The 57,671-nt window shown below is 37.3% G+C and carries 50 protein-coding genes (1 of these 50 running past the window's edge); 37 read left to right on the top strand and 13 right to left on the bottom strand.

Annotated elements, in window-relative coordinates; translation table 11 throughout:
- Together DW963_RS06300 and DW963_RS06295 are read left to right on the top strand one after the other, a co-directional pair.
- On the top strand, positions 1-142 hold the 3' portion of the coding sequence (locus tag DW963_RS06300) for a hypothetical protein (protein ID WP_147347584.1). It extends 74 nt beyond the left edge of the window; the window shows 142 of its 216 coding nt (coding positions 75-216); its start codon lies beyond the left edge, outside the window; it ends in the stop codon at positions 140-142.
- Between the two features lie 17 nt (positions 143-159).
- Complete coding sequence (locus DW963_RS06295; protein ID WP_117914374.1) at positions 160-492, top strand: hypothetical protein; 333 nt, start codon at positions 160-162, stop codon at positions 490-492.
- A 90-nt stretch (positions 493-582) separates the two neighbouring features.
- Here DW963_RS06295 and DW963_RS06290 read toward each other — a convergent pair whose 3' ends face one another.
- Positions 583-915, bottom strand: coding sequence for a nuclear transport factor 2 family protein (locus DW963_RS06290; protein ID WP_012740843.1), 333 nt, complete (start codon positions 913-915; stop codon positions 583-585).
- Between the two features lie 18 nt (positions 916-933).
- Positions 934-1,722: an SDR family oxidoreductase gene (locus DW963_RS06285; RefSeq protein ID WP_022098905.1), complete on the bottom strand. Its 789-nt coding sequence runs from the start codon at positions 1,720-1,722 to the stop codon at positions 934-936.
- A gap of 153 nt (positions 1,723-1,875) precedes the next feature.
- Here DW963_RS06285 and pdxR point away from each other — a divergent pair, with 153 nt between their 5' ends.
- On the top strand, positions 1,876-3,267 hold the full coding sequence (gene pdxR / locus DW963_RS06280; protein WP_286169102.1) for a MocR-like pyridoxine biosynthesis transcription factor PdxR: 1,392 nt from the start codon (positions 1,876-1,878) through the stop codon (positions 3,265-3,267).
- A gap of 113 nt (positions 3,268-3,380) precedes the next feature.
- On the opposite strand, the gene DW963_RS06275 is transcribed toward pdxR, so the two are convergent.
- Positions 3,381-4,703 carry a sodium-dependent transporter gene (locus DW963_RS06275; RefSeq protein WP_117914372.1) on the bottom strand — a complete coding sequence of 441 codons (1,323 nt, stop codon included), beginning with the start codon at positions 4,701-4,703 and terminating at the stop codon, positions 3,381-3,383.
- 194 nt (positions 4,704-4,897) lie between these two features.
- Between DW963_RS06275 and DW963_RS06270 the strand changes: the two genes are divergently transcribed.
- Positions 4,898-5,245, top strand: coding sequence for an Hpt domain-containing protein (locus DW963_RS06270; RefSeq protein WP_117914370.1), 348 nt, complete (start codon positions 4,898-4,900; stop codon positions 5,243-5,245).
- A gap of 34 nt (positions 5,246-5,279) precedes the next feature.
- The gene (locus tag DW963_RS06265) at positions 5,280-7,199 is read left to right on the top strand and encodes a diguanylate cyclase (protein WP_117914368.1); all 1,920 of its coding nucleotides are present in this window, start codon (positions 5,280-5,282) and stop codon (positions 7,197-7,199) included.
- A 13-nt stretch (positions 7,200-7,212) separates the two neighbouring features.
- Here DW963_RS06265 and DW963_RS06260 read toward each other — a convergent pair whose 3' ends face one another.
- Positions 7,213-8,100, bottom strand: coding sequence for a LysR family transcriptional regulator (locus DW963_RS06260; RefSeq protein WP_117914366.1), 888 nt, complete (start codon positions 8,098-8,100; stop codon positions 7,213-7,215).
- A 106-nt stretch (positions 8,101-8,206) separates the two neighbouring features.
- Here DW963_RS06260 and DW963_RS06255 point away from each other — a divergent pair, with 106 nt between their 5' ends.
- The 19 genes from DW963_RS06255 (at position 8,207) to DW963_RS06165 (ending at position 35,910) form a co-directional block, all read left to right on the top strand.
- A complete protein-coding gene (locus tag DW963_RS06255; RefSeq protein WP_243269419.1) occupies positions 8,207-8,551 on the top strand; it encodes a HEAT repeat domain-containing protein in 345 nt (114 codons plus the stop codon).
- A 151-nt stretch (positions 8,552-8,702) separates the two neighbouring features.
- Positions 8,703-10,145, top strand: a complete 1,443-nt coding sequence (locus DW963_RS06250) for a polyamine ABC transporter ATP-binding protein (protein WP_117914362.1) — start codon at positions 8,703-8,705, stop codon at positions 10,143-10,145.
- A 12-nt stretch (positions 10,146-10,157) separates the two neighbouring features.
- Positions 10,158-10,943 carry an ABC transporter permease gene (locus tag DW963_RS06245; protein ID WP_012740833.1) on the top strand — a complete coding sequence of 262 codons (786 nt, stop codon included), beginning with the start codon at positions 10,158-10,160 and terminating at the stop codon, positions 10,941-10,943.
- Positions 10,943-11,752: an ABC transporter permease gene (locus DW963_RS06240; RefSeq protein ID WP_117914360.1), complete on the top strand. Its 810-nt coding sequence runs from the start codon at positions 10,943-10,945 to the stop codon at positions 11,750-11,752. The genes DW963_RS06245 and DW963_RS06240 overlap by 1 nt, the downstream gene beginning before the upstream one ends.
- Positions 11,745-13,265: an extracellular solute-binding protein gene (locus tag DW963_RS06235; RefSeq protein WP_117914358.1), complete on the top strand. Its 1,521-nt coding sequence runs from the start codon at positions 11,745-11,747 to the stop codon at positions 13,263-13,265. The genes DW963_RS06240 and DW963_RS06235 overlap by 8 nt, the downstream gene beginning before the upstream one ends.
- 148 nt (positions 13,266-13,413) lie before the next feature.
- Positions 13,414-14,766: an aspartate aminotransferase family protein gene (locus DW963_RS06230; protein ID WP_117914356.1), complete on the top strand. Its 1,353-nt coding sequence runs from the start codon at positions 13,414-13,416 to the stop codon at positions 14,764-14,766.
- A gap of 174 nt (positions 14,767-14,940) precedes the next feature.
- The gene (locus DW963_RS06225) at positions 14,941-17,028 is read left to right on the top strand and encodes a purple acid phosphatase family protein (protein WP_286169097.1); all 2,088 of its coding nucleotides are present in this window, start codon (positions 14,941-14,943) and stop codon (positions 17,026-17,028) included.
- Complete coding sequence (locus tag DW963_RS06220) at positions 17,016-18,143, top strand: YibE/F family protein (RefSeq protein ID WP_117914352.1); 1,128 nt, start codon at positions 17,016-17,018, stop codon at positions 18,141-18,143. Before DW963_RS06225 ends, DW963_RS06220 begins: the two co-directional genes overlap by 13 nt.
- A 182-nt stretch (positions 18,144-18,325) precedes the next feature.
- Positions 18,326-19,501: a sensor histidine kinase gene (locus DW963_RS06215; protein WP_117914350.1), complete on the top strand. Its 1,176-nt coding sequence runs from the start codon at positions 18,326-18,328 to the stop codon at positions 19,499-19,501.
- Between the two features lie 56 nt (positions 19,502-19,557).
- A complete protein-coding gene (locus tag DW963_RS06210) occupies positions 19,558-19,899 on the top strand; it encodes a response regulator transcription factor (protein ID WP_158568636.1) in 342 nt (113 codons plus the stop codon).
- Positions 19,899-20,237 (top strand): winged helix-turn-helix domain-containing protein, encoded by a 339-nt coding sequence (locus DW963_RS06205; protein ID WP_117914346.1) that lies wholly within the window; start codon positions 19,899-19,901, stop codon positions 20,235-20,237. Before DW963_RS06210 ends, DW963_RS06205 begins: the two co-directional genes overlap by 1 nt.
- 65 nt (positions 20,238-20,302) lie before the next feature.
- Positions 20,303-23,158: an FtsX-like permease family protein gene (locus DW963_RS06200; protein WP_117914345.1), complete on the top strand. Its 2,856-nt coding sequence runs from the start codon at positions 20,303-20,305 to the stop codon at positions 23,156-23,158.
- Positions 23,159-23,186: 28 nt separating this feature from the next.
- A complete protein-coding gene (locus DW963_RS06195) occupies positions 23,187-23,855 on the top strand; it encodes an ABC transporter ATP-binding protein (protein WP_286169096.1) in 669 nt (222 codons plus the stop codon).
- A 93-nt stretch (positions 23,856-23,948) separates the two neighbouring features.
- Positions 23,949-25,271, top strand: coding sequence for an MATE family efflux transporter (locus tag DW963_RS06190; protein ID WP_117914340.1), 1,323 nt, complete (start codon positions 23,949-23,951; stop codon positions 25,269-25,271).
- 164 nt (positions 25,272-25,435) lie between these two features.
- A complete protein-coding gene (locus DW963_RS06185) occupies positions 25,436-30,979 on the top strand; it encodes a cadherin-like domain-containing protein (protein ID WP_117914338.1) in 5,544 nt (1,847 codons plus the stop codon).
- 159 nt (positions 30,980-31,138) lie between these two features.
- The gene (locus DW963_RS06180; protein ID WP_286169095.1) at positions 31,139-32,866 is read left to right on the top strand and encodes an ABC transporter ATP-binding protein; all 1,728 of its coding nucleotides are present in this window, start codon (positions 31,139-31,141) and stop codon (positions 32,864-32,866) included.
- Positions 32,866-34,713, top strand: a complete 1,848-nt coding sequence (locus DW963_RS06175) for an ABC transporter ATP-binding protein (RefSeq protein ID WP_117914336.1) — start codon at positions 32,866-32,868, stop codon at positions 34,711-34,713. Before DW963_RS06180 ends, DW963_RS06175 begins: the two co-directional genes overlap by 1 nt.
- Before the next feature lie 50 nt (positions 34,714-34,763).
- Complete coding sequence (locus tag DW963_RS06170; RefSeq protein ID WP_117914335.1) at positions 34,764-35,210, top strand: MarR family winged helix-turn-helix transcriptional regulator; 447 nt, start codon at positions 34,764-34,766, stop codon at positions 35,208-35,210.
- Entirely contained in the window at positions 35,194-35,910 is a 717-nt protein-coding gene (locus DW963_RS06165; protein WP_117914333.1) for a DUF6198 family protein, read from the top strand. The genes DW963_RS06170 and DW963_RS06165 overlap by 17 nt, the downstream gene beginning before the upstream one ends.
- A 96-nt stretch (positions 35,911-36,006) precedes the next feature.
- On the opposite strand, the gene DW963_RS06160 is transcribed toward DW963_RS06165, so the two are convergent.
- The 3 genes from DW963_RS06160 to DW963_RS06150 are packed head-to-tail and all read right to left on the bottom strand — an operon-like array spanning position 36,007 to position 37,849.
- A complete protein-coding gene (locus DW963_RS06160; protein ID WP_117914331.1) occupies positions 36,007-36,771 on the bottom strand; it encodes a hypothetical protein in 765 nt (254 codons plus the stop codon).
- Between the two features lie 15 nt (positions 36,772-36,786).
- Complete coding sequence (locus tag DW963_RS06155; RefSeq protein ID WP_041688972.1) at positions 36,787-37,476, bottom strand: ABC transporter ATP-binding protein; 690 nt, start codon at positions 37,474-37,476, stop codon at positions 36,787-36,789.
- A 19-nt stretch (positions 37,477-37,495) separates the two neighbouring features.
- Positions 37,496-37,849 carry a GntR family transcriptional regulator gene (locus DW963_RS06150; RefSeq protein ID WP_041688971.1) on the bottom strand — a complete coding sequence of 118 codons (354 nt, stop codon included), beginning with the start codon at positions 37,847-37,849 and terminating at the stop codon, positions 37,496-37,498.
- Positions 37,850-38,012: 163 nt separating this feature from the next.
- Here DW963_RS06150 and DW963_RS06145 point away from each other — a divergent pair, with 163 nt between their 5' ends.
- Positions 38,013-39,008: a J domain-containing protein gene (locus DW963_RS06145; protein ID WP_117914329.1), complete on the top strand. Its 996-nt coding sequence runs from the start codon at positions 38,013-38,015 to the stop codon at positions 39,006-39,008.
- A gap of 57 nt (positions 39,009-39,065) precedes the next feature.
- Here DW963_RS06145 and DW963_RS13625 read toward each other — a convergent pair whose 3' ends face one another.
- The 3 genes from DW963_RS13625 to DW963_RS13275 form a co-directional block, all read right to left on the bottom strand.
- Positions 39,066-39,194, bottom strand: coding sequence for a hypothetical protein (locus tag DW963_RS13625; RefSeq protein WP_022097889.1), 129 nt, complete (start codon positions 39,192-39,194; stop codon positions 39,066-39,068).
- 22 nt (positions 39,195-39,216) lie between these two features.
- On the bottom strand, positions 39,217-39,360 hold the full coding sequence (locus DW963_RS13400; protein ID WP_022097890.1) for a hypothetical protein: 144 nt from the start codon (positions 39,358-39,360) through the stop codon (positions 39,217-39,219).
- A gap of 92 nt (positions 39,361-39,452) precedes the next feature.
- Positions 39,453-39,851 carry a hypothetical protein gene (locus DW963_RS13275; RefSeq protein ID WP_158568632.1) on the bottom strand — a complete coding sequence of 133 codons (399 nt, stop codon included), beginning with the start codon at positions 39,849-39,851 and terminating at the stop codon, positions 39,453-39,455.
- 192 nt (positions 39,852-40,043) lie between these two features.
- Between DW963_RS13275 and DW963_RS06135 the strand changes: the two genes are divergently transcribed.
- The 4 genes from DW963_RS06135 to DW963_RS06120 are packed head-to-tail and all read left to right on the top strand — an operon-like array spanning position 40,044 to position 44,552.
- Positions 40,044-40,466, top strand: coding sequence for a hypothetical protein (locus tag DW963_RS06135; RefSeq protein ID WP_117914325.1), 423 nt, complete (start codon positions 40,044-40,046; stop codon positions 40,464-40,466).
- A gap of 19 nt (positions 40,467-40,485) precedes the next feature.
- Positions 40,486-40,794 carry a hypothetical protein gene (locus tag DW963_RS06130; protein ID WP_117914323.1) on the top strand — a complete coding sequence of 103 codons (309 nt, stop codon included), beginning with the start codon at positions 40,486-40,488 and terminating at the stop codon, positions 40,792-40,794.
- Between the two features lie 16 nt (positions 40,795-40,810).
- A complete protein-coding gene (locus DW963_RS06125) occupies positions 40,811-42,727 on the top strand; it encodes a DUF975 family protein (protein WP_117914321.1) in 1,917 nt (638 codons plus the stop codon).
- Positions 42,693-44,552: an ATP-dependent nuclease gene (locus DW963_RS06120; protein ID WP_117914319.1), complete on the top strand. Its 1,860-nt coding sequence runs from the start codon at positions 42,693-42,695 to the stop codon at positions 44,550-44,552. The genes DW963_RS06125 and DW963_RS06120 overlap by 35 nt, the downstream gene beginning before the upstream one ends.
- Positions 44,553-44,878: 326 nt before the next feature.
- Here DW963_RS06120 and DW963_RS06115 read toward each other — a convergent pair whose 3' ends face one another.
- Both DW963_RS06115 and DW963_RS06110 read right to left on the bottom strand, forming a co-directional pair.
- Positions 44,879-46,264 carry a GH1 family beta-glucosidase gene (locus tag DW963_RS06115; RefSeq protein ID WP_117914317.1) on the bottom strand — a complete coding sequence of 462 codons (1,386 nt, stop codon included), beginning with the start codon at positions 46,262-46,264 and terminating at the stop codon, positions 44,879-44,881.
- An 18-nt stretch (positions 46,265-46,282) separates the two neighbouring features.
- Positions 46,283-48,754 (bottom strand): glycoside hydrolase family 94 protein, encoded by a 2,472-nt coding sequence (locus tag DW963_RS06110; protein WP_117914315.1) that lies wholly within the window; start codon positions 48,752-48,754, stop codon positions 46,283-46,285.
- Between the two features lie 254 nt (positions 48,755-49,008).
- Between DW963_RS06110 and DW963_RS06105 the strand changes: the two genes are divergently transcribed.
- The 4 genes from DW963_RS06105 (at position 49,009) to DW963_RS06090 (ending at position 53,338) form a co-directional block, all read left to right on the top strand.
- Entirely contained in the window at positions 49,009-50,007 is a 999-nt protein-coding gene (locus tag DW963_RS06105) for a LacI family DNA-binding transcriptional regulator (protein ID WP_117914314.1), read from the top strand.
- A 32-nt stretch (positions 50,008-50,039) separates the two neighbouring features.
- Entirely contained in the window at positions 50,040-51,395 is a 1,356-nt protein-coding gene (locus DW963_RS06100; protein ID WP_117914313.1) for an ABC transporter substrate-binding protein, read from the top strand.
- An 88-nt stretch (positions 51,396-51,483) separates the two neighbouring features.
- Positions 51,484-52,434: a carbohydrate ABC transporter permease gene (locus tag DW963_RS06095; RefSeq protein WP_022097899.1), complete on the top strand. Its 951-nt coding sequence runs from the start codon at positions 51,484-51,486 to the stop codon at positions 52,432-52,434.
- A 1-nt stretch (position 52,435) separates the two neighbouring features.
- Positions 52,436-53,338: a carbohydrate ABC transporter permease gene (locus DW963_RS06090; protein ID WP_022097900.1), complete on the top strand. Its 903-nt coding sequence runs from the start codon at positions 52,436-52,438 to the stop codon at positions 53,336-53,338.
- Positions 53,339-53,429: 91 nt separating this feature from the next.
- On the opposite strand, the gene DW963_RS06085 is transcribed toward DW963_RS06090, so the two are convergent.
- Positions 53,430-54,407 (bottom strand): aldose epimerase family protein, encoded by a 978-nt coding sequence (locus DW963_RS06085; RefSeq protein ID WP_117914311.1) that lies wholly within the window; start codon positions 54,405-54,407, stop codon positions 53,430-53,432.
- A gap of 137 nt (positions 54,408-54,544) precedes the next feature.
- Here DW963_RS06085 and DW963_RS13620 point away from each other — a divergent pair, with 137 nt between their 5' ends.
- The 4 genes from DW963_RS13620 to DW963_RS06070 form a co-directional block, all read left to right on the top strand.
- On the top strand, positions 54,545-54,883 hold the full coding sequence (locus DW963_RS13620; RefSeq protein WP_243004199.1) for a metallophosphoesterase family protein: 339 nt from the start codon (positions 54,545-54,547) through the stop codon (positions 54,881-54,883).
- Positions 54,862-55,665, top strand: coding sequence for a metallophosphoesterase family protein (locus DW963_RS06080; protein WP_243004198.1), 804 nt, complete (start codon positions 54,862-54,864; stop codon positions 55,663-55,665). The genes DW963_RS13620 and DW963_RS06080 overlap by 22 nt, the downstream gene beginning before the upstream one ends.
- Complete coding sequence (locus DW963_RS06075; protein WP_117914309.1) at positions 55,665-56,807, top strand: AAA family ATPase; 1,143 nt, start codon at positions 55,665-55,667, stop codon at positions 56,805-56,807. Before DW963_RS06080 ends, DW963_RS06075 begins: the two co-directional genes overlap by 1 nt.
- A gap of 77 nt (positions 56,808-56,884) precedes the next feature.
- The coding region (locus DW963_RS06070; RefSeq protein ID WP_353652784.1) for an AAA family ATPase at positions 56,885-57,671 on the top strand (787 nt) is incomplete at its 3' end.

The raw sequence follows: 57,671 nt of genomic DNA, 5'->3' as shown, positions 1-57,671 counted from the left end.
AGGAAAATCCACAGCAGGCAATTCGGTTAATAATATAATTAACAGTCAGATTGCTGAATCGTCTGAGACTCAAAGCATCAAGCATTCAGCGCAGATTTGGTTAAGTCCAAGAATAGTTATGATTCAGTGGATTATGACTTGACAACAATGAGTGGAGATATGGTCTATGCAACTGTTTATCAGATGATGACTAATCCAGATAAATATGTTGGTAAGGTTTTTAAAATGGATGGAACATTTTATTCATCATATTACAATAGTACAGACAAATATTATCATTACTGCATTATACAGGATGCAACAGCATGCTGTGCACAGGGAATGGAATTTGTATGGGATGATGATTCTCATGTGTATCCAGATGATTATCCGGCCGAAAACAGTAATATAGTAGTTACGGGTGTATTTGAAACATACAGGGAAGATGGTGATAAAAATCTGTACTGCAGGCTGTCCGATGCGTCATTGGAGCTTGATAACAAATGTGTTTGAATTTAAATGAAAAAAGACCTACTAGCGTGTGAGCCAGTAGGTCTTTAGTAGGTTTTATAGGTTTTTATATACACGATTCTTAATATTTAATTACTTAGGTCTTACTGTAAGTCTCTTGATAAGCCCATCTTCTGTTACTTCACGGACTGTAGCGATGGCCATGATGTTGTAACCGCCAAAGTTGGCGATGAATTCTGCCTGGGTAGAGTTTACAACTTCGCCGTCTAAGATAGAGTATTTACGGAATCCGAACTTGTTACGGAAGAACATGTTGATAGCTTCCCTACCATATATATGATATTCGTTCTGGGCTGCTGAGTTAGTACAATAATCGTTGATTATTCCGTCTGGAGAAAAGAGATTGGCAAGTCCTGCGTAATCTTTGTTTTCCATTGCTTCTACATATTTTTCAATTGCTGTCATGTTTAATGCCCTCCTTAATTAATATACTTTCTCTGTGTTTAATAATGCGTCTGTACCACCATCAACGAACATGATGTTTCCATTGACGCCTCTTGCTGAATCTGAAGCAAGGAAAACCATAACCTCAGCAATTTCCTCCGGAGCCATGAGACACTCCTGACCGTACTTGGTTGGGATAGGAAGGGCGTTAAGAGCCATTTTTGCTGTAGTGCTCATTGTTGCAGTCATGGCTGTGTGTACATTACCTGGAGCAACCGCATTTATACGGACACCGTTAGCTGCCCATGTTGCAGACACACGACGGACCCATCTTGCAAGTGCATACTTAGTAGAAACATAAAGGCTGTTACCAACTGAAAGGTTAGTGCTGTCCATAGATGAAACAAGGCTCAATACACGCTTCTCATCACCGATGTTATTAAGGAGGTCAACGATATCCTTACGGCCTGCACCCTGTGAAATTGTGTTAGAAACTGTTACAACGCAGCTACCATGCTTCTTCTTTAAAAGGTCATATACGCCATTTGCAACAGCGACTGTTCCAAAGTAGTTAAGAGAGATAATAAGTCCGAGATTACCGCATGCGCCTGAAACACCAGCGTTGCATATCATTCCGTCAAGTCCGTCAGGGCACATAGTATGTAACTGATCAACAGCAGACTGTCTGCCTTCCTGCGATGCAAGGTTTACGCAGATGTCACCGTCTTTAAGATCAATATTAATTACCTTATGTCCCTGCTGTATTAACAATTCTTTAGTTTTCGCACCGATACCGCTTGAAGCACCAGTAATAGCATAGATTCCCATAGTATTTCTATTCCTCCTTGTTTTTCGAAGAAAAATCCGAACCCTTCAGGTGAGGAGAGAGATTTTCCTCCTTGTTTTTTAAATATGACCTTATTATAATTAAAACTGATATCTTTTAAATATCCAAAACACATATATAAAAGGAGACCAGATTTGCTTACATATGATTTAGATAAACGCGGGAACAAGACAATGTACGAATATCTGTATGAACTGATTAAGGAAGATATAGCTGACGGGAAGCTTAAGGCTGATGAGAAGCTGCCATCAAAGCGAGGGCTTTCACAGCATTTGCAGATAAGTGTCAAGACGGTGGAGAACGCATATGAGCAGCTTCTTCTGGAAGGTTATATCCGATCTGAGGAAAAAAGAGGGTATTATGTTAATAAGATTGACGTGGTTACAGGTGGTGCACCAGGGTATGCTGCTCCTGTGAAAAGATTTCAGGAGGAGACTTATCTTGCTGATTTGACGGCAAATAATATCCGGTATGATAGATTTCCATTTGCTACATGGGCAAAGGTTATGAGGGAAACCCTGACCGATTATAACACTTCACTTCTTAGGACTGTGCCTTTTAACGGTGTACTGCAGCTTCGTGAGGCAATCGCGGACCATCTTAACAGATACCGTGGAATGCAGGTTTCAGCAGACCATATTATTATAGGGGCCGGAACGGAATATCTGTATAACAGGCTGTTACAGCTCTTAGGTCCAGATGTGAAGTTTGGTGTTGAGAATCCCGGATACCGTAAGATTACCAAGATATATGATGAAAATGGTGTAGACTGGGATTATGTTAATATTGATGATAAGGGTATGAAAGTCGATGAACTTAGAATGAAAGACATAAATGTAGCACATGTAAGTCCTGAACATCATTTTCCAATAGGCCTTGTTATGCCGGTTGCAAGAAGACAGGAACTGCTTAATTGGGCGGCAGAAGAGTCGGGAAGATATATAATTGAGGATGATTTTGACTGTGAATTCCGTATGCAGGGTAAGCCGATTCCGTCCATGCAGTCGAGGGACAGAAGCCACAGAGTAATATATATGAACACATTTTCCAAGACAATGGTTCCATCGCTTAGAATAGGATATATGGTACTGCCGGAAAAGCTGATGGAAAAATATATTTCAACAATGAATTTTTACTCGTGTACTGTGTCGGGCTTTGAACAGTATGCGATGGCGGCATTTATTGAGAAGGGATACTTTGAGCGCCACATTAAGAGGCTTGTCAATGATTACAGGGGACGCCGTGAAAAGATTTGCAGGATGTTTCGTGAATCAAGGCTTAATGAAATCAGTACGATATATCAGGACGATGCGGGAACACATTTCCTGCTGCATGTGAAGACTTCCTTAAGTGATGTTGAGATTAAATGGGCAGTCAGGCAGAAGGGGATTCTGATTAACTGCCTTTCAGAGTATTGTTTCGCTGATGCGGATAAGTACCACGGAATACTTGTAATTCATTATTCGGATATGGACGAAGCAACTCTTAAGCTTGTAATTGCTGCTTTTGAGGAAATATTCCTGTAAAAAATGTGATGCAAAGCATGAATAGCATAATTAAATATATGAAAAAAGGAATCCCATAAGCAGAAAGGCAATACCTCCCTGCTCACAGGATTCCTTTTATTATAATATCTTAATCAGCCGATTCCGCCAAGAACAATTCCAAGTATAAGAACAAGGAAACATATAGGGCAGAAAATGTATTTGCATATAGGATAGAATTTGTCAGTAAATTTCTTATCGCGTCCAGTATTAACCTGAGTCTCAACATATTTCTTACCACATATCCAGAAGAACATAATTCCGGCAAGACCTGCACCAAGCGGGCAAATGTAGATAGAAAGTATATCCATCCATCCAGAGACAATTCCCTGGATACATATTGAAACTACAAGTGCTATTGCAGCGATTATTGCACAAGATGACTTTCTTCCTAGATGCAGCTTTTCCTGAATAGTTGCAATAGGTGCTTCATACAGGTTGATTAAAGAAGAAAGTCCTGCCATAAATACAGCAACAAAGAATATAATTGCGACTATGTATCCGCCAGGCATAGATTTGAAAAGTGCTGGAAGAAAGATAAACATAAGTCCTGGACCACCCTGATTAAGCTGGGCACCGGTTGTTGCCATTGCAGGAATGATAACAAGAGCTGCGAGCAAGGCTGCTATAGTATCGAACAGCGCAACGCGTCCGGCAGCAGTAGGGATATCTTCATTATCTGAAAGGTAAGAACCATATATAAGAGTACCATTACCAGCAACAGAAAGAGAGAAGAATGCCTGGCCAAGAGCAAATATCCATGTCTTAGGGTCAGCGAATGCCTTAGGATCAACTCTGAATATGTATTTGTAGCCTTCTATCGCACCAGGCTGGAAAGCAACATATATTCCAAGTACAGCAAAAAGAATAAAGAAAACAGGCATCATGATTTTATTGGCTTTTTCTATACCACGTCCAACACCAAACATAAGGATAATAATACCAATAACAAGAGCTACAATCTGCCATACGTTATTACCAAATGCACTTGCCATACTTCCAAATGAAGCAGCAAAGCCTTCTGTGTCAGCAGGTGCAAGTGTCTTTCCTGTAAAAGCTCCAATCATGTACTTAAGAATCCAGCCCATTACAACTGTGTAACCAATTGCCATGGCAAGTGCGCCAAGTACAGGAATAAAACCGATAACCTCACCAAGCTTTCTCTTATTCTTAGTTTCACATGCATATCCAAATGCATCAACAGGTCCTGACTTGGTAGCACGACCAAAACTCATTTCTCCGATAACACCTGTGAAACCAATAAGTGCAACGAATATAAAATACGGTATCAGGTATGAACCACCGCCATACATTGATACTCTTGTCGGGAACATCCAGATATTACCCATACCAACGGCAGAGCCGATACAGGCAAGGATGAATCCCCATTTGTTGTTAAAAGAATCTCGTTTTTTCATAAAACAATTCCCCCGCATATATTTTGCTAAAAAGCAATGTATTTAATATACAGTATATTTGCGGATATGTAAAACTATAATCTGAAAATATGTTGGAAAATCAAACGGCTCTTTGACAATACTATAATAATCATGATATTATATAGCATCATACAGGTAATTATAAGTAAATAATATATAGGCAGGTACAGCATATGACAACTAAGGAATGTTTTGATGCAATAGGAGCAGATTATGAAGGTGTTTTAGAAAGATTTTCAAGTGAAGCTCTTGTTAAGAAATTTGCATTAAAGTTTTTGGATGATAACAGTTATTCTAATCTTGAAGATGCCTTAGCTGATGGCAATGTAGAGAACGCATTCAGGGCAGCACATACACTTAAAGGTGTGTGTCTGAATCTTGGATTTGATAATTTATATAAAGTCAGTTCAGATATTACAGAAATCTTACGTGTAGGGAAACTGACAGGAACCAAGGAAGCATTTGAAAATGTTAAGGAACAGTATAATATAACAGTTAATGCAATTAAAGCTATTGATTAGTTAGTGCACTATTGTATCAAGGAGTACGTTGGATATGGTATCAGATTATGTTATGACAACAGAACAATTGGAAGAACAGGTCAGGACTTTAAGAAAGGTATTTGATGTTGTCCGTTTTCTTGATGCAAACAATCTGCGTCTTGTGAGTGGTAATGGACATGAAGTTATGTGTGAATGTTTCGAATTCTGGCAAAAAGATCATAGATGTGATAACTGTATTTCCAGGAAAGTTGCAGAATCAAAGCAAGAGAGAACGAAGCTTGAATATGTAGATTTTCAATTATATCAGGTTATTTCAAGATATATTGAGGTTGATGGCAATGGCTATGTTATGGAACTTGTCAAGAAACTGGATGATGACAGTCTGATAGATAATGAAGGCTCAAGAAAACTGATGGATAGTCTTACAGGACTTAAGCATAAGCTTTATGAGGATGTGCTTACAGGTGCTTATAACAGAAGATATTTCGAAGAAGAAGTCAAGAATATTGGAACGACAGTCGGCGTTGCGATTATTGATCTCGATGATTTTAAGATATATAACGATACATATGGACATGGTGTAGGAGATACTGTATTATCTACAACAGCAAGTGTTATAAGACAGTGTATAAGAAAATCAGATATACTTATAAGATATGGTGGAGATGAATTCCTGCTTGTATTACCAGAAGTGAAGGAAGATATTCTGAATGACAAGCTACAGCAGATTCAACGAAAGATACATGCTACAGAAATACCTGGATATCCTAATGTACGTTTGTCTGTAAGTATAGGCGGAATAGTATGTGAAGATGGTTCAATTGAAGAAGCGGTAGCTAAAGCAGACCGTCTTATGTATCATGCCAAGAATAAGAAGAATATGGTTGTCACAGAGCAGAATATTGATGATGATATTAATACACTATCAGGTGAAAATGGATATTCATCTGATAAACAGAATATTCTTGTTATTGATGATAACAGAACTAACAGGGAACTTCTGAAAACAATGCTTAATCATGAGTATAATGTTATTGAAGCTTCTGGGGGACCTGAAGGCTTAGAAATACTAAAAGCAGAAGAATATGATTTTGCAGTTGTTCTGCTGGATATTATAATGCCGGGAATGGACGGATTTTCTGTTATGACAAGCATGAGAGCTGACAACAGAATGAGAGATATTCCTGTTATTATGATATCAACTGAAGATAGAAATAGCACAATAACAAAAGCATATGATCTTGGCATAGCAGATTATATAAGCAGGCCATTTGATTCAAGAATTGTATACAGAAGGGTATCAAATGTTATCAAACTGTATGCAAAGCAGAGAAGACTTATGAATCTTGTAACTGAGAGTATTCAGGACAAAGAGAATAACAATCAGATGATGATTGGAATATTGAGTCATATTGTAGAATTCAGAAATGGTGAGAGTGGACAGCATGTATTGCATATTAACCAGATTACACAGATGCTTCTTGAAACATTGACCAAGAAAACAGGCAGATATAATCTTACATGGCATGACAGATTTATTATAGCCACTGCGTCGGCACTTCATGATATTGGAAAGATTGGAATTCCAGAAGAGATTATTAATAAGCCGGCAAGACTTACAACAGAAGAGTTCGAGATTATGAAGAAACATACTGTGATAGGGGAAGATATTCTTAAGAAGCTTGATATGTATCAGGATGAGAAGCTCGTTCAGGTTGCCATGCAGATATGCCGTTCACATCATGAAAGATATGACGGCAAAGGATATCCGGATGGACTTAAAGGTGAGGATATCCCTATCTGTGCACAGGTCGTTTCAGTTGCAGATGTATATGATGCATTAACAAGTAACCGTGTGTATAAGAAAGCATATTCACATGAAAAGGCTATGCAGATGATTCTTAATGGTGAGTGTGGTACATTTAATCCACTGCTGCTTGATTGCCTTATTGAGATTCAGGACAGACTCTGATAGTTAACTGACTTTAATTAGTTGTATGCTTTAAGAAGTTAATAAGCTTTTTAGCAGCTATGTTTTCAGCGTGTCTCGATTCCCTTATAAGTATGATATCTCTTTTGGGAACAGATTCATGCAGGGAAACAGGAAATATTTCACCACGCATTATATATTCTGAAGCAAGCTGTTCAGGATAGAAGCCCAAACCTAAGTTGGACTGAACCATGGCAAGAACCTGATCGGTTGTGGATGCCTCCATGTCAAGGTTGAAGTGCAGGTCATTATCATAGAAAAACTTAGTGTAGTGGTCATGTGTGCCAGTTCCTTCTACAAGACTTATGAAAGGATATTCCTGAAGTTCTTCAAGATGCAGAGCTTTATTACAAAGTTGCTTGTATTTAGGTCCGGCAATTAGTATGTCATTGAAAGAGCATAAGCTTTCAGATTTCATATCATTAGTTAAATTCACCGGTGTGGTTACGACTGCAAAGTCTACCAGACCGGCTTTTAGTGCATTGACAGCCTGATTGGTGGAGTGATTTGTAAGCTTTATCTTGACATCAGGGAAAAGCTCTGTGAATTTCTCGAGCTTTTTAAGAAGAAATATTCTAAGAGCAATCTCACTTACGCCGATACATATGGTACCGCCTGAAAGACTCTTGCTTTTGATAATAGCATTCTCGGCGTCTTCAAGTTGTTTCATGGCGATTGATACATGAGAATACAATGTATTTCCTTCAGGTGTAAGAGTGATGCCTTTGTGAGAACGGTTAAGCAGCTTGCAGTCAAGTTCACTTTCTAATATATTCATGCAGCGGGTTATGTTAGGCTGGTTATTGTCGAGCATGCGGGCTGCTTTCGAAAAACTCTTATATTTTGCAACATAGTAAAATATTCTGTAATAATCTAAGGTCATAATGATTCTCCTATATAATTCTGATATAAGTGATATGTTAAATATACATTTTACATATCGAAAATGCAATACTATAATATAGAAAAAGATGAAAGAAGGCATCGGTATGTTATTTAAGAAAAAGACATTGGATGAAAAAATGGAGAAATATGTAAAACATCATGACTGGTATGCAATACAGGAAGAGATTACAGGAAGCAAAGAAGGAAAGATTGCAGCAGCCAAGGCGCTTGGAGCAAGCGATGATCAGAGCAGCATAGACTTATTGCTGAGATTTATTGATGATGCAGATGATGATGTTGTATTTGCAGCATGTGAGTCGTTGAGAAAAGTTGGTTCTGAGCATGATACAGCGGATTTACTTGCAAGAATGCAGAAGATTCCGGAAGACAGACAGGCTATAAGGGACGAAATAGGAAAGACTGTTCAGGAGCTTCATCACAGACCATAAAACATATATTTTGTCAGTCGTTTACATAATAAAAAATCATGGGTACAAATCAAGAAATTACTTGATTTGTACCCGTTTTTGATATTAAATAGGAAATGGTTGCATAGTTGTTAGACGGTGTAACGAAGGATGTTAATTGCGGAGGTTTGATATGTCTGGTAAATCAGAAAATATAATAGAGCTTAAACATATCAGTAAGGTATATAGTGATAATGGATTTAAGGCGGTTGATGACTTTAATCTTGAAGTAAAGCGGGGGGAATTCGTAACATTTTTAGGACCATCAGGATGTGGAAAGACAACTACACTAAGAATGATAGCAGGATTCGAACTTCCGACAGACGGACAGATACTTCTTAACGGAGAAGATATATCACAGCTTCCAGCTAATAAAAGACCGATTAATACAGTGTTTCAGCGTTATGCGCTGTTTCCACATATGAATATATATGAAAATATTGCGTTTGGACTTAAGTTAAAGAAGCTTCCTAAAGAGGAAATAAGAAAAAAGGTTAAAAATGTTCTTGATATGGTTGACCTTGAAGGATTTGAGGACAGAAAGATATCTACGCTGTCAGGTGGACAGCAGCAAAGAATTGCAATTGCAAGAGCACTTGTCAATGAACCGGAAATACTTATGCTTGATGAACCGCTTGGTGCGCTTGATTTAAAGATGCGTAAGGAGATGCAGATTGAGCTTAAGAATATGCATGACCAGCTTGGAATTACATTTATATATGTAACACATGACCAGGAAGAGGCACTTACAATGTCTGATAAGATTGTTGTCTTATCGGAGGGTAAGATTCAGCAGATTGGAACACCAGAGGATATATATAATGAGCCTAAGAATGCATTTGTTGCTGACTTTATTGGAGAGAGCAACATTTTCAAAGGTATTATGACAGGACACATGAAAGTTAGATTCTGTGGCGGAGAGTTTGAGGGAATGGATGATGTTCCAGAGGGAACTTTAGTTGATGTTGTTATAAGACCGGAAGATGTAATTATTACAAAGCCTGAGGATGGAACTGTTGTTGGTGAGGTTACTTCAGTTATATTCAAGGGAATGCATTACGAGGTTGCTGTTGAATCCGGGAAGTATGAAATGATAATAAGAACTACCAAGTGTTATCATGTCGGTGATACAGTAGGAATGCAGCTTGAACCTGATGGAATTCATGTAATGATCGCAGAAGACCATACAACAAGTTTTGTTACAACAATTAATGGAGATTATACGCTTGACTTTAATGGCAAGATAATAAGCTGTGATTTAACACAGGTTATTCCTAAGACTAAGATGTCAGATGGAGTTCTTGTTGATGAGAATGGTGAAAATGTAGATGTTTCAAAGTTCAGGGTTGTTGTTTCAATCCAGCCTGATGATATTGAGATGAGTGATGATGTAACAGCAGGTCTTGTGTCAGGTAAGATTATTAACCTTATCTATAAGGGTGACCATTACAGTTATGTAATAAGAACTGAGTATGGTCATGACCTTATTGTAGATGATGAATATCTCTGGAATATGGACGATCAGGTTGGTCTTATCATGCCTGAAGAGAAGATGAAATTCCAGTTGAAGAAGTAGGGGGATAGAAATATGTCTTTTTCACGCAAATATCTTGGAATCCCTTATGGGCTGTTTCTTATATTATTTGTTGCAGCGCCACTGCTGGTTCTTGTATATTATGCATTTACTAACGGGCAGGGACAATTCAGCATGGTTAATCTGCAGAATTTTTTTACAGACCCTAATACACTTGGAACTCTGTGTTACAGTCTTGTACTTGCATTTGTTGCAACTGCAGTCTGTCTTATAATTGCTTATCCTGTAGCGTATATACTTTCACAGAGTAAGTTAAAGAGAAAAGCGGTAATACTTCTGCTTTTTGTTATGCCTATGTGGATTAATTTCACATTAAGAATTACCGCACTTAAAGAGATATTATCAATGATTGAGGGAAATCTTGCGTATTATCCGTTTATCAATACGATAATAGGAATGACATACGATTTTCTTCCATTCATGATACTTCCGTTATATACAACTCTTTCAAAGCTTGATAAGAGTGTTATTGAAGCAGCATCGGATCTTGGTGCGGATAATTTCCAGACATTTATCAAGGTTATACTGCCATTGTCTGTTCCGGGAATTGTCAGTGGTGTGTCAATGGTATTCCTTCCGGCAATGACTAACTATGTAGTTCTTGATATGCTTTATAACAGCACATATATTATGGGTAGTCTGATTGGAAGTTATTTCAGTGCATATGACTGGCACAATGGCTCAATGATAGCACTGATACTTCTTGTTATTATATGTATTGTCACTCTGGTTTCGGGTGATAAAGAGTCAGAAAATGCTGGAAGAGGAGGACTTGTATAATGAAGAAATTTCTGAAATATATGATTATATGCATTGTCCTTTTGTTCATGTATATTCCAATTCTTGTGCTTGCAGTATACAGTTTTACGGATGCCGCTAATATAGGAGCAATACATGCATTTTCAATGCATAATTATGTAACACTTTTTACGACTCCGGAGCTTATTAATATGATAATCGGTTCTGTGCTGCTTGCTGTTGGAAGTGCTGTACTTGCAACAATACTTGGAACAACAGGTGCTATAGGTGCATTTTATTCAAAGGGAAAAGTAAAAGGAGCAATGTCAGTTCTTAATCAGGTTCCTGTTGTCAATGCAGATGTAGTTACAGGTTTTTCTATCTGTATTCTTCTTGTAGTTGTATTAGGTGTCAGTAAGGATACGTATATTCCTCTTGTTGTGGGACATGTTATACTGAGTGCACCGTTCGTATATCTGGCTGTTGTTCCTAAATTAAAACAGATGGATCCAAGTCTGTATGAAGCAGCACTTGACCTTGGTGCAACACCTGTGTATGCACTTTTTAAGATAATAATACCTCAGATTGCTTCCGGCATAGCATCAGGATTTGTTATGGCAGTTACATTATCACTGGATGATTATTTCGTTTCAACATACACTAAGCCTGCAACATTTGACACAATAAGTACTTATGTTGTTAATGCAACCAAGGGTTCACAGACTGATATCAAGACTGCTTTGTGGGCTTTATCTACAATAATATTCCTTATTGTTATTGTAGTTGAGATAGCAATTAATCTTGCACCAGCAAGAAAAGCTGTACGAGAGGAGGCCGGAGCTGATGAATAAGATTATTGGAAAGATAAATGCGTTAATACTTTCAGCTTTAATGATAGTAAGCGGTACAGCAGCAGTAATAGGAGTGCTTAATACAAACCGTCTTACAGCGGTGGCAGCAGACGATACAATCATACTCCGTGTGTGCAACTGGGAAGAATATATTGATACCGGAGACTGGAGTGATGATGATATAATTGACCTTGAGAGCGGAAGCATAAAGGGTGAGAATTCGATAATTACTGATTTTGAGAACTGGTATTATGAGAATTATGGCAAGAAAGTTAAGGTACAGTACAGTTGTCTTGGAACTAACGAGGAACTGTACAACATGCTTACTCTGGGGGATGATTACGATGTAATCTGTCCTTCAGAATATATGATAATGAAGCTTATGGCAGAGGACTGGCTTGAGCCATTTTCAGATGATTTCTATGATACATCGATTGCTAATAATTACTATGCTAAGGGTGTATCTCCATTTATCAAGAAAACATTTGACGAGAATAAGATTAATGGTGAGTCATGGAGCCGCTATGCTGCAGGATATATGTGGGGTATAACAGGAATTGTGTACAATCCTGATAAGGTGACAGAAAAAGAAGCATCTACATGGACGATAATTGATAACAACAAATTCAGACGTCAGATAACGATTAAGGATAATGTAAGAGATTCCATGTTTGCAGCTGTTGGTGCAATTAAGTCAGACAAGTTAAAGTCAGCTTCATTTATAAACAGTCCTGATTATCGTGAAAGACTTGCCGAGGAGATGAATGATACTTCTGAGGCAAATGTGGACAGAATTCAGGAGTATCTTCAGTCAGTTAAGAATAATGCCTATTCATTCGAGACTGACAGTGCCAAGACTGATATGATAACAGGAAAGGTAGTCGCAGGTTATCAGTGGTCTGGAGATGCTGTATATACTATGGACCAGGCTGACGAGGATGATTTCCAGCTTAATTTTGCAGTACCTGAAGAATGTACTAACCTTTATTTTGACGGCTGGGTAATGTTAAAGTCTGGAATTAATGGCAATTCAGAGAAAAAGCAGGCAGCACAGAGTTTTATTAACTTTCTGTCAAAACCTGAAAATGCTGTAAGAAACATGAGCTATATTGGATATACATCAGTTATATCAGGTGGTGACAGTGATATTGTATTCGACTATGTAAAGTGGAACTACGGAGCAGATGAAAGTGATACAGATGTTGTAGATTATCCTCTGGGATATTTCTTTTCAGGGGATTCTGATGATGAAAGATATATACTTAAAGTTCCAGAAGAACAGACATACAGACAGCTGTCAGCACAGTATCCTACTCAGGAAGTTATGGATAGAAGTGCCATTATGCAGTATTTTGATGCTGAAGAGACAACAAGAATTAATCAGATGTGGATTAATGTAAGATGTTATAACATTAAGAATGTTCCTGTGTGGGTATGGGTTCTTGCAGGTATTATTGTTGTGGCTTTAATAGCATTATCTGTAAAATTTAAGATAAATAAGAAATATGATTAATAAGCATTTGATTATAAATTGACAAATAAACAAATGTTGCTATTATATATGTCAGACAGAATGAATCTGTATAACAGTGCAAAGGAGCACAGAATTTCTGAGAAATCAGAGGTTCTGTGCTTTTTCTTTTTGCAGAATGGAGGAAATTATGGCAACAGAATCAAGTATTATGGACTCTAACAGTTTTAAGGAAGAATATGCATCTATGTTAAGTCCTAAAACAAGGGAAATGATTAGTAAGAGAGAAAAATACCTTGGAGGTGCTTACAGACTTTTTTATAGAAAGCCACTTAACATTGTCCGCGGGGAAGGAGATTATCTGTGGGATGATGAAGGTAATAAATATCTTGATATGTACAATAATGTAGCAGGCGTCGGACATTGTAACCCGGCTGTTGTAGAGGCTGTTACAGAGCAGATGAAAACTCTTAATACGCATACAAGATATCTTCATGAAAAGATTCTAGATTACAGTGAAGAACTGCTTGAACTTATGCCTGATGAGATTAATAAGATAATGTATATGTGTACAGGTTCAGAAGCTAATGATTTGGCTTTGCGTGTAGCAGAAGCCTATACGGGGGGTACCGGTATAATTATCACACAGGAGGCATATCATGGAACAAGTGCCCTGACATCAGGCTGTTCACCGTCACTTGGTGCAGGCCAGCCATTACTTCCTAATGTAAGGCTTATAACAGCACCAGATTATTACCGCCATGGTGGAACCCCAGAAGAATTCACAGCATGGTATGCATCAGAGATGCAAAAGACTATAGATAAATTAAATGAGGCAGGATATAAGTTTTCTTGTTTTCTTGCAGATTCAATATTCTCATCAGATGGTATATATCCTGACCCTGTAGGATTCTTAAAAGCAACAGTAGATGTTGTACATAAGAATGGCGGAGTATTTATAGCAGATGAGGTTCAGCCGGGATTTGCAAGAACCGGACAGGCATTCTTTGGATTTGCGAGACACGGAATTGTCCCTGATATGATAACAATGGGTAAGCCTATGGGTAACGGAATTCCAATCTCAGGACTAGCTGCAAAGGAGGATGTACTTGCAGCCTTCAGCGACAAGCTTCCTTACTTTAACACATTTGGCGGTAATCCTGTATCAATAGCCGCCGCTCAGGCTGTTCTTAAGTATATCAAAGATGAGAACCTGCTTGAACATTGTAAGGATGTTGGAGGAAAGCTTTTAAAGGCACTTAAAGAGGTGCAGAAGCGTCATCCTGAATCAGTAGGTGATGTAAGAGGTGCAGGTCTGTTCTTAGGATTTGAATTCGTTAAGAATGATGGCAACAAGACACCTGATAAGGATATGGCGTTGAATGTAATAGAGATGTTAAGAGATGAGCATATTCTTACATCAGTTATAGGTCATTATGGAAATATCTTAAAGCTTCGTCCACCAATGGTATTTTCAGAGAACGATATAGACTGGTTTGCAACATCGCTGGATAAATGTATTACAAAGCTTGAAAATAAATAAATTGAAAAAATCGGACACAGACATTAACATCTGTGTCTGTTTTTTTGCTTATAACAAGATTTTACACAAGATTTACAAGACAATTATTGTAAGTTTACCACATAGGGATATAGTAATGACAATTCGTTGCACAACAGTATACGAATAAATATATCTCATTATGTGGAGGAAAAAATGAAGAGAAGTAAGAATTTATTAAGAAAAGGTGCAGCACTTGCTGCAATGTCAACAGTTCTTGTAAGTCAGGCACCACTTATTAATGCATTTGCATATGGTGAGGCGGATGTAAGTCAGAGTACATTCAAGCAGGATACAGATAATTCAGCTGATTTCCAGAACTGGCTTTCTAATGTATGGCAGGGAGGAGAAAAAGCTTATGCACAGACTGAAAATGTAGCTTTAACTCCAGGTTCAGATGCGGCAGATCTTAATTTTTCATGGTATTCAGCTGGAAAAGGAACACCGGCAGTAAAGGTATGGAAGGATGGTTCAAAGTCATCAGCCAAGGTTGTAACAGGTAATGCAGAGGCTATCAGTGCTGAGAACTGGCAGGGAAAGTCATACAGTGCAGCCAATAAAGTAAACATAGCTGATTATTTTGAAGAGAACACACAGTATCATTACCAGTACACAGACAATTACACAGGAGATGACAGTGTATGGTCTGCTGAATATGATTACACAACTAAGGCAACTGATAAGTTTTCGGTTATTCTTACCGGTGACCCTCAGGTTGGTGCTTCAGGAAGCAGTTCAGATAAATCAGCTAATGATGCCAGTGTTGCAAGAGATGCATACAACTGGAATAAGACAATGCAGCAGGCATTAAAGACATGTCCAGATGCATCATTCCTTTTGTCAGCAGGTGATCAGATTAACCAGTCTGGTGCAGCTAAGGATGATGATAAAAAGACAAGAGAGAGTGAGTATGCAGGATATCTTTATCCATCAGTATTCAGAAGCCTTCCAATCGCTGCAACAATCGGTAACCATGATATGGCAGGTTCGGATTACTCAGCACATTTTAACAACCCTAATTCAGAGGATAAGTTAGGAAGTACAGCAGCAGGAAGCGATTTCTATTTCAATTATGGAGATGTGTTATTCATATCATTAAACAGCAACAACCGTAATCAGGAGGAACACAGAACATTTATGAATAAGGCTGTTGCAAGCAACCCTGATGCAAAGTGGAAGGTTGTAATATTCCATAGTGATATCTATGGTTCAGGACAGCCACATGCAGATACAGATGCTGCTACTAACAGAATTGTATTTGCACCATTAATGGATGAATTTAACGTTGATATATGTCTTACAGGACATGACCACACATTTTCAAGAAGTTATCAGATTCTTGATGGAAATGTAGTTGACTATGATATAAGCAGCGGTTCAGTAACTAATCCGGATGGAACTCTTTATATAACAACAGGTTCAGGCTCAGGTTCTAAGTACTACAATCTGCTTAACTACACACCATACTACATTGCAGAGAGAACTAATGCATGTCTCCCATCATTCTCAACAATTGATTTTTCGAGCGGCTCACTTACCATCAAGACATATGACTACAATGGTAATAAATATGCGGATGATTTTACAATCAATAAGACTAATACAGATATGTCAGTGGATGAGGTTATTAATAATGCAGAAGCTTTAATTAACGGCACAGAGGTTGATTATACAGAAGCCAGCATGAATTCTCTTAAGGATGCTCTCTCAGCATTAAAGAAGATTAAGGCAGCATATACAACAGACAAGGATCCAATGCTTGCAGATATCGTAAATAATTATGGTAAGGATACCGACAGAGTGTCAGGATATGGTTCTGTAAAGAATGCAGCAGATAAGTCAACATCTGAAAGTGGAAAGAGTGTTAACAGATTTAAGAAGGGTGTATCAACACTTCTGGACAAGACTATATACATTCAGACACAGGAAGGTGCACAGGCACAGCTTGCGGATTATAAGTCAGAGAATGCACCTAAGATTGATGCCAAGGCATTAGAGGATGCAAAAACCGCAGTTGTTAATGCAATTAATGCACTTACTGTACAGGAAGATAACAATACTGTAACAGAACCATCTGCACCGGCAGATAATACTTCAACCAATTCATCGGCCGATAATGGCAAAGCTCCACAGACAGGAGATAACATGCTTGCAAGAGTATATGCTTGTATGGCTGCCGCCGCAGCAGGTATCGGCGCTGTTATAGTTGGAATCAGAAAGAAGGAAGACATTTGCGAAAGATAATAGACACATTTGGTAAATACCTTGTTGTGGCACTTATTATGATTGCGATGTTTCTATTCTACACAAGTGTAGAAAGAAAACCACTGCTTGCCAAAGATAATACTAAGTTTGTTAAGGCAGTGGTTATACAGAATGATAATGAAGACCTTCAGGCTGCCGCTGACTTAGAAAGCGGCGACAGCCAGGAGGTTGTTTTACGTATTAAATCAGGAAGCCACAAGGGAGAAGAAGTAAAAGCGTACAGTCTTAACGGATATCTGTACGGAGCCAACTGTAAGGTTGGAACAAGGGTAATAGCTAATATAAGTGAATATAATGGAAATCTCTCAGCCAATGTATATAATTATGATCGTGAACCGGAGATAATTGCGTTATTAGCAGCATTTTTCGGACTTATGTGGCTGGTTGGAGGAAAGAAAGGTTTCAATTCAGTACTCGCACTTATATTCACATTTGCAGTTGTAGTAATGATGTATATTCCGATGATGTATATAGGTGTTTCACCATTTATTGCAGCTACATTATCAGTTGTCATAATTACGCTGATAACATTTATTCTGCTGGCAGATTTTCAGAAGAAATCAATTGGCGCTATGCTTGGTACAATAGCCGGAGTGGTTGTATCAGGTCTTATAGCACTTGTTTTCGGACATTTTGGACATGTAACAGGATATAATGTTGATGATATAGAGAATCTTATATATGTAGGTCAGAATTCAAAGCTTGATATAGGAGGTATGCTGTTTTCAGGAATACTGATTGCATCGTTAGGAGCAGTAATGGACGTTGCAATGTCAGTTTCATCATCATTACATGAGATTAAAGAAAACAGACCTGAAATATCAGCAAAGGAAATATTCCGTTCAGGAATTAATATTGGACGAGATATGATAGGAACAATGTCTAACACACTTATTCTTGCTTATGCAGGAGGAAGTCTGGGACTTGTTATGATAATATACGCATATTCATACCAGATGCATCAGATTCTTAACATGTACTCAGTTGCAATTGAGATAATGCGTGGAATATCAGGAACAATGGGCATAATACTTACAGTGCCGATAACTTCATTGATAATGTCAGTTCTGCTGACACAGAAGGGGAAGAAGTAAGATATTAGCTTACCGTGATGTGAGTTGGATTTCTGGGCTTTTCACAGGCGTTTAGTGGGTTTTCTCCAACAAACTGTTGCCAACAGGCTATCAATCAATTCATATTAATTAACAGATATGCTTTAACAGAATAAAATGATATAATATTCTCAGAAACTAATGCATGTAGCTAAGGGGGATTTATGTCAGATACAGTTATGATAGAGGAAGAAAAAAATACAGAACATATAGCAGAAGAAAAAGTAGCCGTCATCAGGAAAAAGATGATGGCTGCTTTTTGTGTTATGGCGGGTGTTGCTATACTTATCACAGCGATTACAGCGGTATTCTATGAACTGAAATTCAGGGCACTGGCAGCAGGACTTTATAATAAAGACAGTTCATCAGGAGAGAAACTTATAGATATGATGTTTTACAACAGGTATTCGCTAAGCGATGCAGCAAAGTATAATAGTGCAATCATGGAGTGTGGATATACAGAGAATGGTGCAGCATATATGTATTTCAGAAGCGGACAGTGGATAATTGCAGTTATAGGAATAATTGTAATTGCTGCAGTGATGGCAGTATGTATAAGAATGATTGTAAAAATCGGACATAATGATATATACGGATATGTTATTAATCTTGGTGCGGAGAACCAGCAGTTAAAGAAAAAACAGAAAGCAGATGAGAGATTTCTTGTTGAGCGTAATGAAAAGCTTCAGAATTTTACAGAGAATATTGCACATCAGATAAAGACACCGCTTACAGCACTTAGTATTGCACTGGACAGATTAGAGGAGAGCGGGCAGAACAGGGAACTTCTGGAAAGATGTTTTGAACAGATTGAAAGAATCAGGACATTCATAAGCAGGCTGATGACAATAAGCCGTATGGAAGCAGGAAAGATAATTATGACAGAACAGGATGTTAATGTAAGCAGCATGCTTTGTGATGTTGTAAGCCAGCTTCCAAAGAATGAATGTAATATCACAGTAGAATGCGATGATGAAGATTATTGTATTAATGCTGATGACGAGTGGATAAGAGAAGCATTTATCAATATAATCCAGAACAGCAGTGAGATGTGTAACAGGGTTGAAGTTAAAGCTGTATGCCGTGATGACAAATGTATAGTTAATATTAAGGATAATGGAAGCGGATTTGATGAGGATAAGATACCGTATGTATTTGACAGGTTCGAGACAACAGGAAGTGCTGCTGCAGGGCATGCAGGAATAGGACTTAACCTGTCGCGGCTTATTATAGAAGCTCATCATGGAACAGTGGATGTGCACAATAATGAGGACGGAATTGGTGCTGTTATAAGGGTTCAGATACCAAGATATGTTCTTAAGAGAAAGAATGAATTGTAAGATATGTGTAAGGTTAGTGCATTACAATATAGAAAATGTACTGGCTGGGAGGGAATATGACCAAGATACTTATATTGGAAGATGATGATTTTATAAGGCAGCAGCTTGCGGGAATATTACAAGAAAAGGGTTATTCAGTTAAGGAAGCCGCCAGTGTCTCACAGTTTAATAAAATATACGAACAGGAAGAGGCAGCGATAGATGTATTTCTGCTGGATGTATATCTTCCGGACGGCAATGGATTTGATGTGTGCAGGAAGATAAGGGGACACGGAAGTCAGATAATAATATTCTTAACTTCATGTGACGATGAAGACAGCATAATCAGAGGTCTTGACTGTGGCGGTGATGACTATGTTGTGAAGCCATTCAGGGTAGCAGAGCTGTATCAAGAATAATGGCTAATGTTAGAAGAATATCAGGTGGCACAGACATTTATAAAGATGGAACACTTACGGTAGATTTCAGAAATAAATCAGTCATTCATGCAGATAAACACATAAGTGTATCACCAACAGAATTTCATGTGTTAGAGATACTCATAAACAACAAAGGACTTATAGTAAGAAGGGATACCTTCTTTCAGAAAATGTGGGACAGATACGGGACATTTGTAGAGGATAATACACTGACAGTTACAGTGAGCAGATTAAAGACAAAGCTTGGAAACCGCGCAGATGGTAAATCTTATATAGAGACAATCCGTGGTATCGGATACAGGTGGAAGATTAATTGAGTTGTAAGGTTTTTGTAAGGTTGGCATGATAAGGTATATACATAAATCTTACAGGGGGTACTTGAATGAATGTTTTAAAAATTACTTTCAAAAGTATAAGGAGACGGTTCCCGCAGATATGGAAGGCGGCACTTACAACACTTGTGGCGGTGTTTTTTGTGACAGCGGTTCTTATATTTCAGGAGAATATGTACCAGTGGCAGATGTCATCCAATAAGTCGAGATTCGGAGACTGGTTCATATGTGAGAGAAGTGAGAAAGAAGCTAACAAAATATTAAGCACACATAATTATCTGTGTGAGCCTGTCAGCGCGAAAAGCAGTGTGGAGTTATATGACAGTGAATGGAATGAGACGAAGCTGCATATAGGAAGCATGACAGACGATTTCATTAAGCAGGGCAGATTAAAGCTTGACGAAGGCCGTATGCCACAGAATAATGATGAAATTGCAATGGACTGGAATACATTGTTAAAGCTTGGATATGCAGGGGAGTTAGGACAGAAGATAACAATATATTATTATCGTGCAGATAATATTAATTATGAGTCAGATCAAAGAATCGAAACATATACATTAGTAGGAATATTCCAGAATTATACTAATATATGGCAGAATGGGAAGATGATTCCGGGAGCAGTAGTTACAGATGAAAAGTTAAATGATTTTGATTATAAGATTGATAATCTGTATCTGTATGGATTCAGGGATTCTATAAGAACAAGTGATTACGCTAATGTTTATAAGAAGATTAAAGAGGATATAAGGTGCGAGACAGTATATAACGCAGCAGTATATGATTATTCACCATGGAAGTCAGCAACAGTATATATGTATATGTACATAGTTGTCATGGTTATCGGTATTCTTGCATTATCATACCAGCTTATTGAATACAGAAACACAAGACGCAAACCATATGATATGTTCAGACGGATGGGAATGACTAAAGCTGGTGTTCGTAAAATGTATGTGACAGAGAATGCATTTATACTGATTCCGGCAGGAATTATCGGAGTTCTGCTTGCATTGGCAGCAGGACACATGGCAGGTCAGGTACTTGAAGTGAAGTCTGGCTATGAATTCTACAGGGTTAATACGGAGGTTATTATTAAGAGTGCCGGTTCGGTGGTAATTGCAGTTATTATTGAGGAGCTGAGTGGATTAATATCCAACATACATTTTTATAAAAAGAAGTCTGATTCTAAGAAGTGGTCGGGCAGGCCTGTTACTGTGAAAAACAATAAGAGCCGCATGAACAGACATAATCTGGTACGGACTGTAAGCTCAAGATTTATAAAAAAAGACGGAGCTTTAATGGCAGTGGGAATAAGACTTTTTGCATTATGTATATGCGGAGTAATTATATTTTCGGCTTTGAAGATTCAAAATGCATTTACAGAATATAAGAATAATGACAGCCTTCCTGATATATTTGGTTATATAGACAGAACAGAGGACAAAGACCAGTTGTATATGAAGTACTGGTACTATCTTGAAAATTATAATAATCTTCCAATGAAGCCTTCGATGTATTCTGAAAGCCGTGAGAGCAGAATGGATAAACTTGAGGATACAGCAAAATTAAGAAAACGTTATAATATACATTTTGATGAGCTGAAGGAATTAGTTGAAGAAGGAAAAATGTGGGATTCCAATAATGCAATCAAAATTAATAATACAGACAGCATAGGAAGAGAAAGTGCACAGATACAGATATCACGCAGTGGATATCTTAAGAATCCTAATAATAATATTATTGAAGGGTTCTCCAGGGAATTTCTTGACCAGTTAATGGAGATTAATGGAATACAGTCAGTTTCATATTCAGTATTTGAATCTGAGAGAACCTGGTTCTGGGATAATCAGGATTATGAGAAAATGCAGACATTTGCATTTCACCCAGTGAATTATCATTATAACAAGCAGCATATTGACGATTATGGAGACAGATATATGTTCTCAACAGAATATACTGAGCCTACAAAAGAACTGTATAGCAAACTGGAAAAATATATTGATAAAGAGTATGTGGATTATGAAGCATTTAAGGAAGGAAAACAGGTTGTCTTGTTTTTAAGAAATCTGCCAGAGGGTGGATATGATGACACTATTAATGCCGGAGATACACTTTATTATAATTATTACAGAGTAGATGAGAATACGTATGATGATAAGAGTAATATAATTGATCCTTCATATTTTTCAATATTTCCTTACGATGATGCATATAACAAATATTTATCAGATTATGACAATACACATGGATTTGATCCTGATAATAAGCTTATGGAAAAACTTGAAATAGATTATGATGCATGTGTGTCACCACAGGTTGCGGCAGTTGTCAGAGTTACAGATGAAGTTATTGATGATTTCAACGGAATAATTCCAGCATTTGGTTACTATACCTCAATTGCAAGCATTAATCTGGCACAGCAGGCGGTTGACAGGCAGAAAGATGTGATGGAAAGACTCATAGGGGATGAGTTAAGCGGGGATATGGATTTTGAGCTGTGTTACAACCAGATAAGCATTAATTATGACCTTGCATCAACATTTTCAGCAACTAATAACAAGATAGGCGTGTATTTTAATAACAATGATATCTCTTATGGAAGCAATGTGGATATTAAGAATACATACAGAACACAGCTTATTAACAGTATTCTGCAGTATGGAATAACTATTATTGCAATGATAGTTATGCAGCTGTTAATTATGGCAATTGTTATCAGAAACCGTATTAACAGAAGAAAAGAAAAAATTAAGCTTTTGCACAGTCTGGGAATGAGACGTGGAAAGATTGTTTCAGTATGTATGCTTGAGGCACTCCGAGAATCAGTATGGTGTGTGATTACAATGCCATTGTTATTATTAATGGAACTGCTGATGTTTACAGGATTTGCAAGAAAACTATAAATTTATGAATAGAATGGACGGGATTGTTATGAATGAGATTATGTTAAGAGCGGAGAATATTGAAAGAACTTATCACGCAGGAAGTGTGGATGTTCCGGCATTAAAGAACTGTACACTTGAATTCGGACAGGGAGAATTCACAGCAATAATAGGAAAAAGTGGTTCAGGCAAATCTACACTTTTAAGAATTCTTGGAAGTGTGGACGAGCCGGATACAGGAAGTGTTACTATTGCCGGAAAGAAGATAACAGGAATGAAGGACAGGGAACTGTCAGAGTTCAGAAGAAGAAACATAGGATATATATATCAGGACTATAGTCTTTTTCCAGAATTTACAGCATATGAAAATGTTGTTATGCCGATTCTTATAGACGGCAAGGAGCCTGATGAGAATGAGGTTGATGATTTGCTTGAAGAACTTGGAATATCTCATTGCAAGAATAAGTTTCCATCGCAGATGTCAGGTGGTGAACAGCAGAGAGTTGCGATAGCAAGAGCGTTGATTACACATCCGGCTGTAATTCTTGCAGATGAGCCGACAGGTAATCTTGATGCAGGAAGTGCCGGGACAGTTGCACAGATGTTATCCAAGGCAAGCCAGAAGCACAATCAGACGATAATTATGGTTACGCATGACAGACAGATGGCAGATTATGCGGATAAGATAATTACTATTGTAGATGGCATATGCCAGTAGAAAATAAAAGTTGAATAATTAAATATTATTGTGTATTATAAGAAAAAGAGCCACTTGTTGGCTCTTTTTTTACGAAAAGGACAGGTAGTTAATATGAATCAGACATATATGAAGGAGCAGAAGATACTCCCATTGTTATTAAAAATGTCGCTTCCAATGGTAATATCTATGATGGTTAATTCATTGTACAATATTGTTGACAGCTTCTTTGTTGCTAAGATAAGTGAAAATGCGATGACAGCTCTGTCACTGGTATTTCCGGTACAGAATCTTATAAGCTCGGTTATGATAGGATTTGCAATAGGAATAAATGCGGTCATATCATTTTTTATGGGCGCACAGAACCAGAAGCAGGCAGATAAAGCAGCCAGCCAGGGCATGCTCCTAAGTTGTATACACGCTGTTGTGCTTACCGTTATATGTATTGCGGGTATGCCGGTATTCTTAAAAATGTTTACAAAAGATGCAGAGATTGTTTCACTGGGACTTAAATATTCCAATATTGCATTTGCATTTTCAATAATGCTTGGAATTGAGCTTATGTTTGAGAAGGTGTTTCAGGCAGTTGGAAGAATGAATGCTTCTATGCTATGCCTTATGACAGGCTGTATAGTTAATATTGTGCTTGACCCGATGATGATATTCGGAATAGGTCCATTTCCTGCAATGGGAATAGAAGGCGCTGCACTTGCGACAGGAATAGGCCAGACTTCGGCAGCAGTGCTATATATCATAATATATATTGTTAAGCCTATTCCGGTTAAATTCAGAAAATCGGAGATGAGAATAGAAGGTTCAATGGCAAAGAGACTTTATTCTATTGGTATGCCGGCAAGCTTAAGTCTTGCACTTCCATCTATTCTTATATCAGTGCTTAATGTAATACTTGCTGCGTACTCGGCTGTGTATGTGTTCGTGCTTGGAGTATATTACAAGCTGCAGACATTTCTGTATCTGCCGGCTAACGGAGTTGTACAGGGAATGAGACCGCTTATGGGCTATAACTATGGAGCAGGAGAGCATGAGAGAGTAAGAAAGATATATAAGACATCAATGATACTTATATTTGCTATTATGGCAGCAGGAACAGTGCTATGTCTGGCTGTACCGGGTTCACTTATCGGTCTGTTTACAAGTAATCCAGACACAATAAGTGCTGGCGAGACAGCGTTAAGAATAATAAGTGCCGGATTTATTGTATCAACGGTATCAGTTACTTCGGCGGGTGCACTTGAAGGACTTGGGAAAGGATTTCCGTCACTTATTATATCTGTATGCAGATATGTTGCTGTAATAATTCCGGTTGCATTCATAATGTCAAGGATAGTCGGAGCTGTTGGCGTATGGCATGCTTTCTGGATTACAGAGGTGATTACATCAGTAATTTCTTATATGGTATATAAGAAAAGTATATAACTGAAAAACGAAATGGTTTCGGCATTGTTTTTTTTGTAATACAATGCTGCTTTTTTAAAATCTCCCCCTAAAATGGGGTAAAGGACAAAATATCTGTTGTGCTAGTATTCTACTTGATATATAATGATAAATACTTATATAACACATTGAAAAGGAGAAGAATGATGAAGAAAGGATTAGCAAAAAGAATTCTTGTTAGTTTGCTTACAGTAGTCATGATATCTGCTAGTGTTTTACCAATGCTGGTAAGTACAGCTAATGTGGCTCGGGCTAACGAGAATGTAACGAATGTCCTTACAGAAGGTGTGGAAATTGATACACCAAATGTTGTCAAGGATGAGACGTACAGTGACTATGTTAAAGTGACATTTATTGTTAATGACACTAATACAATAGTCAAATATGTAAAAACAGGCGATACCGTTACAGTGAGGTCAACTAATTCCAGTGTCGGAGTACTTGTTGGCGATGCACCTAACGGTAGTGCAGTAACAGAGGATACGACAATATATGTCAAGACATATAATTATAAGGATGTCCTGAATATTAAGAAGGAACTTGTGAATGAATACGGAGAACCTGATGCAGATGGTTACTATACTTTAAAGTTTACAGCCGGCGCAAAGAATATGCCTTCAATTCATTCAGCAACAAGAAATGATATGGTTCTTGTTATTGATGCATCACTTAGTATGGCTTGTTCAGTTAAAGGTTCAAGAGCTACTGATGGTAATGAATATATGGCAGAAACATATGCTGATACAAGATTTAAAGCTATGTATAATGCTGTTGATTCATTTTTGAATGCATTCCTTCCAGAAGGAAATGATAAGAATACAATATCACTTGTTATATATAATGTAAGTGCATTAGATCAGTTGAATGCAATATATAAGAAGTCATCAACAACTAAAAAATCAGAAGTTATGGCTGCACTTGATGCTGTATTTAACGAAGCTGCTTTTAATGAGTCGTTTGCAAATTCACCTAAAAATGAATATGGTGTAAATGTTGATAAAATGACAAATCCTGGAAGTCTTGCATCTAAAACCAATGTTAAAGCAGGACTGGATGTTGCAGCAGATATTTTCACTGCTAATAATAATACTAATGCTAAGTCAATTATACTTTTCACTGATGGTGTTGCAAACAGACCTAATACCGCCGTTACAACAGAATCTATGACACAGTATGCAGTGGGTGGGACATATACATATAATGAAACTGATTATACAATTTCTGATATAGCTTATAAGACAAGTTACTATGATGAGAATAATGCAGAAATAAAAGACAATAAAAATGAAATAGCAGCGGCTTATTATGCTAGTCAGAAGGGACAGGAATTAGCAAAGGATAATGTATCAATATATTCATTCGCATTAATTGATAGTGTTACTGATAATGTTCGAGCAGCTATGGGTGATACTAATCTTGATGTAAGTGAATATGTGTCTAGTGCTTCGCCTGTTAAAAAAACAACTAATATTAAACTCCAGATTTCACCTAAGTTTACTTATACTGAATCTGGGACTGGCTATGCAAAGAAGTTTTTTGCTACAACAAATGTAGATGAATTAAATAAAGAATTTAAGAGTATTATTGCATCATTAAAGGAACTTCCTTTTGATACGGCAACAGTAACTGATACGCTTAATGAGCATTTTGAACTTGTTCCAGGACAGACTGGAGTTACAGACAATGGTAATGGGAAATTTACAGTTACTTATCCCAAAAAGATTACAACAGATGCACAGGAGATAACTGTTAAGATTAAGGCTAAAGACGGTTATGCAGGTTCTTCATATACTAACGCTGGTTGTACATTCAATGCAACAGTTGGTGATCTTACATATAGTCAGGACTTTGTAGAAGAACCATCAGCAGTAATCACACCGGATGCTGTTAATGATTCATATACAGTTAATCAGGGCGAAACACTTATAGTAGCTGACGAATCTGTATTGGATAATGATAATAATATAAAAGTTAATAATCCAGATAAGAATGTAACAATCAAGGCAGAGAAGGTTACTGACCCACAGAATGGTACAATAACATTCAATGAAGATGGTACATTCACATATACTCCTAACAATGGTTTTAGTGGTAAGGATACATTTACATATAAGACGGTTCTTACAGTTGACGGAAGAACTTATGAGAAGGAAGCAACAGTAACTATTACAGTTGTTCCTAAGTACACACAGACTATTAAGTATGTATTTGAAGATGGTACGGAGGCAGCTCCTGATAATGCCCAGACTGTAATTTCAGGTGATTCTACAACAGCAGTTACATCACCTTCAATCCCTGGTTACAAGCCAAGCATAGAAGTTGTTGAGGCTACACAGCTTACTGGCGATAAAGAGATTACTGTTAAGTATGTAAGGGATGATGAACAGACAAAGAATGTAACTTATACAGTAGAGTATTACAAAGATAATGTTAAGGATGATACTAAGACACAGAGTTATACTAATCCAATCTGGGTTAATGCTACTGAACAGCAGGTAAAGCTATCTGAGATTAATACTACAGATAAGTTCGGAGCAGGATATAAATTCGAAAAGACCGACCCGGCAACAATACCATCAACAATAGCTGATAAGGGTGTAATAAAGGTTTACTATGTGGCAGATACATTTGATTATTCTGTAAAGTATGTCATTGAAGGAACAGATACAGAACTTGTTCCTGGATATACTAAGTCAGCAACGTTTGGAACAGAAGTTGGAGCTGATAAGAAGAATATCGAAGGTTATACAGTAGTAGATGCTGATAAGAAGTTAACTATTGGTTCAGATGAAAGCCAGAATATACTTGTTATTGAGTATAGAGCTAATACATACGGATATTCAGTAGAGTATTACTATGACGGCGTTAAGGATGAGTCAGCTACAGAGAATAAAACATCTCAGTTTAATACTATAGTAAATTCATATGATTCTAAAGAAAAGACTGGTTATAAGTTTGAGAAGACTGAGAATTTACCATTAACAATTACAACAGATGCGTCAAAGAACGTAATTAAAGTATACTATGTAAAAGATGCAAGTCAGACAAAGAACATCACATATACAGTTAAGTACTTTAAGGACGGAGTAGAAGTAACAGCAGATGAGCAGAAGGAAACAAAGCAAATCTGGGTTAACGATACAAAAGCACCTGTTGAAAAATCTGCTATTAACACAACAGATAAGTATGAAGGATTCTCATTTGATGCAGACACAACTGGAGTAATTCCTGACACAATAGGTAATGATGGTGTAATCAGAGTATATTATGTTTCTAATGAATATGCGTATACAGTAGAGTATTATTTCGATGATGTAATAGATAACTCTAAGACTGATACATTTAAAGCTAAGTATAATACACAGGTAAATACATATGCTGATAAGAAGGAAACAGGATATAAGTTTGAAAGAGCAACAGCACCAATTACAATTACAACGGATGCTTCAAAGAATGTAATCAGAGTATACTATGTAAAAGACTGGTTTAAGTACACAATTAATTACTACTATGATGGAGTAATTGATACGAGTGCTACAATTAATGATAAGGCAGCATTTGGAACAACAATAAAGTATACAGATAAGGTAAAGCCAGGCTTTAAGTTTGTTAAGGCAGATGGTTCACCATTAGTAATATCTATCAATGAAGCTGCTAACGTAATTAATGTATATTATCAGTCAAACTCATATGCATATACAGTAGAGTATTACTATGATGGAATTATTAACACTGAAAAGACAGAAAAGAGTGCTGCAAAGTATAATTCAGTGGTTAATGATTATACAGATAAGTGCGATACTGGATATAAGTTCGAAAAGGTAGAAGGACTTCCATTAACAATAGCAACTGATGAGTCACAGAATGTAATCAGAGTATATTATGTAAAGGATGAAAGTCAGACAAAGAACATCACATATACAGTTAAGTACTTTAAGGATGGAACAGAAGTAACTGAAGATCAGCAGACAAAAACAGATACTGTATGGGTAAATGCTTCATCTAATATGACTGTAGATAAGACAGCTATCAATACAACAGATAAGTATGTTGGATATAAGTTAGATACATCAGCAACAGGAACAATACCTGACACAGTAACTGACGGAGATGTTATCAACGTATACTATGTAAGAGATAATGACCAGAAAAAGGCAGTATCTTATACAGTAGAGTATTACAAGGATGGAGTTAAGGATGACTCTAAGACAGAGACATTTACTAACAATATATGGGTAAATGATAACGTACAGCCAGTAGATGCAACAAAGATTAATGTTACAGATAAGTTCGGAGCAGGATATAAATTTGAAAAGACTGACCCGGCAACAATACCAGTAACAATAGCTGATAAGGGTGTTATCAAAGTTTATTATGTAGCTAAGGAATTCAAGTACACAGTAAAATATGTTCTTGAAGGAACAGATACAGAACTTACAGCCGGATATACTAAGTCAGCAACTTATGCAACAGAAGTTGGAGCTGATAAGAAGAATATCGAAGGTTATACAGTACTTAATGCTGATGAGAAGTTAACTATTGGTTCAGATGAAAGCCAGAATGTACTTGTTATTGAGTACAGAGCTAATACATACGGATATTCAGTAGAGTATTACTATGATGGTGTTAAGGATGAGTCAGCTACATTAAATAAGTCAGCTCAGTTTAATACTAAAGTAAATTCATACGATCCTGGAGAAAAGACTGGTTATAAGTTTGAAAAGACTGAGAATTTACCATTAACAATTACAACAGATGCTTCAAAGAACATAATTAAAGTATATTATGTAAAAGATGCGAGTCAGACGAAGAACATCACATATACAGTTAAGTACTTTAAGGATGGAGCTGAGGTAACAGCAGACAAGCAGACAGTAACTAAGACTGTATGGGTAAATGCTCCATCAGAATTAACTGTTGATAAGACTGCTATTAATACAACGGATAAGTATGTTGGATATAAGTTGGATTCAGCAGCAACAGGAGAGATTCCTACAGTAGTTGCAGATGGAACAGTTATCAATGTATATTATGTTAAGGATGAACTTCAGACAAAGGAAGTAACTTATACAGTTAAGTACTTTAGAGATGGAGTTGAAGTAACAGCAGATAAGCAGACAGTAACTAAGCGAATCTGGATAAATGCTCCATTAGAAGTTGAAGTTAATAAGACTGCTATTAACACAACAGACAAGTATGTTGGATATAAGTTAGATTCAGTAGCAACAGGAGAGATTCCTGCAGTAGTTGCATCAGGAACAGTTATCAATGTATATTATGTTAAGGATGCAAGCCAGACAAAGGATGTAACTTATACAATCAAGTACTATAAAGATGGTGAAGAACAGACAGAAGATACTATTACAGTAACTAAGAAGGTCTGGGTAAATGAGCCATCAGTAATTGATGTTAATAAGGCTGACATTAACACAACAGATAAGTATGAAGGTTATACATTTGATTCAGAAACAACAGGAATTATTCCTAATAAAGCTGATAACGGTTCAGTTATCAAGGTATATTACAAGAAGGTTGTAGTACCAGCTGAGCCATCATCAGACAATAGTCAGGAAACCGTTAAGACAGGTGATAATTCTAACATTATGCTTTATGTTCTTATGCTTGCAACATGTGTGGCAGGAGCAACTACAGTTGTTGTAACAGGAAGAAAGAAGTCAGAACAGGAGTAAGCTTATCTTAGATAAAAGTATTACTTAAAATATAAGACACTGTCGTACCAGATTATGGGGTACGGCGGTGTCTTTTTGCATGTAAAAATATTATTATGTTGACATTGTTTGAATTTGGAAATACAATAGTTGCATATGCAATAATTGGAGGTGCAAGTAATGCTGAGAAGAATTTTTTCTTATATGAAAGAATATAAGAAATACGCATGGCTGGCGCTTATATGTATAGGTGTTGAAGTCGTGCTTGAGATTATGGTACCTAAGCTGATGGCTGACCTGATTGATATAGGTGTGACCAATTCAGATGTGCCATATATAATAAATAAAGGTATCCAGATGGCTGTATGTGCAGTTGCTGCACTTATATTAGGTGTGGGAAGTGCAAGATTTTCTGCACTTGCAGGTCAGGGACTGGGTGCTAATATAAGAAAGGCAGAGTACGGGAAACTTCAGTCTTATTCATTTTCTAATATAGACCATTTCAGTGTTTCATCATTAGTCACACGACTGACAAGTGATGTGACTAATATCCAGAATGCTGTGTCAACAGGAATGCGTCCATTTGGACGAAGCCCAGTAATGCTGATATTTGCAACTACACTGGCATTCCGGATTAATTCCACACTGGCACTGGTCTTCCTTGTAGCACTGCCAATTCTGGCAGTCCTGCTCATCATAATAATCGTTAATGTTGGCCCACGATATGGCAGAATGCAGGGGGAGGTTGACCTTGTAAACCGTTGCATACAGGAGAATCTTACAGCAGTAAGAGTTGTTAAATCATATGTGCGTGGCGACTATGAGATTGAAAAATTTAGGAATGTTAATGACAATCTTAAAAACGAATCAGAGAAAGCATTTGGAATAGCGGTACTTAACATGCCTGCTATGCAGTTCGTTATGTATTCGACAATTCTTGGTATTCTACTTATTGGCGGAAGACTGATTAATTCAGGACAGATGATGATAGGACAGCTTACTTCTTTCTTAAGCTATGTTCTTCTGATACTCAATTCACTTATGATGATGTCAAATGTGTTCCTTCTTATGACGAGATCACTTGCTTCTGCAGAAAGAATCATGAAGGTAATTGATGAGCCGATTGATATAACTGACGAGAATGCGAGGAGCATTGAAGTTAAGAAGGGTGAGATAGAATTTAACCATGTGTGGTTTAAATATAATGAAAACGCTAAAGAACACGTGCTGTCAGATGTTTCATTTCATATTAATGCTGGTCAGACAGTCGGAATAATAGGACAGACAGGTTCATCAAAGACGACGCTTATCCAGCTTATTCCAAGACTCTATGATGCAAGTAAGGGCGAGATTAAGATAGATGGAATAAACGTTAAGGAATACCCGGTAAGACATTTAAGAGATGCAATCTCAGTTGTTTTGCAGAAGAATACACTTTTTTCAGGCTCGCTCATTGACAATCTTAAATGGGGCGATGAGGATGCATCCATGGACGATATCAGAAAAGCGTGCAGTATTGCATGCGTTGATGAATTCTTAGACAGGCTTCCGGGTGGACTTGATGCAGAGATGGGACAGGAGGGAGTTAATGTATCCGGAGGTCAGAAGCAGAGAATATGTATTGCAAGAGCAATATTAAAGAAGCCTAAAGTGCTTATTCTTGATGATTCAACAAGTGCGGTTGATACTGCAACAGAAGGTAAGATTAGAAATGCACTGGCAAAAGAACTACCGGATATGACTAAGATTATAATTGCACAGAGGATATCATCAGTGCGTCATGCTGACCAGATAATTATCATGGACGGTGGATGTGTGAATGCGATTGGAACACACGAGAGTCTGTTAAAGACTAATAAGATATATCAGGAAATATATGAATCCCAGAAGGAAGGAGCTGATCTTTAATGGCTAAGTATGTTGGATATAAAAGACCAAAGGACACTAAGAAGACCGTTAAACATCTTCTCTCATACCTTGGTCACTACAAATGGGCATTCCTGATTGTGGCAGTGCTTGTATTTATAAGCGCAGGTGCAGGAATCATGGGAACATTTTTAATAAAGCCAGTGGTAAATAATTTCATTGTTCCGGGCAACATGAAAGGGCTTGTTATGGCAGTATGCGGAATGGGTGTGATGTATGCATGCGGGGCCTTGTCAACTCTTGGCTACAACAGGCTAATGGTGCATACTTCCCAGAAGGTAGTAAGCGAGATTCGAATGGACCTTTTTAAGCACACACAGAAGCTTCCGTTAAAATATTTTGATAATAATACACATGGTGAGATTATGAGTCATTTCACTAATGATGTTGACACGGTTCAGGAAGCAATGAACAATAGTTTTGCCATGGTAATACAGAGTTTTCTTACGCTTTTTGGAACTATAACTATGATGATGGTTTTGAGTGTGAGACTGACAATGATTGTTGTTGTTTTTCTTATTCTTATGTTCATATTTATTAAATATAACGGCAAAAGAAGCAAGAAATATTACCACAGACAGCAGAAGGAGCTTGGCAATATCAACGGTTTTGTTCAGGAAATGATGGCAGGTCAGAAGGTTGAAAAGGTATTTAACCATGAGCAGAAGAATTTTGAAAAATTCTGTGAGATGAATGAGAATTTCAGAAAGGAATCGACTAACGCACTTGCATATTCGGGCATGCTTATCCCGGTAATTGTAAGTCTGTCATATTTCAATTATGCACTTTCTGCCTGCGTTGGAGGCATATTTGTAATAAAAGGAATCATGGACCTTGGCAGCATATCTGCATATCTTGTGTATGTAAGACAGAGTGCCATGCCATTAAACCAGTTCACACAGCAGGTTAATTTTATACTTTCAGCGCTTTCGGGAGCTGAGAGAATATTTGACATGATGGATGAGGCAGAGGAGCCTGACGAAGGGAAAGTAACTTTGAGTAATGTCATTAAAAATGCGGATAATACCCTTACAGAAACTTCTGATAAGACAGGATTGTTTGCATGGAAGCTGCCGGCAGGGGAGCTTATTGAGCTTAAGGGCGATGTAAGATTTAATGATGTTGTGTTCGGATATGTGCCTGAAAAGAGGGTACTTAACAAGATTTCGTTGTTTGCAAAGCCAGGACAGAAGATAGCATTTGTTGGTTCGACAGGAGCGGGAAAGACTACTATTGTTAATCTTATAAACAGATTTTACGATATCCAGTCAGGTACGATTACTTATGACGGCATTGATGTAATGAATATTAAGAAAGACGACCTGAGGCGTTCACTTGCAATGGTAATTCAGGATACACATTTGTTCACAGGAACTATTGCGGATAATATAAGATATGGAAAGCTTGATGCAACTGACGAGGAAATCAGGGAGGCAGCTAAGATTGCTAATGCTGATTCATTTATAACAAGACTTCCTCAAGGGTATGACACAATGCTTACGGCTGATGGCGGCAATCTGTCACAGGGACAGAGACAGCTTCTTGCTATCGCGAGAGCAGCGATTGCCAAGCCGCCGGTGCTTATTCTAGATGAGGCGACAAGCTCGATTGATACACGAACTGAGCGGCTTATTGAGAATGGCATGGACGCAATAATGGAGGGAAGAACAGTATTTGTTATCGCTCACAGACTTTCGACAGTAAGAAATTCTAATGCTATAATGGTGCTTGAAAAGGGCGAGGTAATCGAGCGAGGCAGTCACGATGAACTGCTTGAGCAGAAGGGCAGATATTATCAGTTGTATACAGGACAGTTTGAGCTTGATTAGACAGTGTCGTATACCGCATGAAATCAGTGCATAAGAGGGGAAATGTAATTATGGATAATGAAATTAAAAATGTGTTCTTTGATATTGAAATGCTTCGAAGACGGCTGATAAGGCCATTTTTTATTGAACTTGGCCTTACGGTTGGACAGGGACAGCCAAGAATTCTTAAGGAATTAAGAGAACATGGAACTATGAACCAGAAAGAGCTGGCGGATGCTTGTCTTATGGATGTGACCACAATGTCACGAACATTAGACAGAATGGAAAAGGATGGTCTGTTAAAGAGAGAAAATAATCCGGCAAGCAGGCGTTCATGGAATGTGCTTCTCACAGACTGCGGACATGAAAAGGCCGATGAAGTTATTAAAATATTCAATAAGGTTGATGATGTAATATTTAAAGGATTCAGCGAAGAAGAGATTAAGATGTTATCTTCCATGACAGATAAAGTAGAGAATAATCTCTGGGAGGCAATTAACAATGAAGAGCAGAAATAAACTAATTATCAGATGGGAGTTTTATCTTCTGGGATTACTGATACTTGCACTTGGAATTATGCTTAATACGAAAGCTAATCTTGGAGTTTCACCAATAATTTCAGTGCCATATTCGATATCTCATATCATAGGATTTAACTTCGCTAATATGACGATGATTGTATATTTTATCTTTGTTTTAATTGAGATGATAATGCATACTGTGTGGTATCTTACAGACAGAAAAGAAGCTAAGTATCTTGGAATGTATATTATAAGAGATGCCTTACAGATACTGGTAAGTATAGTATTTACACGCTTCTTGAATGTGTTCTCAGCACTTATTCCATCTGTACATAACAACATTGTATTACAGATTGTAGTATTGCTGTTTGCTGTATTATTGACAGGAATAGGAGCAGCAATGTCACTGAATATGAGAATTATACCTAATCCTGGAGATGGAATTGTACAGGCAATAAGTGATACTACAAGGCTTAAAGGCAGAACCGGCAAGGGTGTGGGCTTCTGCAAGAATTGTTTTGATATATTCAATGTCTGCACAACATTTTTAATAGGATTCTTTACCGGACATATACTTCTTGGACTTGGACTTGGAACAATTTTTTCGATGATTGGCGTTGGTCGTGTAATTGCAGTGTTTAACAAGCTGTTCAAGGAGCGCATGAAAGCTGTTGCTTTTGATTATGTGGAAGAGTAAGTAAAAGACTGGGATTACAGGCGGAAAACCTACTAGATTAAATCCTATGAAGCTTTTAGTAGGTTTTGCCAACATCCCCGTCCACAAGAATACGAATTACAGACTTACCTTCTTATCAAGAAGCACAGCACTTCCGAATGTGCATGCAACCACCATTAATAACTGGAATATGGTAGCTGGAAGGCTTGACATTAATGCCTGGGATAAGCTGTCTGGATTCTTATAAAGTTCAGGCAACAAAGAAGAAATCTTAATTGTTGCATATGCAAGGACACAGAATAATACAACTGAGATAAATCCTTTAATCTTCTTGTTCTGCAAGGCAGTTGAAGATAGTGTTATGGCAAAGTATGCAAGTGATATAAGGAAGAAGAAAGCTATAAGGAATGATATTATTCCAGCTACAATATTAATAATTATATTGACAACATCAATACCCATAATCTTTAACATTTCTGAGAAATTCTTGAGTGCGTCAGCCAGATCACCAAAGACACCAGCCATCATGAATATATCAAGAACTCCAAAGCCGATGAATATTGCTGAAATTCCTATTCCAATAATCAGTGTATAGAGCAGCTTTGATGTAATTATGCTAAGAGATGAATTAGGTGTCATAAATATCAGGTAACTGCTTTTGCTTGAAAGTTCTCTATAATATGTTACAACTCCAAATATAAATACAATAAAATAACTTACAGAGGCAGCTATTATTAAAAGTCCTCCGAAAAGGCTTGTATAGTTAAGATTTTCAGTCAGGCAGAAAAACATAAACAGAGCCTGAAGTACACAGATAATACCTGCCACGATTCCTATACCGAGAAGATTCTTTCTCAATTCGTATTTTGTTAATTTTAACATTGAAGATTCCCCCTTTTAATATGCATAAATGCGTTTGTACTGGTCAACGATTGACATGCCCGAAGCTGTTCGTAAATTTTCAGCATCTCCCTGTGAAACAATCACACCGTCTTTGATAAATACTGCGTAGTCAATAACAGCTTCAAGCTCATCAACAAGGTGGCTCGACATGATGATAATCTTATCAGGTGAAGCCTTGCTGATTACCGCATTGATAACCTGCTCTCTTGCAACAATATCAACACCGTTAAGTGGTTCATCAAGCATAATAACAGATGCATTTCTTGAAAGATTAACAGCAAGCTTAAGCTTAGCCATCATTCCTGATGACATCTTGCTGGCTTTCATGTCAGGCGTAAGCTTCATCTCATTAAGATAGTTGTAGTACTGGTCAAGTGAGAAATCCTCAAAGAAATCAGCATAATACTTTCCAATATCAGCACAGCTCATATAGTTATAAAAATAACTTTCAGTAGGCATATAAGCTATGTGTTTCTTAGTTTCTACTCCTATTGGAACACCTGAAAGAGTGATGTCCCCGGAAGTGGGTTTTACCAGACCTGCTATCATCTTCATTAAAGTTGTTTTACCGCTTCCGTTAGAGCCGAGCAGAGCGTATATTCTGCCAGGCATGAAGTCGATGGAAACACCATTAACGGCAGTCATCTTCATATACTTTTTAGTAACATTTTTACATTGCAGCATAATTAAATCCCTCCATATTTTATTCGTGATAATTCTTAATGAGATTAATAATCTCATCTTTAGAAAAACCAAGGCTTGTCATTCCGGAAACGAAAGTCTCAATCATTTCACTGGAAAGTTCTGCCTTTAATGTATCAATCAGATGCACATCCTCTGATACAAATGTGCCAAGACCTCTTTTGGTATAGCATAGACCACACTGTTCAAGTTCATTGTATATTCTTGCAGCAGTGTTAGGATTGACCGTGTACTGTACGGCAAGTTCCCTGGTTGATGGAAGCTTGTCGCCAAGCTTAATCTCACCGGTAAGAATTCTTTTTTTAATATCATCGATTACCTGAAGATAAATTGGTATATTAGCCTTATAGTCCATAATCCCTCCTCCTGTAATAGTAATGTACACGTGACGCGTACCTGTGTACTAGCACAATAGTACACTATAACAATATAACTGTCAACAGGAATAATAAAAATAGTAAAATTTTTAAAAATGGTGTATGATAACTTAGAAAAAATGTAGAAGGAATACAGTATTTATGACGGTTCAGCAGGCATATAAAATATTTGATGTCAGATCAGATATTACTAAGATGGAATTGAAGAAGCGGTACAGACGGCTTATGCATATGGTGCATCCGGATGCTGTGCTAAACAGAGATAAATCAAACAAAGAAAATGTATATAGATACAGTGCATATGAAATTAATGAAGCATATACTGTTCTTTTCAATCAGACTGGACAGGAATCATTGAAGAGTAACTATAAATATGATTATAAATATTCCGAATATGATGAGAAATATTATGGCACTGATCAGGAAAATGAAGAATATGATTTTACAGCTCCAGAGAATGAACATGCCTTTTGCCAACGCAATGTGTATCATTATGCTGAAGATTACAATGGCAACAACATTGGAAGATTTAAGGTTGCACGAGGCAGATATATGTGGATGCCAGATGAGGATTTTAAGTTGTTTCTGCGCAGTATATATGAATGTAGTGAGGAACTTCTTAACAGAATTGATGAAGAAACAGGAAGAGTGCATGATTCAGAATACAAAATCATATATCAGGCAGAACTTGCATATCTGTTAGCACAGCAGTTTACTGCAACATCAGATACATTGGGAAATATTCTTACATCAATTGATGATGCTGCAAATGTATTTTATGTCGGAGCAATGCTTGAAATGTCACCTGAATCTGGATTTATCAAAGCTGGAATGAAGCTGTTTCCGGCAGGAATAAAAAAGCATAGACTGTATTTAATGACTCGTTCGGGAAAAGAAGCGGGATACATATCATTTAAAGATGACAGATTATATTATGTGCTTATTCCGATACTTGAGCAGAAGCGTGCAATGGTAAAGATAGAAGTATCTTCGAAGCAGGACAGACATAATACAATGGGAGAGAAGAAATATAAGAACATTGATTTGTGGGTTAAAATCGGAAATGATGCAACATTTCCTGAAAATATTAATATGAGAATTGAAGATTTGCTTAACAGCTACCATGAAAGCAAGTAAAAGTGGTAAGAAAAGCGGTCATATCAGAACAGAATCTGATGTGACCGCCTTTATCATTTAATTCTTAGATTGTGCGTCAGTGTTGTTGTCCTGACTGTCTGACTTGGCTCTGTCAAGCCACACACCAAGTCCACAGGCAGCAACAGCAAGAACAATGACGATACCGACTGTTATATTACCTAACATATTATTATTCATCCTTTCAAACTTAGTCAAACATAGATATTCCGAAACGAAGCTTTCTGTAAAATTTATATACAATGGTCCCGAAAATACCTACAGTTATTCCAACGGTGGATGCAACAGATACACCTCCACCCAGAATAATACCGATTATCATTAAAATATTCATATTTATTGCCTCTTCACATAGTTGTTTAATATTACTGATAATATATAAAAATAATGTATTACCAGAAAATGTTCTGATTTAATGATAATCTGTTATTTTTTGCCGTCAGTCTGGTGGATATAATTAAGAGTGACAGTGGTGCTGCATGTGATAGAATCATGCATTACGCCTGTCGATTTGAAATAGATATTGATACCGATAGCTGCACACAGACCGCAAAGTAAGAATTGGAATATGCGTAATACATTGCGGGAACTGCTTCTGTCTGCTGTAAGATTGGTGATTGATGTTCTCACAAGTCCAAGCATTTCAGTTGTACATGGCATGGTATCACTGACAGAGGCTTTTGGTGTAGCGAATACCTTAGCTTCTGATACAGAAAAAGAGTCCACTTCAGGAATATTCACACGAGCCCTGTCGAGGCACATGCCAATAAGGAAAAATGTTATTACAAATATGCAGCTTAACAGTCTTTTAAAGCTTTTCTTCATAAGAACATCTCCTTTCCAAAGTGAATCCCATCTGCTTTACTATATCATATTCAGCAGAGGGAATAAAGAGAAAATATATGTGAAAATGTATATTTTACAATGTTTGACAATCTAATGTGAAATAGGTAAAATACATATAAATATATGCATTTTGGAACATGAAAATGCATCGTGAATCAGGAGGAATTTAATATGGCATGTTTTATAGTACCAGGTACTGAAGCTATCGTTACAACAGCGATAACTAAGATTGTTGAAAAGAAAGAGAAGAAGGAAATATGTTCGTGCGAGACAGAAGGTGCTGTAGAAGCAGTTAAGGAAGAAAAGGTGCTTCCATTTTCAAGAAAGCTAAGATGGCTTAACAATATGCTTTGGGGTGGTACAGCTTTACTTGCATTCGAGCATGTATGGCATGGAGAAGTTACTCCTTTCTTTCCATTCTTAACAGCAGCAGGCAATCCACAGGATGCAGTACAGATGTTACATGAGATGGCAACTGCAGGTGTTGGCATGGCCTTAGTTGTGACAGCAGTATGGGTTGGAATGGTTGCAATAGCTTCTGGAATAGAGAAGAAAGCAGCTAAAGAAGCTGACGGAATTAAGGAAACAGAATAATTACAGGACAGGAGATTTTATGACATTACTTATAGCAGTTTTTGCAGCAATTATAACTACTATTATATGGTATACTAACGATAAGCGTTCAGAGTTAAAGCTTGGGACTTTAACATTAATGTTTGTGGGAGCTTCACTTATGTGGTTTGTAGATGCAGTGGTTGAATATATTGAACTGGGGGCAGAATATTTTACACCGGCACCAGCAGACATGCTTAATGATACATTTTTAGGATTATCAGTTGTAGCTTTTGGTCTTATAATCTGGCTTGTTATCCTTTTGGTGAAGGATCCATTAAAGGTTGTAAGAAAGACAATAATGAGATAAAGAAGATTTTGGGGATATGGAATTTAAAAGAAAACAACTTGTTAAGAATGCTAAGGATAATTTAAAGAAACATTACTGGCTGTTAGTAGCAGTCTGTCTTTTTGCGGCTTTCATCGGCTCTGAATTTACAGAGACGATGGAAGCCTTTAAAAGTTTAGGAACAGTTAACAATGAAATTCAGGGTGCAGCATCGGTTGAAGCAAATGTTGATACTGTCGCTAACAGTTCGGTTGTAAGTTCTGTGGTTCAGGCAATGGGCGCAGTAATCACGGGTGACGATGATTTTGGAAGGACGCAGTCTGATGCGAAGGTTTCTGAGGCCAAAGACAATGCAACCAAGGTATTGGGCAGAACAAGAGGTGTATTTGCATCAATAGTTAATGCTATAACATCTGGCGGAATTGTGTTTACATTTGTGGATTCACTATCATCAGTCATAAGTTCAAGAAGGGCAGTAGTGCTTATACTTCTGATAGTGGCACTTATGGTATATGTGTTTATAACATTTTTTATCAAGAAAACTTATCTTGTTATATCAAGAAGAATAGTGCTTGAAACGCGCACATATGATTCTGTTCCACCTGGAAAGTTCATGTTTCTTCTCCGGGTAAAAAGATGGATGAAAGCATCATGGGTGCTTATTGTCAATAATGTATATGAAATATTATGGTCACTTACAATTGTGGGTATATTTGTGAAGCATTTTTCATACATGCTGGTGCCATACATTATCGCGGAGAATCCTGATATGAAGGCAAATGAGGCTATAACCTTATCAAGAAAGATGATGAAAGGCTACAAATGGAGGGCATTTCTGTATGGATTATCATTCATTGGCTGGACAGTGATTGGAATGGCAACGTTAGGAGTTGTGGGAGTGCTGTTTGTGAATCCTTATAAAGCTGCATTTTATGCAGAATTCTATGCAAATGTAAGAGCAGTATATCTTGAAAAAGAACCGGAGGCAGTTCAGTGGCTTAATGATTCATATCTGTATGAAAGACCATCAGAAGAGCAGCTTAAAAAAGTATATGCAGATGTATTTAAACTTATAGATAGTCCACAGCCACAGATTGATTTTGATGATTACCACAATTCGAGAATAGGAAGATTGAAGAAATTAAGAGTATTTTTAGCCAACACATTTGGCATAATACTTATTAACAGCAAGGCAGAGCTGGAATTTGAAGAAAAAAAGAAGGAAATGCTTCGTATGAGTAAGAATAAAGCAGAAGCAGTTGGAAAAGCCTATCCTGCCCGCCTTTTCAATCTTAAGGAACACAGAGTTGACCTTGAAAATACAGTGTATATGCGTAATTATTCAATACCATCGCTTATACTGATATTCTTTTCATTATGTTTTGTGGGATGGATATGGGAGGTTACGCTTCATCTGATATCGTCACATACATTTGTGAACAGAGGTGTTCTTCATGGGCCATGGCTTCCTATATATGGTTCAGGTGGGATACTCATACTGATATGTCTTAAAAAATTAAGAAATAAGCCTGTTGTGGAATTCTTTGCATCAGTAGTTTTATGCGGATTTGTTGAATATTTTACATCACTGTATCTGGAAATCAGCTGCGGAAGAAGATGGTGGAATTATAACGGGTATTTTCTTAACCTTAATGGAAGAATATGTGCTGAAGGTCTTTTAGTATTTGGACTTGGAGGAGTTGCAATCGTATATATTATTGCACCGCTTCTTGATAATTTCTTCAGAAAGATTAAACTGAGGGTTGTTGGTGCAGTGTGTGCGGCATTGATAGTTGCATTCATTGTGGATATGGTATATTCCAAAAAGAATCCTAATACAGGTAAAGGAATATCAACATTTAATGATAATACACCAGAATATATGCTGGCAGAAATGTATCAGGGGGCAGAGGACAGGTATGAGGATAGAATATCTTTTAATCAGGAATTTTAAATCAATCAGAGAACTTGAGATTAATGATATTGAAGATGTACTGATTCTTGTTGGCAGAAATAATGCAGGAAAGAGTGTGGTTCTTGACGCAATAAGAGCGGTTACCGGGGATTATGAAGTTTCATTAAGAGATTTCAATGATAACGAAGGTAATATAAGCATTACAGTTCGCATCAGTATTGAAGATGAGGATCTGGCTGTATTGTATCAGAAGGGACAGGTCAGTTCTTTTAAGCATTATGACTTGTGGTATAAGGATTTTTGCAATAAACTTCCATCGTTAAAGGATGGTATTCTTGAATTTGAATATGTATATAGCCGTGATGGTAAGATTAAGTACAGGGACGGAGTTAAGAAGAACAATATTTATATAAAAACAGTCCTTCCCAGAATATTCTATGTTGACCACGAAAGACGTAAGTCATCAATTCAGGAAGATCTTATCATGCTGCAGGGTGGAACTGAATATGCAGACCTTAAAGATAACGTGTGTATATTTGATAAGCATAAGATGTGTAATCAGTGCTTTAATTGCATAGGAATTATTAACCGCAAGAAACCGGAACAGTTATCTTTATTAGAAACAGCGAGACTTATGCAGTATAAGCTGTTCAATTTTAATCTTGCTAATTTTGAGAACAAACTTAATGAAAAATTTAAGAACAATGGTGGCATTGGAGAAAGAATTCATTATCAGATTACATTTGATGCAGAAAAACTCATGCATGTTGATACAATTGTTCACAATGAAATGCGTGACATTGATGGGGATGTCAATGACCTTTCTGATGGACTGAACAGTATCTACATTTTGTCACTGCTTGAAACCTATGCGGAATATGGAAGTACTGTGCCATACATTATTCTGATTGAAGATCCGGAAATATATCTTCATCCTCAGTTACAGAAGATAGCAAGTGAAATTCTGTACAAGCTTTCAAGAAAGAATCAGGTTATATTCTGCACGCATTCACCGCAAATGTTATTTAACTTTACTACAAGACAGATTCGTCAGGTGATTAACGATAAAGATAATAATACAGTTGCTACTCCGGAGGCGGATATAGATGATATATTAGATGATCTTGGGTATGCTGCCAATGACCTTATGAATGTGAGCTTTGTATTTATAGTGGAAGGAAAACAGGACAGAAGCCGTCTGCCGCTACTTCTGCAGAAATATTATTCAGAAGTTATAGATGAGAATGGCAATCTCAATCGTATAGCGATAATTGCAACTAACAGTTGTACAAACATCAAGACTTATGCCAATCTGAAATATATAAATACATTATATCTTAAGGATGAGTTCCTTATGATAAGAGATGGAGATGGTAAGGATGCTGACCGTTTAAGAGACCAGCTTACCAACTACTATAAGCAGCGTGCAAAGCAGGATTATGGCAATCTGCCAAGAGTAACAGACCGTAATGTGCTTATATTAAAATATTATTCATTTGAGAATTATTTTCTTGACCCTGAGATAATGACTAAGATAGGCGTTGTAAAAAGTGTAGACCAGTTCTATGATATATTATATGCCAAATATAAAGAATACCTGTACCGCCTTGTCAGCACTAAGAAAATGTTAGAAAAACTGAACATAACAATTGAGACAAAACAAGACATCATAGACAACATGGAGAATATCAGAAAATATGTCAGAGGACACAACCTATATGACATATTCTATGGAAGATATAAGGGCGAGAAAGAAAATGCAATTCTAAAAGCATACATAGACGCAGCTCCAAGAGAGAACTTTGACGATATATTCACTGCAATTGATAATTTTGTGTACTTTAATAATCGTAGGAATGATTAAATTGGGTTATGGGCATGAGGGCGTACAATCGCAGAGGTACTTCTATATAGTGCATATCCTAATGAATTGCCGTATATGAAGTGAATAACAGCCGTGGCGTCTGTATATATGATATGTTCGATTTATTCCGAATCGTGTGTGAGTTAATGCCGCTATCTATAAAAGTTCAGTGCTGGAAATCTCGTTCAAGCGAAGCGCGTTTGATTTCCAGCACTGTAATAAACTCTATAGATGGCGGCATTTACTCACACTAGATGCAGGAATCCATGAGAACATGTCATATATGCAGATGCCACGGCGTCATGCACACTTATGAATACCAATATTTAGTTGGATGACTTCTTAATTAAATCAGAATACCAGTACGCAGAATCTTTTGGGATTCTCTGCTGGGTTTCGTAATCGACATAGATTAACCCAAATCTTGGGTCGTAGCCGCTGTGCCATTCGAAATTATCTGTGAATGACCAGTGGAAGTAGCCGAGTATTGGGACACCGGCTTTGTAGGCTTTCTCAAGGTCTGTGAGATATCTTGTCAGAAAGTCGATACGGTTGCTGTCGTGGACTTTGCCATCAAGACTTATGATATCATTGCAGGCAAGACCGTCTTCAAATATGTATATTGGAAGATTATATCTTTCATACAGATATCTTATACCATAATTCATAACACCGGGAGTTACAGGCCAGCCAAGAGCTGTTCGTGGACTGCCTGGTTTTTTGTTAATATGGCCGGATGCATTTATTTCATGTCCGTTATATACATTTATGCCAAGATAGTCAATTGGCTGATGTATCAGTTCAATATCGCCATTTTTTACGAATGGCAGTTCTTCATAATGTCCGATTTTTTCAAGACCTTTTTCAAGATGTAATCCTGTTCCTACAATATCGGGGTACCTGCCAAGGCATGTCATATCGCAGAATATAGTGTGGTTAAATGTCATGTTTCCGGTAACAATCTTGAAACTTTCAGCTCTTGCAGCATCAATATCTTCATCACATTCACTTGCAGGAAAACACAAGTCGCCAGTGCTTGAAAAACCAGTCTTTATTGGCTGTTTTGCAACGGCACGCATTCTTGTGACAGCAAGACCGTGTGCAAGTGCAAGATGGTGTATGACTGACAGCACGCTGATGCAGTCCAGTTTCTTTCCGGGAGCATGAAGTCCATTCATATATCCAAGACCTGAGATTATCTGTGGTTCATTGATAGTTGCGATATTAACGACTCTGTCAGAAAAATGCTCACATATAAATTCTGCATAGTCAGCAAATATATAAGCTGTCTGTCTGTTCAGCCATCCGCCATTATCTTCAAGTGCCTGTGGCAGATCCCAGTGATAGAGTGTTATAAAAGGCTCAATACCATTTTCAAGACAACAGTTTACAATATTATCGTAGAAGTCAAGTCCGGCTTTGTTGAAATGCACATTGCCGTCAGAATCCTTAACAATTCCATCAGGAAATATTCGTGTCCATGAAATTGAAAAGCGGTATGCCTGAATACCAAGATTTTTCATAAGTGCAATATCCTCGCGATAGCGGTGATAGTGGTCACAGGCTTCGTTACCATTCTCGTTGTGTGCGATATTTCCTGGCTTATTAGAAAATGTATCCCAGATAGAAACGCCTTTGCCGTCTTCGGTAAAGGCTCCCTCTATCTGATATGAACTTGAGGCAGTTCCCCATAAAAAGTTCTTATCAAACATAATTATTCTCCTTAAATATCAGATATTAACAATTACATTGAATTCTTTAGTGTCAGCATTGAAAGGCACTGTGTTTCCTGTAATTTCATTACCATTGACAATAAGAGAAGAAACTCTTTCGTGCTTATTGTTATTGATGGTAATGTTATAGACAGCATCTCTGAATTTTCTTGTAATTGTCAGATTCTTAATAGAATCCGGCAGACAAGGGTCAATGGTGAGTCCTCCAAATGAAGCTCTTACACCAAGTATATATTGAGAAATGCTTGTAAATGTCCATGCAGCAGTGCCTGTAAGCCAGCTGTTTTTGGCTTCACCAAATCTTGCTGCATCTTTGCCGGCAATCATCTGTGAATATACATAAGGTTCAGTCCTGTGTATCTCACTTATTTCTTCAAGGTATGCCGGACATATTTTCTTGTATGTTTCGAATGCTCTGTTTTTATCATCAACAACGGTTTCAGCAATAGATACCCACGGATTATTATGACAGAATATTCCGGCATTTTCTTTGTATCCAGGCGGATAAGAAGATACCTCGCCAAGTTCAAGATGATATGATCTGTAAGCTGGTTGTAAAATCATGATTCCATACTTGGTATCAAGAATTTTTTCTACTGAATCCATAGCTTTCTGTGCGAGTCCTTCTTTGACACCTATACCTGCCATAACACAGAAGCCCTGTGGTTCAATGTATATCTGTCCATCTTCACATTCATGTGAACCAACCTTACGGCTTTCGGCATCATATGCACGAAGGAACCATTCACCATCCCAGCCTGCATCAAGAACAGCTTTATACATGTCATCAACATGGGAACGTACAGCATTTTCTTCCTCTGTAAGACCTGATATGTGGCATATGTCTGCATATTCATTGCCATATTTTACATACATTCCAGCGATAAATACCGATTCAGCAACAGGTCCTTCTGATGGTCCGGTAGTCTGGAAAGATTCACCCGGAGCAGAAGAGAAGCAGTTTAAGTTGAGACAGTCATTCCAGTCAGCTCTTCCGATAAGTGGCAGCTTATGCGGTCCAAGATGAGTAGTTGTATAATTAAAGGATCTTCTTAAATGTTCCATAAGCGGCTGTGCCTTACCTGCATCGCAGTCAAATGCTACATTTTCATCAAGAATGCTGAAATCGCCTGTTTCTTTAAGATATGCAGCTGTTCCTGCAATAAGCCATAAAGGATCATCATTAAAGCCAGAACCAATATCAGAATTACCTTTCTTAGTTAATGGCTGATACTGATGATAAGCACTTCCGTCCTCAAACTGTGTAGCAGCAATATCAAGAATTCTCTGTCTTGCTGAATCAGGAATAAGATGTACGAAGCCAAGTAAATCCTGGCAGGAATCTCTAAATCCCATACCACGACCGGTTCCAGACTCATAATAGGAAGCAGATCTTGACATGTTAAATGTTACCATGCACTGATACTGATTCCATATATTAACCATACGGCAGAGCTTCTTGTCTTCTGTGTCAACAATATAAGACGAGAGAAGATGAGTCCAGTAATTTTTTAAAGCAGCAAGAGCTGTATCAAATTTTGCCGGAGTGTTATATTTTTCAAGAAGGGCATATGCAGGTTCTTTGTTAATGATTCCGAATGATTCCCACTTCTTATCATCAGGGTTCTCTGCATATCCTATAATGAATACATATTCTTTCTCTTCGCCCGGCTCAAGGTCGATATCGATTCTGAAAGATCCAACAGGTGACCATCCGCTTGCAATAGAATTATAAGATGTACCTTCTTTAACAGCTTTAGGCATTGCAGGACTTCCGTATGTACCGATGAAACTTTCTCTGCTTGTATCGAAACCGCTGGCAGCAGTGCTGACGGCATGAACAGCATAATGGTTACGCCGCTCACGGTATTCTGTCTTGTGATATATTGCTGACATGGCAGCGGTGCCAATATTAATTTCTGGCTGAACTTCAACTTCGCCTGTGCTGAAGTTACGCTGGAAGTTGTTGCAGTCATCAACTGCATTCCATAAACAGAATTCTATATAAGAATATACAGATAAATGTTTAGCAGCATTTCCTGTGTTCTTAATAGTAAGTTTATCAAGCTCGCAATTATCTCCGATAGGAACAAGAGCAGTCTGTGTAGCCTTGATGTCATTCTTAGATGAAGAAATAACTGTATATCCAAGTCCGTGACGACATGTATAATCCTCAACTGGTGTCTGGGATGGCTGCCATCCAGGATTCCATATGGTATCCTCATCTTTAATATAAATGTAGTGGCCGTTGTTATCTAAAGGAGAATTATTATAGCGATATCTTGTGAGTCGGAGCAGCTTGGCATCCTTATAGAAACAGTATCCTCCGCCAGTATTGCTCTTAAGACTGAAAAAATTCTCACAGCCTAAGTAATTAATCCATGGCAATGGAGTTTCTGGTGTGGTTATGACATATTCTTTATTGATGTCATCAAAAAACCGATTGCATATTATACCTCCTGTACACATATAATTTATAGAAAACGATTAAGTGCATTAAGGTACAAGTTCTAATATTGATTTTATAGTAATAAGTATATTTTAAGGCTTGGATTAAATCAATGATTATTTTGGATTTGAGTAAGAATTGGTAGAAATGCACAAAAAATACGATGATATATAGAAAAATAAGTAAAATTTATAAAAGTACTTGCATTTATATCTGATATGAGTTATAGTAAAGCTACGAAAACGATTAAGTAATGCATGAAAGGAATGAATCTATGGTATCTATGAAAGATGTTGCTGTAGAATGTGGCGTTTCAATTGCTACAGTAAGTAAAGCTCTCAATGACCATAGTGACATCAGTGAAGAGACACGCAGGAAAGTTAAAGAGGCAGCTAACAGACTTGGATATTATCCGAATTCAGCAGCCAGAGCACTTAAGACGAACCGTTCATATAACATAGGAGTTCTTCTTAATAATGGTCTTGCACATGAGTATTTCGCCGAGGTTCTTGAGAGTTTTAAGAATGAAGCAGAGAAGAAGGGGTATGATATTACATTTGTAAGCAATCACTCTAAGAAGATGACTTTCTACGAACACTGTTTATACAGAAATTTTGATGGCGTGCTTGTAGCTTGTGAGGATTTCAACAATCCTGAAATCTATGAAATGGTTAACGGGAGATTACCAGTTGTGACCATCGACTACATTTTCAATGGCAGTACATCGGTCAATTCTAACAACGTGAAAGGGATGAGTGAATTAGTACGTTACGCGTACAGCAGGGGACACAGAAAGATAGCTTATATTTATGGAAATGTTGAATCAGAGGTTACGAAAGAGCGTCTGGCAGCCTTTTATAAGACAATGGATGAATTAGGGGTAGAAGTTCCAGATGAATACATTAAAGAATCAACCTATCTTGATTCAATAAAAGCTGAGAAACTTACATATGAGCTGTTAAAATTAAAGGAACCGCCAACATGTATTTTTTATCCGGATGATTTATCTGTGGTTGGAGGAAAGAATGCTATTAAGAATATGAAATTGCATAGTCCAAAGGATGTGTCTGTTGCGGGTTACGATGGAACAAGATTCTCGCAGATGTTAAATCCTAAGATTACAACAATTCGTCAGAATACCAGGGAAATCGGCAGGATTGCCGCAGATGAGCTTATAAGTGCTATAGAGAATCCCAGGGCAACGATAGTAAAGAGGGTTGTTGTAGATGCGGAACTAATCGAAGGGGAAACAATAAGAAAGATAGGAAACTAAAGGTGTCGTCTAAGATTTATGGAGGGTTTTTTATGAAAAAGAGATTATTAAGTCTGGCACTTGGTACAATGATGGTGCTTTCCACATTAGCAGGTTGTGGATCAAAGGATGGTGGTTCGGCAGCAGTTAATACTAAGCCTGAGGAACAGGGTAAGGTACTTAACATTTACTGCTGGAATGAAGAGTTTAAGAGCAGATTTGAAGGATATTATAAGAATGTTCCTTCAGATGTTAAGGTAAACTGGGTAATTACTCCTAACGAAAACAACGCTTATCAGAATGCTCTTGATGCTGCATTATTAAAGCAGAAGGATGCAGCAGCAGATGATAAGATTGATATGTTCCTTATCGAAGCTGATTATGCTTTAAAGTATGTTAACAGTGATTACACACTTGATGTAAAAGATGTAGGCCTTACAGATGATGACCTTAAGGATATGTATCAGTACACAAAGGATATTGCAACTGACAGCAAAGGAAAACTTAAGGCTACAACATGGCAGGCTACTCCGGGACTCTTTGCTTACAGACGTTCTATTGCTAAGGATGTTCTTGGAACAGATGATCCGGATAAGGTTCAGGAAGCACTTTCAACCTGGGATAAGTTTGATAAGGTAGCTGAACAGGCTGCTGCTAAGGGTTACAAGATGCTTTCAGGTTATGATGATTCATACAGAGTATTCTCTAACAATGTATCAGGTCCTTGGGTTGATTCTAATAACAAGATTGTTATTGATGATAACATTATGAAGTGGGTTGATCAGACTAAGAAATATACAGATAAGGGCTATAATAATAAGTCATCTCTTTGGGATTCAACATGGGCAGCAGATCAGGGACCTTCTGGTAAGGTATTCGGATTCTTCTACTCAACATGGGGAATTAACTTTACACTTTTAGGTAACTCACTTGCTACTCCTGTTAAGGAAGGTGGTAAGGAAGAAGTTGGCAACGGTATCTACGGCGACTATGCAGTATGTGAAGGTCCACAGAGCTACTACTGGGGTGGTACATGGATCTGTGCAGCAGCAGGAACAGATAACGCTAACCTTGTAAAAGATGTTATGAAGACACTTTGCTGTGATAAGGCTACAATGAAGAAGATTACAGAAGATACTCAGGATTACACTAATACAACATCAGGTATGAATGAAATCGCTAGCAGTAACTTCAAGTCAGATTTCCTTGGCGGTCAGAATCATATCAAGTTATTTGCTAAGTCAGCTCCTAAGATCAGCATGAAGAACATTTCTTCTTATGACCAGGGTCTTAACGAAGAATTCCAGAAGGCTATGAAGGATTACTTCGATGGCAATGTAACTAAGGATAAGGCTCTTGATAACTTCTATAAAGCAGCTATTGAGAAATATCCAAACCTTTCAAAGTAATTAGTAATTGCTAGTCATTAAGGCACAGTCATTATAATAAGTATGTTATATGGCTGTGCCTTTTTATATGGCAGGAATGGAGATATGTATGAATAAAAAGAAGAAAAAGTTTGTAAGCTATGCAAAATGGGGATACATATTTCTTATACCGTTCTTTGCAGTATATATTGTGTTTTCATTAATACCACTGATATCTACATTTTATAATAGTTTTTTTGAGAACTATATGGTTGGACTTATGCAGGTCGGACCTAAGTTCGTTGGATTTGACAATTACAAGGCCATACTGTTTAACGGTGATACATTGCTCTATCTGAAGAATACAATGATAATGTGGCTGATGGGATTTATTCCCCAGATTCTTATATCATTGCTTCTGGCGTCATGGTTTACAGATCTTAGATTAAGATTAAAATGTACAGGATTTTTCAAAACTATAATCTATATGCCTAATTTGATTATGGCATCTGCATTTGCCATGTTATTCTACGCAATATTTGCAGATCAGGGTCCAATCAATAACATGCTTAACAGTATGGGATTGCCTACATATAGATTCCTTGCGGAGGTAGCAGGAGCGAGAGGACTGATTGCTCTTATGAACTTCCTTATGTGGTTTGGTAATACAACAATAATTCTTATGGCTGCCATTATGGGCGTTGATCCTTGCCTTTTTGAAGCAGCAAGAATTGATGGTGCTAATTCAAGACAGATATTTGGAAAGATTACACTTCCACTTATTAAGCCTATTCTGGCATACACACTTATTACATCATTAATCGGTGGTATCCAGATGTTCGATGTTCCTCAGATACTTACTAATGGTAATGGTAATCCGGATAGAACAAGTATGACGGTTATTATGTATCTTAACAAGCATCTTTATAGTAAGAATTATGGCATGGCAGGTGCGCTTTCAGTTATTCTGTTTATTGTAACAGCAGTACTTAGTATATTTGTATTTAATTATATAACAAAGGATATGGAAGCAGCAGGAATTAGAAAAGCTAAGAAGAAAAAAGCAAAGGAGGCGAAGTAATATGAGTAATTCAGGTAAAGCCTCTGCAAGTGCTGATATTAAAGGCGCTAATGCTGGAGTGAAAGACAGAATAATACTTACAACAGAGAGAGTGTTATGTTATATCGTACTTATTCTTATAACATTTTTGTGCCTTTTCTCATTCTATGTACTTATTATTAATACAACAAGATCACACCCTGATATCCAGAAAGGATTCTCGTTCCTTCCAGGAAAGTCGTTTATAGTCAACATGAAGAATGTTCTTGCTAATGAGAATATTCCTGTTATAAAGGGTATGTTTAACAGTCTGTTTGTTGCGGCATGTTCAGCGGTTCTGTCAGTGTATTTCTCAGCACTTACAGCATTTGCTATTCATGCATATAACTTCAGGCTAAAGAAGTTTGCATTTACATTCATTCTTCTTGTAATGATGGTACCAACACAGGTATCAGCACTTGGATTTGTTAAGATGATGGGAGACTGGAATCTTCTTAATTCTTACATACCACTTATTGTACCTTCGGTTGCAGCACCCGTAGTATTCTTCTTTATTAAGCAGTATATGGACAGTGTGCTTCCAATGGAACTTATTGAGGCAGCGAGAATTGATGGCGCAAGAGAGTTCAGAATATTTAACCAGATTGTTCTGCCTCTTATGAAACCGGCTCTGGCTGTTCAGATGATATTTACTTTCGTATCATCATGGAATAATTATTTTATACCTTCACTCCTTATTAACAAGGCAAGCAAGAAAACCCTTCCTCTGTTAATAGCACAGCTTCGTAGTGCGGATTTCCTGAAGTTTGATATGGGTCAGGTATATATGATGATAGCATTTGCTATTGTTCCGGTAATTATAGTGTATATCTGTCTTTCAAAGTTCATTGTAAGAGGTGTTACACTTGGTGGTGTTAAAGGTTAGATATGCTTTTAGATTAAAAAAGAACCGTCCTGATTTCAGGGACGGTTCTTTTTGCGTCTTGTATCATGCACTTTAGCAATATAGCTGCTGTTTAGAAAATGTATTCTATATATCTGTCAAGATGCTCTCCAGCTTTAAGAACAGGTGATGGAAAGTTATTATGATGCATTGAGTCAGGAAAAAACTGGGGTTCAAAACATATGCCATGCTGATCGTTGTATGGCATATTGTATTTACCGGTACAGTTACCTATATAATTACCGTTATACAGCTGCAATCCTGGGAAACTGGTCTTTACAGACATGCTTATGCCTGCTTCTGGGTCGGTTACTTTAGCGGCATATTCATATGCATCAGAGAGAACGTAATTGATATCAATATAATCTGTTCCAACTCTTCTTGGATTACGGAAATCATACATTGTTCCTTCAACAGGCAGAATGTCACCCGTGGGGATGTTGCTGCTGTCTACAGGGGTGTAGCAATCTGCTCCTACAGATACTATATAATTACAGACATTCTTTACCCCAGAAAAATTAAAGTAACTATGATTGGTGAAACTACATACTGTATCCATATCTGATACTGCGTCATAATGCACAAGTATTGAATTTCTGTCAGTAATAGTAATTGTCTGGGTAACTTTAAGATTTCCAGGGAATCCATTCTCCAGATGCGGGCTGTTAAGTGTGAGGATGAGAGCCTCAGGATTAACATCATACTGCCACATACATTTGTTGAAGCCGTGTCCGCTGTGAAGAGTGTTATTACCTTCGTTGGCAGGAAGATGCCAGTCTTTGCCATTAAGTGTTATGCATGCCCCGGCAATTCTGTTGGCGAATCGGCCCATTGTTCCACCGAAGTTCTGCTGGTCATAATAATATTCTTCCGGGGTATCATAACCAAGGATTATGTCGTGTTGTGCACCGGCTGAATCAGTCACGAACATTGACTGGAATGTTGCACCATAGTCTGAAACATAAAGCGATATGTCATTATATGAAAGCTGAATAATATGACACATTGTACCATCGGGGAGAAAGCCCCATTTTTTGACATTATATTGCATGAATTCTCCTTTCTGGTATATGATTAATACGAACAATAAATATAAATTAAGTATACCATTTTATACAAAGAAGTTCTATGTTTTTATATAAAAATGTGATATATTTATTAATATATTATAGTTGAGGTTGAGAAGATATGAAGATTTTGCATTGTGCAGATATTCATCTGGATTCAGCAATGACGGCTAATCTTGATAAAGATAAAGCAAGAGAACGCAGAGGTGAGCTGCTGGCATCTTTTAAGGATATGGTCGGATATGCTGTGAAGGAGTGTATCGGGGTTATTATAATTGCGGGGGATTTGTTTGATACAAGGAACATATCAGTTGGAGCAAAGAAAGAAGTATATAATATAATAATTAACAATCCGGGGATTATATTTTATTATCTGCAGGGTAATCATGACAATGGAGCTTTGTATCGTATCTTGATGAGATTCCTGCTAATCTTCGTATGTTTGGAAAAGAATGGATAAGTTACAATGCTGGTATAATTAATAATGGCAGTATTACAAAGGATATCGTTATTACCGGTGTGGAGCTTGACAGTGATAATGCGGGTAAGATATATGGAAGCCTTTCTCTCAATGCAGGCAATTTTAATATTGTTGTGCTGCATGGGCAGGAGGCTTCTCATATTTCTAAGAACAACGCACAGATAATAAGTCTTAAGGATTTAAGAAACCGTGGAATTGATTATCTTGCGCTTGGACATGTGCATGAATATTCAAGTGACAGGCTGGATGCCAGAGGGGTGTATTGTTATCCGGGATGTCTTGAGGGAAGAGGCTTTGATGAGGCTGGAGAGCATGGCTTTGTAGTGCTTGATATTGATGAAACTTCCGGTGGTTATGATACATATTTTGTTCCATTTGCAAGAAGAAATGTTTATGTTGCACAGGTTGATGTTACAGGGTGTGAAAACACATTTGAAATAGAGAAGTGTGTAAGAAGATTTCTTGAAATATCTGGATATACGAAAGAGAGTCTTGTTAAAGTTGAACTTACAGGTGCTCTTGATGTTGAATGTGAGAAAAACACAGATTACCTGGCTAAGCAGTTTGAGCAGAAATTCTATGCATTTAAGATAAAGGACAATACAATATACAATATTGATTATATGTCATATGAACATGATATGTCGCTTAAAGGTGAATATATAAGAAATGTTATGGCAAGAAATGATATTAGTGAACAGGATAAGGCTGAAATCATAAGATATGGACTACAGGCATTACAGGGAGAGGAGATAGGCTGATGAGACTTATCAGTTGTACAATCGAAAATTTTGGAAAACTGAATAATGTTACATATGATTTCTCTGGTGAATGTAATACGATATGTGAGGATAATGGCTGGGGAAAGAGTACACTTGCATCCTTTATCCGTGTTATGTTTTATGGATTTAAGAATGAAAGTAAGAAGAAACTTGCAGATAAGGAAAGAAACCGTTATATGCCATGGCAGAAAGGAGTATATGGCGGTGAAATTATATTTAAGGTAAATGATGTTGTTTATTCACTTAGAAGAGTGTTTGGAAAGAAACAGGCAGATGATGAATTTCTGCTTGTAAGAAAAGATACAAATATGGAATGCAATGATTTTTCTTCTGATATAGGAGATGAATTGTTTAAGATAGATGCTCAATCTTTTGAAAGAACAGTATTCATTGGACAGAATGACTGTGTTACAACGACAACTGACAGTATTAATGCCAAGATAGGTAATCTGGCAGACAATACTGATGATATTAACAATTTTGAGACTGCGGTGGCAAGACTTACGGCAGAACTTAACAATATAACGAGTACAAGGGTTACAGGTTCTATTGCAAAAAGAAAATCAAAAATCACACAGCTGACAGCTCAGATTAATAATTATGCAGAAATAGATAAGACTATTGATGAGCAGACTAAGATAAGAGATGAATTGTGTGAAAAAAGAGAAAATCTCAAAGCCAGTAAAGAAAAGTTGCAGGAACAGCAGAAGGTTTTAAGTGTAAAAAAAGATGTTCAGGCAATGAAGGAAAAGTATCAGTTATTGTTAAAGGAATGTAACAATAAAAAGAATATTTTTGAACATATGAAAGAATATTTCAATGGTACTATTCCTGAAAAGAATGAGATAATAAAGCAGATTGAAATTTTTGATGATGCTGGAAAGTTAAGTGGCAGACTGGCTCATGTCGATGAGCAAGATAAAAGGCGATTCGAAGAACTTCAGAAAATATATGGGCAAGGGGTTCCTGATAATGCTGTTCTTGATGAATATCAGGGGCTTGCTGTCAGACTTGATGAATTTAGAAACCTGTGTTCAAAAAACAGACTGTCAGAGGATGAGCAGAAAAAACTGAATCAGTTAAAAAGCGCTTTGCAGAGGGTGTTCCTGACGAAGATATAGGAATAATTCATGACAGATGGATAGCAGCCCGGAATAAACAGAATTCTCTTGCTGGCAAGGAAATTAAATTAGAAATTGTGAGAGAAAATGAAAACACAAAGCTTGCCAAGGCGAAAGAATATAAGAATAACAGTGTTACGGGAATTGTTGCAGGAGTTATCTTAGCGGTTATTGGTGGGATTCTTTCGTTTAAAGTAATGGTGGCCGGAATAACACTGATAATTGCGGGTATATTTATAGGTGGTTTATCTGGAAGAATTGGTTCTGTAAAGAAAAAACAGCATGATGAGACATTTAGAAATATAAGTGCGGAATCAGCTGAGAGACTAAAAGCCATGGAGTCTGAACTTGAAGCTGACAGGAAGAGCATTGCAGATACGCAGGATATTGTAAGGGGTTTCTGCGAAAAATATGGAATTGCATATAACATGGACAATATGGAATGGGAGCTTTCTAAGTTACGTCATGATATAGAGGATTATCGTGAGCTGAAAGTAAGGGAAGCACAGCAGAATGATTCTGGAATACATGAAGAAATAAGTTTGCTTGAGAGCAGAATAAGGAATTTCTTAAGAAGTTTTATTTGTATGGATGATATCAGTAATTATTCACTTGCAATAGAAAAAATAAAGAGAGATACTGCTGATTTTATAAGAATTAACAATGAGCTTTTAAAGCAGGAGTCTTACAGCAGACAGTATGAAAAGCAGATTGACGGGATTACACAGTTTCTTAAGTCATATGTGAAAGATTATAGTGATGAGGATAGTGTTGGAGAAATGCTTAGAAGACTTGACAAAAAGCTGGATGAATATTATCGTGCTAAAAGTGAGTATGAAAATGCAGTCTCAGCAAAGAATGATT

It is taken from the genome of Eubacterium sp. AM46-8, assembly GCF_003466705.1.
In the GTDB taxonomy this organism is placed as follows: domain Bacteria; phylum Bacillota; class Clostridia; order Lachnospirales; family Lachnospiraceae; genus Lachnospira.
The sequence above is the reverse complement of the archived record's forward strand: the minus strand, read 5'-3'. Positions and strand labels throughout refer to the sequence as shown.

Excerpts from the sequence above, each read along its gene's own strand:
- DW963_RS06295 (WP_117914374.1), top strand. The coding sequence starts at position 160 with ATGGTCTATGCAACTGTTTATCAGATGATGACTAATCCAGATAAATAT.
- DW963_RS06290 (WP_012740843.1), bottom strand. The coding sequence starts at position 915 with ATGACAGCAATTGAAAAATATGTAGAAGCAATGGAAAACAAAGATTAC.
- DW963_RS06285 (WP_022098905.1), bottom strand. The coding sequence starts at position 1,722 with ATGGGAATCTATGCTATTACTGGTGCTTCAAGCGGTATCGGTGCGAAA.
- DW963_RS06275 (WP_117914372.1), bottom strand. The coding sequence starts at position 4,703 with ATGAAAAAACGAGATTCTTTTAACAACAAATGGGGATTCATCCTTGCC.
- DW963_RS06270 (WP_117914370.1), top strand. The coding sequence starts at position 4,898 with ATGACAACTAAGGAATGTTTTGATGCAATAGGAGCAGATTATGAAGGT.
- DW963_RS06265 (WP_117914368.1), top strand. The coding sequence starts at position 5,280 with ATGGTATCAGATTATGTTATGACAACAGAACAATTGGAAGAACAGGTC.
- DW963_RS06260 (WP_117914366.1), bottom strand. The coding sequence starts at position 8,100 with ATGACCTTAGATTATTACAGAATATTTTACTATGTTGCAAAATATAAG.
- DW963_RS06255 (WP_243269419.1), top strand. The coding sequence starts at position 8,207 with ATGTTATTTAAGAAAAAGACATTGGATGAAAAAATGGAGAAATATGTA.
- DW963_RS06250 (WP_117914362.1), top strand. The coding sequence starts at position 8,703 with ATGTCTGGTAAATCAGAAAATATAATAGAGCTTAAACATATCAGTAAG.
- DW963_RS06245 (WP_012740833.1), top strand. The coding sequence starts at position 10,158 with ATGTCTTTTTCACGCAAATATCTTGGAATCCCTTATGGGCTGTTTCTT.
- DW963_RS06240 (WP_117914360.1), top strand. The coding sequence starts at position 10,943 with ATGAAGAAATTTCTGAAATATATGATTATATGCATTGTCCTTTTGTTC.
- DW963_RS06235 (WP_117914358.1), top strand. The coding sequence starts at position 11,745 with ATGAATAAGATTATTGGAAAGATAAATGCGTTAATACTTTCAGCTTTA.
- DW963_RS06230 (WP_117914356.1), top strand. The coding sequence starts at position 13,414 with ATGGCAACAGAATCAAGTATTATGGACTCTAACAGTTTTAAGGAAGAA.
- DW963_RS06225 (WP_286169097.1), top strand. The coding sequence starts at position 14,941 with ATGAAGAGAAGTAAGAATTTATTAAGAAAAGGTGCAGCACTTGCTGCA.
- DW963_RS06215 (WP_117914350.1), top strand. The coding sequence starts at position 18,326 with ATGTCAGATACAGTTATGATAGAGGAAGAAAAAAATACAGAACATATA.
- DW963_RS06210 (WP_158568636.1), top strand. The coding sequence starts at position 19,558 with ATGACCAAGATACTTATATTGGAAGATGATGATTTTATAAGGCAGCAG.
- DW963_RS06205 (WP_117914346.1), top strand. The coding sequence starts at position 19,899 with ATGGCTAATGTTAGAAGAATATCAGGTGGCACAGACATTTATAAAGAT.
- DW963_RS06200 (WP_117914345.1), top strand. The coding sequence starts at position 20,303 with ATGAATGTTTTAAAAATTACTTTCAAAAGTATAAGGAGACGGTTCCCG.
- DW963_RS06195 (WP_286169096.1), top strand. The coding sequence starts at position 23,187 with ATGAATGAGATTATGTTAAGAGCGGAGAATATTGAAAGAACTTATCAC.
- DW963_RS06190 (WP_117914340.1), top strand. The coding sequence starts at position 23,949 with ATGAATCAGACATATATGAAGGAGCAGAAGATACTCCCATTGTTATTA.
- DW963_RS06185 (WP_117914338.1), top strand. The coding sequence starts at position 25,436 with ATGAAGAAAGGATTAGCAAAAAGAATTCTTGTTAGTTTGCTTACAGTA.
- DW963_RS06180 (WP_286169095.1), top strand. The coding sequence starts at position 31,139 with ATGCTGAGAAGAATTTTTTCTTATATGAAAGAATATAAGAAATACGCA.
- DW963_RS06175 (WP_117914336.1), top strand. The coding sequence starts at position 32,866 with ATGGCTAAGTATGTTGGATATAAAAGACCAAAGGACACTAAGAAGACC.
- DW963_RS06170 (WP_117914335.1), top strand. The coding sequence starts at position 34,764 with ATGGATAATGAAATTAAAAATGTGTTCTTTGATATTGAAATGCTTCGA.
- DW963_RS06165 (WP_117914333.1), top strand. The coding sequence starts at position 35,194 with ATGAAGAGCAGAAATAAACTAATTATCAGATGGGAGTTTTATCTTCTG.
- DW963_RS06160 (WP_117914331.1), bottom strand. The coding sequence starts at position 36,771 with ATGTTAAAATTAACAAAATACGAATTGAGAAAGAATCTTCTCGGTATA.
- DW963_RS06155 (WP_041688972.1), bottom strand. The coding sequence starts at position 37,476 with ATGCTGCAATGTAAAAATGTTACTAAAAAGTATATGAAGATGACTGCC.
- DW963_RS06150 (WP_041688971.1), bottom strand. The coding sequence starts at position 37,849 with ATGGACTATAAGGCTAATATACCAATTTATCTTCAGGTAATCGATGAT.
- DW963_RS06145 (WP_117914329.1), top strand. The coding sequence starts at position 38,013 with ATGACGGTTCAGCAGGCATATAAAATATTTGATGTCAGATCAGATATT.
- DW963_RS13625 (WP_022097889.1), bottom strand. The coding sequence starts at position 39,194 with ATGTTAGGTAATATAACAGTCGGTATCGTCATTGTTCTTGCTGTTGCT.
- DW963_RS13400 (WP_022097890.1), bottom strand. The coding sequence starts at position 39,360 with ATGAATATTTTAATGATAATCGGTATTATTCTGGGTGGAGGTGTATCT.
- DW963_RS13275 (WP_158568632.1), bottom strand. The coding sequence starts at position 39,851 with ATGAAGAAAAGCTTTAAAAGACTGTTAAGCTGCATATTTGTAATAACA.
- DW963_RS06135 (WP_117914325.1), top strand. The coding sequence starts at position 40,044 with ATGGCATGTTTTATAGTACCAGGTACTGAAGCTATCGTTACAACAGCG.
- DW963_RS06130 (WP_117914323.1), top strand. The coding sequence starts at position 40,486 with ATGACATTACTTATAGCAGTTTTTGCAGCAATTATAACTACTATTATA.
- DW963_RS06125 (WP_117914321.1), top strand. The coding sequence starts at position 40,811 with ATGGAATTTAAAAGAAAACAACTTGTTAAGAATGCTAAGGATAATTTA.
- DW963_RS06120 (WP_117914319.1), top strand. The coding sequence starts at position 42,693 with ATGAGGATAGAATATCTTTTAATCAGGAATTTTAAATCAATCAGAGAA.
- DW963_RS06115 (WP_117914317.1), bottom strand. The coding sequence starts at position 46,264 with ATGTTTGATAAGAACTTTTTATGGGGAACTGCCTCAAGTTCATATCAG.
- DW963_RS06110 (WP_117914315.1), bottom strand. The coding sequence starts at position 48,754 with ATGTGTACAGGAGGTATAATATGCAATCGGTTTTTTGATGACATCAAT.
- DW963_RS06105 (WP_117914314.1), top strand. The coding sequence starts at position 49,009 with ATGGTATCTATGAAAGATGTTGCTGTAGAATGTGGCGTTTCAATTGCT.
- DW963_RS06100 (WP_117914313.1), top strand. The coding sequence starts at position 50,040 with ATGAAAAAGAGATTATTAAGTCTGGCACTTGGTACAATGATGGTGCTT.
- DW963_RS06095 (WP_022097899.1), top strand. The coding sequence starts at position 51,484 with ATGAATAAAAAGAAGAAAAAGTTTGTAAGCTATGCAAAATGGGGATAC.
- DW963_RS06090 (WP_022097900.1), top strand. The coding sequence starts at position 52,436 with ATGAGTAATTCAGGTAAAGCCTCTGCAAGTGCTGATATTAAAGGCGCT.
- DW963_RS06085 (WP_117914311.1), bottom strand. The coding sequence starts at position 54,407 with ATGCAATATAATGTCAAAAAATGGGGCTTTCTCCCCGATGGTACAATG.
- DW963_RS13620 (WP_243004199.1), top strand. The coding sequence starts at position 54,545 with ATGAAGATTTTGCATTGTGCAGATATTCATCTGGATTCAGCAATGACG.
- DW963_RS06080 (WP_243004198.1), top strand. The coding sequence starts at position 54,862 with ATGTTTGGAAAAGAATGGATAAGTTACAATGCTGGTATAATTAATAAT.
- DW963_RS06075 (WP_117914309.1), top strand. The coding sequence starts at position 55,665 with ATGAGACTTATCAGTTGTACAATCGAAAATTTTGGAAAACTGAATAAT.